The 53,734-nt window shown below is 70.8% G+C and carries 57 protein-coding genes and 2 tRNA genes (2 of these 59 only partly in view); 22 read left to right on the top strand and 37 right to left on the bottom strand.

What is annotated here, in order from left to right:
- Together VIL67_RS10045 and VIL67_RS10040 are read left to right on the top strand one after the other, a co-directional pair.
- A protein-coding gene (locus VIL67_RS10045; protein ID WP_332048741.1) for a hypothetical protein crosses the window boundary here: on the top strand, positions 1-897 show its 3' portion. The gene continues 216 nt to the left of window position 1, outside the view; only the last 897 of its 1,113 coding nucleotides appear in the window; its start codon lies beyond the left edge, outside the window; the stop codon is at positions 895-897.
- A 115-nt stretch (positions 898-1,012) separates the two neighbouring features.
- Positions 1,013-1,435 carry a DUF2147 domain-containing protein gene (locus VIL67_RS10040; RefSeq protein ID WP_332048740.1) on the top strand — a complete coding sequence of 141 codons (423 nt, stop codon included), beginning with the start codon at positions 1,013-1,015 and terminating at the stop codon, positions 1,433-1,435.
- Positions 1,436-1,439: 4 nt separating this feature from the next.
- Here VIL67_RS10040 and VIL67_RS10035 read toward each other — a convergent pair whose 3' ends face one another.
- Positions 1,440-2,156, bottom strand: coding sequence for a DUF2306 domain-containing protein (locus VIL67_RS10035; protein ID WP_332048739.1), 717 nt, complete (start codon positions 2,154-2,156; stop codon positions 1,440-1,442).
- 158 nt (positions 2,157-2,314) lie between these two features.
- Here VIL67_RS10035 and VIL67_RS10030 point away from each other — a divergent pair, with 158 nt between their 5' ends.
- Complete coding sequence (locus VIL67_RS10030) at positions 2,315-3,343, top strand: AraC family transcriptional regulator (protein ID WP_332048738.1); 1,029 nt, start codon at positions 2,315-2,317, stop codon at positions 3,341-3,343.
- On the opposite strand, the gene VIL67_RS10025 is transcribed toward VIL67_RS10030, so the two are convergent.
- Complete coding sequence (locus VIL67_RS10025) at positions 3,340-4,509, bottom strand: serine hydrolase domain-containing protein (protein ID WP_332048737.1); 1,170 nt, start codon at positions 4,507-4,509, stop codon at positions 3,340-3,342. The genes VIL67_RS10030 and VIL67_RS10025 overlap by 4 nt on opposite strands.
- Before the next feature lie 270 nt (positions 4,510-4,779).
- Between VIL67_RS10025 and VIL67_RS10020 the strand changes: the two genes are divergently transcribed.
- Genes VIL67_RS10020 through VIL67_RS10010 form a run of 3 tightly spaced genes read left to right on the top strand, consistent with a single transcriptional unit; the run spans position 4,780 to position 6,397 of the window.
- Positions 4,780-5,007, top strand: a complete 228-nt coding sequence (locus VIL67_RS10020) for a hypothetical protein (RefSeq protein WP_332048736.1) — start codon at positions 4,780-4,782, stop codon at positions 5,005-5,007.
- The gene (locus VIL67_RS10015) at positions 5,004-5,237 is read left to right on the top strand and encodes a hypothetical protein (protein ID WP_332048735.1); all 234 of its coding nucleotides are present in this window, start codon (positions 5,004-5,006) and stop codon (positions 5,235-5,237) included. The genes VIL67_RS10020 and VIL67_RS10015 overlap by 4 nt, the downstream gene beginning before the upstream one ends.
- 38 nt (positions 5,238-5,275) lie before the next feature.
- The gene (locus VIL67_RS10010; protein WP_332048734.1) at positions 5,276-6,397 is read left to right on the top strand and encodes an NAD(P)/FAD-dependent oxidoreductase; all 1,122 of its coding nucleotides are present in this window, start codon (positions 5,276-5,278) and stop codon (positions 6,395-6,397) included.
- A gap of 85 nt (positions 6,398-6,482) precedes the next feature.
- On the opposite strand, the gene VIL67_RS10005 is transcribed toward VIL67_RS10010, so the two are convergent.
- The 3 genes from VIL67_RS10005 to VIL67_RS09995 are packed head-to-tail and all read right to left on the bottom strand — an operon-like array spanning position 6,483 to position 10,443.
- On the bottom strand, positions 6,483-7,727 hold the full coding sequence (locus VIL67_RS10005) for a PQQ-dependent sugar dehydrogenase (RefSeq protein WP_332048733.1): 1,245 nt from the start codon (positions 7,725-7,727) through the stop codon (positions 6,483-6,485).
- The gene (asnB, locus tag VIL67_RS10000) at positions 7,727-9,415 is read right to left on the bottom strand and encodes an asparagine synthase (glutamine-hydrolyzing) (RefSeq protein ID WP_332048732.1); all 1,689 of its coding nucleotides are present in this window, start codon (positions 9,413-9,415) and stop codon (positions 7,727-7,729) included. Before asnB ends, VIL67_RS10005 begins: the two co-directional genes overlap by 1 nt.
- Positions 9,415-10,443, bottom strand: coding sequence for a glycosyltransferase (locus VIL67_RS09995; protein WP_332048731.1), 1,029 nt, complete (start codon positions 10,441-10,443; stop codon positions 9,415-9,417). The genes asnB and VIL67_RS09995 overlap by 1 nt, the downstream gene beginning before the upstream one ends.
- A 93-nt stretch (positions 10,444-10,536) precedes the next feature.
- Between VIL67_RS09995 and VIL67_RS09990 the strand changes: the two genes are divergently transcribed.
- Both VIL67_RS09990 and VIL67_RS09985 read left to right on the top strand, forming a co-directional pair.
- Positions 10,537-10,613, top strand: a tRNA-Met gene (locus tag VIL67_RS09990).
- An 81-nt stretch (positions 10,614-10,694) separates the two neighbouring features.
- Positions 10,695-13,490, top strand: coding sequence for a PAS domain-containing protein (locus VIL67_RS09985; protein WP_332048730.1), 2,796 nt, complete (start codon positions 10,695-10,697; stop codon positions 13,488-13,490).
- Here the strand turns inward: VIL67_RS09985 and VIL67_RS09980 are convergent.
- Together VIL67_RS09980 and VIL67_RS09975 are read right to left on the bottom strand one after the other, a co-directional pair.
- Complete coding sequence (locus tag VIL67_RS09980; protein WP_332048729.1) at positions 13,487-14,110, bottom strand: class I SAM-dependent methyltransferase; 624 nt, start codon at positions 14,108-14,110, stop codon at positions 13,487-13,489. The genes VIL67_RS09985 and VIL67_RS09980 overlap by 4 nt on opposite strands.
- Before the next feature lie 31 nt (positions 14,111-14,141).
- Positions 14,142-15,185: a DUF2125 domain-containing protein gene (locus VIL67_RS09975; RefSeq protein WP_332048728.1), complete on the bottom strand. Its 1,044-nt coding sequence runs from the start codon at positions 15,183-15,185 to the stop codon at positions 14,142-14,144.
- A 25-nt stretch (positions 15,186-15,210) separates the two neighbouring features.
- Between VIL67_RS09975 and VIL67_RS09970 the strand changes: the two genes are divergently transcribed.
- Positions 15,211-15,750 (top strand): gamma-glutamylcyclotransferase, encoded by a 540-nt coding sequence (locus VIL67_RS09970; RefSeq protein ID WP_332048727.1) that lies wholly within the window; start codon positions 15,211-15,213, stop codon positions 15,748-15,750.
- Here the strand turns inward: VIL67_RS09970 and VIL67_RS09965 are convergent.
- From VIL67_RS09965 to ftsE, 5 genes are all read right to left on the bottom strand, one after another.
- Positions 15,747-15,977 (bottom strand): DUF3072 domain-containing protein, encoded by a 231-nt coding sequence (locus VIL67_RS09965; protein WP_332048726.1) that lies wholly within the window; start codon positions 15,975-15,977, stop codon positions 15,747-15,749. The genes VIL67_RS09970 and VIL67_RS09965 overlap by 4 nt on opposite strands.
- Before the next feature lie 87 nt (positions 15,978-16,064).
- Positions 16,065-16,769: a lysophospholipid acyltransferase family protein gene (locus VIL67_RS09960; protein ID WP_332048725.1), complete on the bottom strand. Its 705-nt coding sequence runs from the start codon at positions 16,767-16,769 to the stop codon at positions 16,065-16,067.
- Positions 16,766-17,395 (bottom strand): YdcF family protein, encoded by a 630-nt coding sequence (locus tag VIL67_RS09955; protein WP_332048724.1) that lies wholly within the window; start codon positions 17,393-17,395, stop codon positions 16,766-16,768. The genes VIL67_RS09960 and VIL67_RS09955 overlap by 4 nt, the downstream gene beginning before the upstream one ends.
- Positions 17,392-18,288, bottom strand: a complete 897-nt coding sequence (locus VIL67_RS09950; protein ID WP_332048723.1) for a cell division protein FtsX — start codon at positions 18,286-18,288, stop codon at positions 17,392-17,394. Before VIL67_RS09950 ends, VIL67_RS09955 begins: the two co-directional genes overlap by 4 nt.
- Positions 18,285-19,013, bottom strand: a complete 729-nt coding sequence (gene ftsE, locus VIL67_RS09945; protein ID WP_414696197.1) for a cell division ATP-binding protein FtsE — start codon at positions 19,011-19,013, stop codon at positions 18,285-18,287. Before ftsE ends, VIL67_RS09950 begins: the two co-directional genes overlap by 4 nt.
- A 57-nt stretch (positions 19,014-19,070) precedes the next feature.
- Between ftsE and VIL67_RS09940 the strand changes: the two genes are divergently transcribed.
- Positions 19,071-19,937, top strand: coding sequence for an MJ0042-type zinc finger domain-containing protein (locus VIL67_RS09940; RefSeq protein WP_332048721.1), 867 nt, complete (start codon positions 19,071-19,073; stop codon positions 19,935-19,937).
- Complete coding sequence (locus VIL67_RS09935) at positions 19,930-20,457, top strand: phosphoribosyltransferase (protein WP_332048720.1); 528 nt, start codon at positions 19,930-19,932, stop codon at positions 20,455-20,457. Before VIL67_RS09940 ends, VIL67_RS09935 begins: the two co-directional genes overlap by 8 nt.
- 1 nt (position 20,458) lies before the next feature.
- On the opposite strand, the gene lysA is transcribed toward VIL67_RS09935, so the two are convergent.
- Genes lysA through argH form a run of 3 tightly spaced genes read right to left on the bottom strand, consistent with a single transcriptional unit; the run spans position 20,459 to position 23,465 of the window.
- Positions 20,459-21,727: a diaminopimelate decarboxylase gene (lysA, locus tag VIL67_RS09930; RefSeq protein WP_332048719.1), complete on the bottom strand. Its 1,269-nt coding sequence runs from the start codon at positions 21,725-21,727 to the stop codon at positions 20,459-20,461.
- Positions 21,724-22,035: a hypothetical protein gene (locus tag VIL67_RS09925; protein WP_332048718.1), complete on the bottom strand. Its 312-nt coding sequence runs from the start codon at positions 22,033-22,035 to the stop codon at positions 21,724-21,726. The genes lysA and VIL67_RS09925 overlap by 4 nt, the downstream gene beginning before the upstream one ends.
- Positions 22,032-23,465, bottom strand: a complete 1,434-nt coding sequence (argH, locus tag VIL67_RS09920; RefSeq protein ID WP_332048717.1) for an argininosuccinate lyase — start codon at positions 23,463-23,465, stop codon at positions 22,032-22,034. Before argH ends, VIL67_RS09925 begins: the two co-directional genes overlap by 4 nt.
- On the opposite strand from argH, the gene VIL67_RS09915 reads away from it, so the two are divergent.
- Positions 23,466-24,083, top strand: a complete 618-nt coding sequence (locus VIL67_RS09915) for a TlpA family protein disulfide reductase (RefSeq protein ID WP_332048716.1) — start codon at positions 23,466-23,468, stop codon at positions 24,081-24,083.
- Between the two features lie 5 nt (positions 24,084-24,088).
- Here the strand turns inward: VIL67_RS09915 and VIL67_RS09910 are convergent, their stop codons facing one another.
- The gene (locus tag VIL67_RS09910; RefSeq protein ID WP_332048715.1) at positions 24,089-24,469 is read right to left on the bottom strand and encodes a helix-turn-helix domain-containing protein; all 381 of its coding nucleotides are present in this window, start codon (positions 24,467-24,469) and stop codon (positions 24,089-24,091) included.
- Between the two features lie 272 nt (positions 24,470-24,741).
- Here VIL67_RS09910 and VIL67_RS09905 point away from each other — a divergent pair, with 272 nt between their 5' ends.
- The 3 genes from VIL67_RS09905 (at position 24,742) to VIL67_RS09895 (ending at position 26,599) form a co-directional block, all read left to right on the top strand.
- Positions 24,742-25,713: a lysozyme inhibitor LprI family protein gene (locus tag VIL67_RS09905; RefSeq protein WP_332048714.1), complete on the top strand. Its 972-nt coding sequence runs from the start codon at positions 24,742-24,744 to the stop codon at positions 25,711-25,713.
- A 72-nt stretch (positions 25,714-25,785) separates the two neighbouring features.
- Positions 25,786-26,037 carry a hypothetical protein gene (locus tag VIL67_RS09900; RefSeq protein WP_332048713.1) on the top strand — a complete coding sequence of 84 codons (252 nt, stop codon included), beginning with the start codon at positions 25,786-25,788 and terminating at the stop codon, positions 26,035-26,037.
- Between the two features lie 61 nt (positions 26,038-26,098).
- Positions 26,099-26,599 (top strand): DOMON-like domain-containing protein, encoded by a 501-nt coding sequence (locus tag VIL67_RS09895; RefSeq protein WP_332048712.1) that lies wholly within the window; start codon positions 26,099-26,101, stop codon positions 26,597-26,599.
- An 11-nt stretch (positions 26,600-26,610) separates the two neighbouring features.
- On the opposite strand, the gene VIL67_RS09890 is transcribed toward VIL67_RS09895, so the two are convergent.
- Positions 26,611-26,687: transfer RNA gene (locus tag VIL67_RS09890), tRNA-Arg, on the bottom strand.
- An 82-nt stretch (positions 26,688-26,769) separates the two neighbouring features.
- On the opposite strand from VIL67_RS09890, the gene VIL67_RS09885 reads away from it, so the two are divergent.
- Entirely contained in the window at positions 26,770-28,056 is a 1,287-nt protein-coding gene (locus tag VIL67_RS09885) for a dicarboxylate/amino acid:cation symporter (protein ID WP_332048971.1), read from the top strand.
- 65 nt (positions 28,057-28,121) lie between these two features.
- Here VIL67_RS09885 and VIL67_RS09880 read toward each other — a convergent pair whose 3' ends face one another.
- The 12 genes from VIL67_RS09880 to VIL67_RS09825 form a co-directional block, all read right to left on the bottom strand.
- The gene (locus VIL67_RS09880; protein ID WP_332048711.1) at positions 28,122-28,631 is read right to left on the bottom strand and encodes a CarD family transcriptional regulator; all 510 of its coding nucleotides are present in this window, start codon (positions 28,629-28,631) and stop codon (positions 28,122-28,124) included.
- A 293-nt stretch (positions 28,632-28,924) separates the two neighbouring features.
- Positions 28,925-29,266, bottom strand: a complete 342-nt coding sequence (gene fdxA, locus VIL67_RS09875; RefSeq protein ID WP_332048710.1) for a ferredoxin FdxA — start codon at positions 29,264-29,266, stop codon at positions 28,925-28,927.
- 66 nt (positions 29,267-29,332) lie between these two features.
- The gene (locus VIL67_RS09870; protein WP_332048709.1) at positions 29,333-29,644 is read right to left on the bottom strand and encodes an RNA-binding S4 domain-containing protein; all 312 of its coding nucleotides are present in this window, start codon (positions 29,642-29,644) and stop codon (positions 29,333-29,335) included.
- Positions 29,645-29,741: 97 nt separating this feature from the next.
- Positions 29,742-32,336 (bottom strand): helicase-related protein, encoded by a 2,595-nt coding sequence (locus VIL67_RS09865; protein WP_332048708.1) that lies wholly within the window; start codon positions 32,334-32,336, stop codon positions 29,742-29,744.
- A gap of 167 nt (positions 32,337-32,503) precedes the next feature.
- Positions 32,504-33,241, bottom strand: a complete 738-nt coding sequence (gene mtnN / locus VIL67_RS09860) for a 5'-methylthioadenosine/S-adenosylhomocysteine nucleosidase (protein ID WP_332048707.1) — start codon at positions 33,239-33,241, stop codon at positions 32,504-32,506.
- Positions 33,242-33,243: 2 nt separating this feature from the next.
- A complete protein-coding gene (cdd, locus tag VIL67_RS09855) occupies positions 33,244-33,645 on the bottom strand; it encodes a cytidine deaminase (protein ID WP_332048706.1) in 402 nt (133 codons plus the stop codon).
- 61 nt (positions 33,646-33,706) lie between these two features.
- Entirely contained in the window at positions 33,707-37,036 is a 3,330-nt protein-coding gene (locus tag VIL67_RS09850; protein WP_332048705.1) for a transcription-repair coupling factor, read from the bottom strand.
- 53 nt (positions 37,037-37,089) lie between these two features.
- Positions 37,090-37,566: a transcription elongation factor GreA gene (gene greA / locus VIL67_RS09845; RefSeq protein ID WP_332048704.1), complete on the bottom strand. Its 477-nt coding sequence runs from the start codon at positions 37,564-37,566 to the stop codon at positions 37,090-37,092.
- Between the two features lie 48 nt (positions 37,567-37,614).
- Positions 37,615-38,751 carry an ABC transporter permease gene (locus tag VIL67_RS09840; protein WP_332048703.1) on the bottom strand — a complete coding sequence of 379 codons (1,137 nt, stop codon included), beginning with the start codon at positions 38,749-38,751 and terminating at the stop codon, positions 37,615-37,617.
- Positions 38,748-39,665, bottom strand: coding sequence for an ABC transporter ATP-binding protein (locus VIL67_RS09835; protein ID WP_332048702.1), 918 nt, complete (start codon positions 39,663-39,665; stop codon positions 38,748-38,750). Before VIL67_RS09835 ends, VIL67_RS09840 begins: the two co-directional genes overlap by 4 nt.
- Positions 39,662-40,627, bottom strand: a complete 966-nt coding sequence (locus VIL67_RS09830; protein ID WP_332048701.1) for an HlyD family secretion protein — start codon at positions 40,625-40,627, stop codon at positions 39,662-39,664. The genes VIL67_RS09835 and VIL67_RS09830 overlap by 4 nt, the downstream gene beginning before the upstream one ends.
- Positions 40,624-41,250: a TetR/AcrR family transcriptional regulator gene (locus VIL67_RS09825; RefSeq protein ID WP_332048700.1), complete on the bottom strand. Its 627-nt coding sequence runs from the start codon at positions 41,248-41,250 to the stop codon at positions 40,624-40,626. Before VIL67_RS09825 ends, VIL67_RS09830 begins: the two co-directional genes overlap by 4 nt.
- A 263-nt stretch (positions 41,251-41,513) precedes the next feature.
- Between VIL67_RS09825 and VIL67_RS09820 the strand changes: the two genes are divergently transcribed.
- Entirely contained in the window at positions 41,514-42,215 is a 702-nt protein-coding gene (locus VIL67_RS09820) for a M23 family metallopeptidase (RefSeq protein ID WP_332048699.1), read from the top strand.
- A gap of 377 nt (positions 42,216-42,592) precedes the next feature.
- Here VIL67_RS09820 and VIL67_RS09815 read toward each other — a convergent pair whose 3' ends face one another.
- Entirely contained in the window at positions 42,593-42,796 is a 204-nt protein-coding gene (locus VIL67_RS09815; protein WP_332048698.1) for a hypothetical protein, read from the bottom strand.
- A 58-nt stretch (positions 42,797-42,854) separates the two neighbouring features.
- Positions 42,855-43,064 (bottom strand): cold-shock protein, encoded by a 210-nt coding sequence (locus VIL67_RS09810; protein WP_332048697.1) that lies wholly within the window; start codon positions 43,062-43,064, stop codon positions 42,855-42,857.
- A gap of 247 nt (positions 43,065-43,311) precedes the next feature.
- Between VIL67_RS09810 and VIL67_RS09805 the strand changes: the two genes are divergently transcribed.
- Positions 43,312-43,503 carry a hypothetical protein gene (locus VIL67_RS09805; protein WP_332048696.1) on the top strand — a complete coding sequence of 64 codons (192 nt, stop codon included), beginning with the start codon at positions 43,312-43,314 and terminating at the stop codon, positions 43,501-43,503.
- A gap of 105 nt (positions 43,504-43,608) precedes the next feature.
- On the top strand, positions 43,609-43,908 hold the full coding sequence (gene rpmB, locus VIL67_RS09800; protein WP_332048695.1) for a 50S ribosomal protein L28: 300 nt from the start codon (positions 43,609-43,611) through the stop codon (positions 43,906-43,908).
- Between the two features lie 108 nt (positions 43,909-44,016).
- Here rpmB and VIL67_RS09795 read toward each other — a convergent pair whose 3' ends face one another.
- Together VIL67_RS09795 and cobT are read right to left on the bottom strand one after the other, a co-directional pair.
- On the bottom strand, positions 44,017-44,997 hold the full coding sequence (locus tag VIL67_RS09795; RefSeq protein ID WP_332048694.1) for an esterase-like activity of phytase family protein: 981 nt from the start codon (positions 44,995-44,997) through the stop codon (positions 44,017-44,019).
- Positions 44,994-46,943, bottom strand: coding sequence for a cobaltochelatase subunit CobT (gene cobT, locus VIL67_RS09790; protein WP_332048693.1), 1,950 nt, complete (start codon positions 46,941-46,943; stop codon positions 44,994-44,996). Before cobT ends, VIL67_RS09795 begins: the two co-directional genes overlap by 4 nt.
- A 156-nt stretch (positions 46,944-47,099) precedes the next feature.
- Here cobT and VIL67_RS09785 point away from each other — a divergent pair, with 156 nt between their 5' ends.
- Entirely contained in the window at positions 47,100-47,276 is a 177-nt protein-coding gene (locus VIL67_RS09785; RefSeq protein WP_332048692.1) for a DUF1328 domain-containing protein, read from the top strand.
- Between the two features lie 121 nt (positions 47,277-47,397).
- Here VIL67_RS09785 and VIL67_RS09780 read toward each other — a convergent pair whose 3' ends face one another.
- Complete coding sequence (locus VIL67_RS09780; RefSeq protein WP_332048691.1) at positions 47,398-48,588, bottom strand: DUF3089 domain-containing protein; 1,191 nt, start codon at positions 48,586-48,588, stop codon at positions 47,398-47,400.
- 194 nt (positions 48,589-48,782) lie between these two features.
- Positions 48,783-49,784 (bottom strand): cobaltochelatase subunit CobS, encoded by a 1,002-nt coding sequence (cobS, locus tag VIL67_RS09775; protein WP_332048690.1) that lies wholly within the window; start codon positions 49,782-49,784, stop codon positions 48,783-48,785.
- Between the two features lie 90 nt (positions 49,785-49,874).
- Between cobS and VIL67_RS09770 the strand changes: the two genes are divergently transcribed.
- Entirely contained in the window at positions 49,875-50,747 is an 873-nt protein-coding gene (locus VIL67_RS09770; protein WP_332048689.1) for a TauD/TfdA dioxygenase family protein, read from the top strand.
- On the opposite strand, the gene uvsE is transcribed toward VIL67_RS09770, so the two are convergent.
- Both uvsE and VIL67_RS09760 read right to left on the bottom strand, forming a co-directional pair.
- Positions 50,744-51,832, bottom strand: coding sequence for a UV DNA damage repair endonuclease UvsE (gene uvsE, locus VIL67_RS09765; protein ID WP_332048688.1), 1,089 nt, complete (start codon positions 51,830-51,832; stop codon positions 50,744-50,746). The two genes, VIL67_RS09770 and uvsE, sit on opposite strands and share 4 nt — an antisense overlap.
- Complete coding sequence (locus tag VIL67_RS09760; protein WP_332048687.1) at positions 51,829-52,932, bottom strand: hypothetical protein; 1,104 nt, start codon at positions 52,930-52,932, stop codon at positions 51,829-51,831. Before VIL67_RS09760 ends, uvsE begins: the two co-directional genes overlap by 4 nt.
- A gap of 384 nt (positions 52,933-53,316) precedes the next feature.
- Between VIL67_RS09760 and VIL67_RS09755 the strand changes: the two genes are divergently transcribed.
- Positions 53,317-53,734: the 5' portion of an alternative oxidase gene (locus tag VIL67_RS09755; protein ID WP_332048686.1), read on the top strand. The gene runs 272 nt beyond the window's last position; only the first 418 of its 690 coding nucleotides appear in the window; it begins with the start codon at positions 53,317-53,319; its stop codon lies off the right edge, out of view.

Genomic DNA, 53,734 nt, shown 5'->3' with positions numbered 1-53,734 from the left:
GAGGCCGAGGTGAAGGCCATGGAGCAGGCGGTGGTGGAGGAGGTCGAGGAGGGCAACAAGCCCACCGACCCGAACGCCCCCGCCGAAGCGCCCAGGACGACCGGCAATGTGCGGCCCGAGTTCGCCGCGGCCGGCGGCGACGTGGGCGGCTATAACCGTGGCTGGCTCGATCCCGGCCACAGCGTGATGCGCGTGCGGGGCGAGCCCCGGACCTCGCTGCTGACGACGCCGAACGGCCAGGTGCCGCCGCGCAAGGCGGGCGCGGCGCAGCCGGCCGGCTTCGGCCGCACGGGCGGCGGCGGCGGCATGGGCTCGTTCGACAATCCGGAGAACCGGTCGCTGGGCGAGCGCTGCATCATCGGCTTCGGGCGCAACGCCGGCCCGCCGATGTTCTCCAACGGCTTCTACAACAACAACTATCAGATCGTTCAGTCGCCGACGGCGGTGACGATCCTGGTGGAGATGAACCACGACGCCCGGATCATCCGCCTGAACGACAAGCACCGCACGGATGGCGTGCGGCCCTACTTCGGCGACTCCATCGGCTGGTGGGAGGGCGACACCCTGGTGGTGGAGACCACCCACATCCCGCAGCGCCAGGCGTTCATGGGTTCGTGGGAGAACCTGAAGGTCACGGAGCGCTTCACGCGGGTGGCCAAGGACCGGCTGCACTACGCCTTCACGGTGGAAGACCCGACGCTCTGGGACAAGCCCTGGGGCGGCGAGTACGAGATGAGCCCGCTCAACGGCACGATCTACGAATACGCGTGCCATGAGGGCAACTACGCCCTGGAAGGCATCCTGGCCGGCGCCCGCCACCAGGAGAAGGAACAGGCTGCGGCCGCCAGGACGGCGCCCGCCAAGGGCGACGGCAAGGGCGCCAAGGCGTCGGACTAAGAGCCGCGGGCGGTGTGCGGCTTCCGCGCACCGCCCTGTGGCTTTTGACCCACACCTGGACGTGCGCGGCATCCGGCCATCTTGCGCGCCCGCAGCCTTGGCCTAAATCGGCCTCATGCATCGTCGTCTAGTCACCGCCGCCGCGGTCGCCGCGGCCTCGCTGATGTCTGCGCTCTCCGCCCAGGCCCAGCCGTCGAGCGCCGACGCCTATGGGGTGTGGCGTAATCCGAAGGACAATGTCCGCGTCGAGATCCGGCCCTGCGGCACGGCGGCCTGCGGCACGGTGATCTGGGCCGCCCCGAAGACCTTGGCCAAGGCGCGGCAGGCCGGCACCGAGAACCTGATCGGCACCCAGGTGCTGAAGAACCTGCAGCTGGACCCGCAGCGCGGCGTCTGGCGCGGCAAGGTGTTCGTCCCCGAGCTGAACCGCAACTTCAGCGGCACGGCCGAGCCCGTGGAGGCCGGCAAGCTGCGCGCCAAGGGGTGCGTGATCGGCGGGATGCTCTGCAAGTCTCAGGTCTGGACCAAGGTGGCCTGAAGCCTCAAGCCGCCACCGCTCGCGGCCGGAGAGGGCGACGGCCCGCCAGCTTGGTCCGCGCCCACCACCAGGTCATCATCGCCAGCGCCGTCAGCATGGGCAGGACGGCCAGGAAGGTCCCCCGGATCGGCGGCGGCACGAACTTCGGCTGGCCGACGAAGTAGGAGCCCGCCGCGATCGCCAGGGCCGCGCTCATCCGCCAGAGGTGCCGCGTGCGCCGATCGGCCGGCGGCATGATCCCCCGCCGCAGCAGCCGCCAGTCGCTGAGCGCCGCCAGGGCCGCGATGCCCGAGAACACGTAGACGGCGCCGACGGTGTCGCCTTGGCGCGCGCCGATCCCGCTCGCCAGCAGGAACGGCCCGGTCAACGCCACCAAGGCCGCCACGACGGCTCCGAGCCGTTCGGGCAGGCCGACGGTCGGCCGCCGGGCCGCGTACCAGCCGGTGACCAGGATGTAGAGCGTGAACACCGCCGCAGTGGTGTTCACCCAGGCTGCGTCCGGCAGGAAGGGCGCGACGCCAGCCCCGACCGTGGCCATGGCCAGCATGCCGCCGAAGAACAGGGTCCCGGACTGGCGATGCAGCGGACCGCCCTTGCGCGCGAAGATGCTCACGAAGCCTGAGGCGATGCCGATGGCTCCGCCGGCGATATGCGTGACCAGCAGGGCGCCGGCGCCAATGTGCAGGATCAGCGGCGCGCCGGGCGGGGCTTCCAGGTTCATGGCGGTCTCCAGCTCGAGCGCCCAGTATCGTGCGAGCGTCGCGCCAGGCCATGATCGCTGGCGCCAGAAGCGTGACCACTGGTAGCACCGACGTTGCATCCAAATCGGCGATGGGGCGCCTCTAACGGGCAGGACCTGCAGCGCCGCCGGAGGGTGAAGTGGCCGAGCGCACCTATGAGGCCGGCATTGTCCGCGGCCTCTTCAAGTTCGCCGTGGCGCGGGGCGCGGAGCCGCGGGCGCTAGCGGCCGCCTGCGGCCTCGACCTGGCAGGGTTGGAGGATCCCGACGCACGGGTGCCATTCGACGCCTATGTGCGGTTGATGCGGGCTGCCAAGGCCGAGACGCGTGATCCCGCGTTGGCGCTTCGCTACGCTCAGCATGTGGACTTCTCGGAAATCTCCGTCGTCGGCCTGCTGAGCAACGCGTCGCGGGACATGGCCGAGGCGCTGGCCCAGATGAACCGCTACGGCCGGATCGCGGTGGAGGTGGACGGCGTGGACGCCGGCATGGACCGTTTCGCCATGCAACGGGAGGCCGACGGGGTCTGGCTGATCGACCGGCGGCAGAACCCGAACCTGTTCCCCGAGCTCACCGAGACCACTTTCGGTCGGATGGCCTGGGGCCCGCGGCAGTTCGGGGTCACCGGCTTCGTGCAGGCGGTGCAGGTGACCCATCCGGACCCCGGCTATGCTGAGGCGTACCAGGAGATCTTCGCCGCGCCGGTGACCTTCGGCGCGCCGCGGAATGCGCTCCGGCTCAACCCGGCTTTCGAGCACCACAAGGTGGCGGCCTTACCGCAATACGTCTTCGGCGTGCTGAGCGACCGGGCGCAGGCGCTGCTGAAGCGGCTGGAGTCGGCCGATACGCTCCGGGGACGGGTCGAGGCCCTGCTGATGCCGGTGTTGCACCGTGGCGACGTGAACATGGACGAGGTGGCCGCGCGGCTGGGCGTCAGCCGCCAGACCCTGTTCCGCAAGCTGAAGGCGGAGGGCGTCACCTTCGAACGGCTCTACGACGAGCTGCGCCACAAGCTCGCGCTGCACTACCTGGCGAACCCCAAGGTCTCGGTCAACGAGACGGCTTACCTCGTGGGCTTCTCCGAACCGGCGGCCTTCTCCCGGGCCTTCAAGCGCTGGACCGGCCTCAGCCCGAAGGCGTACCGGGAGCGGAAGCCGGCAGAGGCTTAGGGGGCTGTCGCCGCCGCGCGCAGGGCGTCGACGAAGGCGGTGCGGGCCAGGCCGAGCTCGCGGCCGGTGGCCTGAGGCCAGGCCGAGTTGATGACCACGATCAGCCGGTCCTGCGGGAATGTGGTGATCGACTGGCCGAAGATGCCGGCGGCGTCATAGCTGCCGTTCGGGCGCATCCACCAGAAGTAGCCGTAGCCCGGCGCAGGAGCGCCGTTGGTGATCTGCGGGCTGGTGGCTTCCTTCGTCCAGCTGACCGGGAGGATCTGTTTCCCGCCGGCCTTGCCGCCGTCGAGGATGAACTGCCCCACGCGTCCGTAGTCGCGCAGCGTCATGGACATGCAGCAGCCGCCGCGCTCGTGGCCGGCCAGGTCGGTCATCCAGATGCCGTCCCGCTCCATGCCGTAGGGCTTCCAGAGCTTTTCGGACGCGTATGTGGCGAGCGGCTTGCCGACCGCGTTGGACACCAGAACGCCCACGAGGTCGGTCTCACCGGTGTTGTAGGTGAACTTGGTCCCGGGTGCGTTCGCCCGGGGCAGCCGGCGCATGTAGCTGACGATGGGGTTCACGCCCGGCTCCTGGATCGCCGTGCCGGCGCGGGCGACGTCCGAGTTCGGGTCGGCGTAGTCCTCGTTCCACTTCACGCCCGAGCTCATCATCAGCAGCTGGCGGACGGTGACGCCTTCGTAGGCGGAGCCCTTCAGCTCGGGAATGTAGTTGGTGACGACATCGTTCAGGCCCTTGATCTTGCCGTCCTGAATGGCCGCCCCGACCAAGGTGGAGGTGACCGACTTGGCCACCGAGAAGGAGGTCCAGCGATCCTGGGGCTTGCGGCCCATTCCGTAGCGCTCGAGCAGGATCTTGCCGTCCTTCAGCACCAGCACGCCGGAGACGTTGTAGGCCTTCATGTAGTCGTCGACGGTGAAGGTCTTGCCGCCGTAGGTGAAGCTGGGCGCGATTTCCTTCGCCGCCCTGGGCAGCGGGTGGACGCGCTTGCCGCGAGGAACGGTGCGCACCTGGTAGACCGTCTCGATCGCCGGGTACCAGCGGGCCTGCTGTTCCGGGCTCCACTGCAGGATCGAAGGCGTGCCCGGCTTCAGCGCCTGCTGCGCGTCGGCGGCGCCGGAAGCCAGCAGGGCGGCGGCGAGAACGCCAGCGAAGGTGCGCATTGTGGATTTCCCCCCGAGTGCTTTGCCAGGACAGTAGCACCGCTTGTCGCGCGCGCCACCGCGCCGCCGGTCCGCTCACCGGCGAAGGCCGGCCGAAGCTAAGCGCGGCTCGGATCCCGGCTTTTCGCCGGGATGAACGGAGGAGGGGGCTTGGACCAGGCCGCGAGCTGGCGGGCTTCGTCCTGCGTCACCGGCTGGGCCGCCCGCCGCTCGGCCAGCGGGGCCTGCTCCAGGCTGTGTTCGCCGCTCCGAGCCGCGGCGGCGATCAGGGTGAGGTCCCGCCAGCTGATCGCCCGCTACGCGGAAAACGATCACGGCTTCATCGACGGCATGGCGGAGCGCGCTCGCGAACTCTCCGACGACCCGCTGCACAGCTTCCTGATCTTCCTGAAGCTCTACGCCGAAGCGATGGAAGAGCTGGTGGACGGCCACCCGGGCGCCTGGTGGGCACGGTCACCTTCCAGGACATGTCCTGGGACAGCGCCACCCGCCAGATGACGGTGGACAGCGTGCTGGAGTGGCGACGCAAGATGGTCGGCTGGCTGGAGGAGATCGCCGTGGCGCACCCGCCCAAGGGCAAGGCCGAGCCCACCGACCTCGCGCACGCCATCCTGGCCTTCACCTACGGCGGCATGACTGTGGCCAGGGCGGTGGGCGACGACGGGGTGATCGCCCGCCAGGCGATGATGTTCCGCGAGACCATCCGCCTGCACTTCCTGGGCGCGTGATTGTTCCTTTGAGCCCTGCCGTGCGTTAGCGACGGGGCATGGCGGACTTCGATTTCGATGCGGTGGTCGTGGGGGCGGGCGCCGTGGGCCTGGCCTGCGGCTACGCGCTTGCGCGACGTGGGCTGACGGTGGCGGTGCTCGAGCAGGAGGCGGCCATCGGCCAGGGCGTCTCCTCCCGGAACTCGGAGGTGATCCACGGCGGGCTCTACTATCCAACCGGCTCTCTCAAGGCCGAGCTGTGCGTGAAGGGCCGGCGGATGCTCTACGCCTTCCTCGACGCCCATCACGTGGACTACGACCGCTGCGGCAAGCTGGTGGTGGCCACCACGCCTGAGGAGGTCGCGCGCCTCGACAGCATCTTCGACCAGGCCGTGACCAATGACGTCGAAGGCATGCGCAAGCTCTCGAAGGCCGAGGCCCTAGCGCTCGAGCCGGAGCTCGCCTGCGAAGGCGCCCTCCTGTCGCCGGAGAGCGGCGTGTTCGACAGTCACGGCTACATGCTGGCCCTGCAGGGCGAGATCGAGCAGGCGGGCGGCGCGGTGGTCCTGTCCACGCCGTTCGAGGGCGCGACACCGCTGGAGGGCGGCGGCTTCGAGGTTCGCGCGGGCGGCGAGGAGCCAGCGACGCTGACCAGCCGCTACCTGATCACCGCGCCCGGCCTCTCGGCCCAGGGCGTCGCGGCGGCCATCTCCCGCTTCCCCGCCGACCAGATCCCGCGGGCCCACTACGGCAAGGGCATGTACTTCCGCCTGGCCGGAAAGGCGCCGTTCCGCCACCTGGTCTATCCGCCGCCGATCCCTGGCGCGCTGGGCACCCACTACCGGCGCGACCTGGGCGGGCAGGCGGTGTTCGGGCCCGACCTCAGCTACGTGGACGAGCTGGACTACACCGTCGATCCCGACGCCGCGGAGGGCTTCTACAGCTACATCCGCAAGTTCTGGCCGGGCCTGCCGGACGACAGCCTCTCGCCCGATTACGCCGGCATTCGCCCCAAGATTCATGGGCCTGGCGAGCCGCACAGCGACTTCCGCATCGACGGACCGCAGGCTCACGGGATCGAGGGCCTTGTCGCTCTGTTCGGCATCGAGAGCCCCGGGCTGACTTCGTCGCTGGCGATCGGCGAAAAGGCGGCGGAGCGACTGGGGCTGGCGCCGGCGTAAGCCGCGAGCGAGCGGCGTCGGAGGCCGGAACCTGCGGCACGGAGTTCGTGCGTGGCCGGGACGAGCCCGGCCACGAGGAACGTGATCAGCGAGGCGCCACCCGGAGCACCCGGCCCTTGTCGTTGTCGGTGGCGATGTAGAGGGCGCCGTCGGGGCCGACGACGACGTCCCGGAGGCGCTCGCCCACCTCCGCCAGCAGGCGCTCCTCGCCCACGACGCGGTCGCCATTCAGGACCAGGCGGGTCAGCCGCTTGTCGCCCAGCCCGCCCACGAACAGGCTGCCCTTCCAGGCCGGGAACAGGTTGGCGGTGTAGAAGGCCATGCCGGACGGGGCGATCACCGGATCCCAGTAGTAGACGGGCTGCTCCGTTCCCGGCGCCTGGGTCAGGCCGCCGCCGATCGGGCCGCCGCGGTACTCGATGCCGTAGGCGGCGGTCGGCCAGCCGTAGTCCTTGCCCTTGCGGATGATGTTCAGCTCGTCCCCGCCCTTGGTCCCGTGCTCGATCTCCCACAACTCGCCCGTACGCGGATTGAGGGCCGCGGCCTGGCTGTTGCGGATACCGCTGGCGAAGATCTCGGGCTGCGCGTCGCTGCGACCGACGAACGGGTTGTCCTTGGGGATCGAGCCGTCGGCGTTGATGCGGACGATCTTGCCGAGGCCCATCTGCAGGTTGCGCGCCTGCATGCGGCCGCTCTCCACCGAGCGCTCGCCGGTGGTCACGAAGAGCGTCCCGTCACGGGCGAACACCAGGCGCGAGCCGAAGTGGAGGGTGCTTTCCCAGCTGGGCTTCTGGCGCCAGATCACCTGCACGTTCTCCAGCCGCGGGCCGGCGGCGGTGGACGAGATCAGCTGGCCGCGCGCCACGGCGGTGTTGGTCTTGCCGTCCGGCTGGCCCTCGGCGTAGCTCCAGTAGACCAGCCCGTTGCGGGCGTAGTTCGGGTCAATGGCGAGGCCCAGCAGGCCCCCTTGACCCCGGGTGTCGACCGGGGGCAGGCCGGCCACAGGTTCGGAGAGCTTCCCGTTCTCGAAGACCCGCAGGCGGCCAGGCTTTTCGCTGATCAGCAGGGCGCCGTTGGGCAGGAAGGCGAGGCCCCAGGGCTTCTGCAGGCCGGTGACGTAGTCGCTCACCTGATAGGCGACATTCGACTTCACTTCCGGGGCGCGGGTCTGACCCGCGAAGGCGGGCTTCTGGCCCACCCCATTGGCCGCGGCGGTCTGGACCGGCGCGGCGGCGCGCGCGGGGGCGGCCTTGGGCGCCGCCTGGCCGTCGGTCCCCCCGCAGGCGGCGACCAGGACGGCGGCGGTGGTCGTCACGAAGAGCTTCTGCATCAGGGTCTCCCGGCTATGGCTTCCAGCGCCTCTTCACGTGAGGCGCCTTCCAGATGGATCAAGGCCCAAACGGCGAAGAACAGCAGCGGCCAGCGCTGGCCGGCCTCGCCGCTCGCGAAAATATCGGCTGCGTCGGGGCGCATCTGGCGCACGGCGTCGATGCGGGCCAGCCGCGGCCCGATGTCGGCGGCGCGGGGCGCGATCCAGGCTTCAACCGGGACGGTGAAGCCCTGCTTGCGCGCCCACGGCTCGGTCGCGGGACAGGCGCGCTCCAGCCACCGGCGCAGCAGCCACTTGCCGTAGCGGCCCCGCACCTTGAAACGGTCCGGCAGCGGGAAGGCGAAGGCCGCCACCTCGGGGTCGAGGAAGGGCGTGCGGCCCTCCAGGCCGTGGGCCATCAGGCAGCGGTCCAGCTTCAGCAGCAGGTCGTTGGGCAGCCAGGTGGCCACATCGCCCCACTGGGCCTGCTGCAGCGGGGTGAGGCCAGGCGGCGGCTCCGCGGCCGCGCGCCACCGGGCGAGGGCCGCCAGATCTTCCGTCCGCGGCTCGGCGGACCGCCCGCCCAGCCAGGCCGGGCGCAGGGCGCGTCGATAGCGCCCGTAGCCGCCGAACAGCTCGTCGCCGCCTTCGCCGGTCAGGACCACGGTGAGGGTCCCCTTCGCCGCCTCGGCGAGCTTGTAGGTGGGCAGGGTGGCGTAGTCGGCGGTGGGATCGTCCAGCGCCCAGGCGACCTCCGGCAGGATGCGCCAGAAATCCGCCTCCCCGAACGTGGTTTCGCGCCAGTCGAGGTTCAGCGCCCGGGCCACACGCTCCGCCTGCGCCCGCTCGTCCGCCGCGCCGGGAGCGTCGAAGCCGCAGGTGAAGGCGGTGACCGGCCGCGCGTTCAGCCGCGCCATGAGCGTGGCGATGGCGGCCGAGTCGACCCCGCCGGACAGGAACAGGCCATAGGGCACGTCCGAACGCTGGTGCACGCGAACGCTGTCCTCCAGCACCGCGTCCAGCGCGCGCAGGAGGGCGTCCTCGCTGTCGCCGCCGCCGCGCGCGGCCGGCACGGGGCGGCGGCTTGTAGAGCCGACGACCCGACCCTCGCGGACCTCAACCACCTCGCCTGGGGCCAGGCGTCGCACGCCTTTCAGCGCAGTCCGATCGCCCAGCACATAGTTGAAGGCCAGCAGCTCCGCCGCCGCGTCCGGCTCCAGCTCAGGCGCCAGCAGGCCGGCGGCCACGAGGGCGCGGGGTTCGGAGGCGAAGGCCAGGCCGCCGTCGTGCTCCAGCAGGTAGAGCGGCTTGATCCCGAAGGGGTCGCGGGCCAGCCAGGCCCGCCCGTCGTCGCCGACCAGGCAGAGCGCGTACATGCCCCGCAGCCGCTCGAACGCCGCCGGTCCTTCCTGGGCGTAGATGTGCAGCAGGGGCTCGAAGTCCGAGCCGGTCCTGAGCTTGCCCGCCAGCTGATAGTCCCGGGTCAGCTCCACGTAGTTGTAGATCTCGCCGTTGCCGATCACGGTGGCGCCGCTGGCGGTGAGCGGCTGCCAGCCGCACTCCAGGTCGATGATCGACAGCCGGGCGTGGGCGAGGGTGGCGCCGGGCGCCGCCTCCACGCGCACGCCGTCGGGGCCGCGATGGGTGATGGCGCCGATCATCGCCCGGGCGGAGGTCCCGGCGCCCAGCTCGCCCGCAATGCCGCACATCAGAGCGCCCCGAAATCGGCGAAGAGAGTCTTCCAGGCGGCCACCACAGCCGGGGCGCTGAACTCCGCCTCCACCCGCGCCAGCCCCTTCTGCGCCAGGCGGATCCGCAGCATGGGCGTGTCGAGGACGCGGCGGACGGCTTCGCCGAGCGCCGGGGGGTCATCGACCGGGACCAGCAGCCCGTCCTCGCCGTCGTTGATCAGCGCCTTCGGCCCCTGGCTGGCGGCGGCGACCACCGGCAGGCCGTGCGCCCAGGCCTGGATGACCACATTGCCCAAGGGCTCGTACCGCGACGGGAAAACACAGACATCGGCCGCGCGATAGAGGGCCGAGGCGTCCGTGCGCCAGCCGAGGAAGCGCACGCGGCGCTCCACGCCGAGCGCCGCCGCCAGCCCCTTGAGCCGGGTCTCCAGCGGGCCGGCGCCCGCAATCCAGAGGTAGGCGTCCGGGAGGCCGGCCAGGGCCTGGAGCGCCACGTCGTGCGCCTTGGCCTCGTGCAGGCGGCCCATCGCCAGCAGCAGGGGGGCGTCGGCCGGCGTGTCCAGGCCGGCGCGGTCTAGCGCCGCGCCGTCCTCCGGCGCGGCGGCGAAGTTCGGGATGCAGCTCACCCGGCCGGCCGGCCAGCCCTGCCCCACGATCCAATCGGCGATGTCCTCGGTGTTGGCCACCAGGTGATCGAAGCCCCGGTAGTATTTCAGGTTGTAGTAGCCGCCGAGCCGGCCGATCCGCGCCCAGGGGCCGACCGGGGTGTGCCGGGCGGCGCGGTTCATCCAGGCCAGCGCCAGCCTGGCGCCTTCGCGCCGGGCGAAAGCCGCCGCCCTTGGCCGGGTCAGAAGATCGAGGGGGCCGCCAAAGCCCAGGGTCGCGACGGGGACGTCGGCGGTCGCCAGGGCGGCGTGGCGGCCGTGGTTGCGCCGGATGGCGGCCGCTTCGGGAACGCCCGCACGCCGAAGCGCCGTCACGAGGTCGACGAAGTAGGTCTCTGCCCCGCCTTCGCCGGACGTCCCCAGGAGATGAAGCACGCTCACGGCCGCGGACCCTAGCGGCTCGCAGCCGGCTTCCCAAGCCGCTTGAAGCGGAGAAAATCAGCCCCTATAACCCGCGCCTCTCGCGAGACCCGTGGCTGGGTAGCTCAGATGGTTAGAGCGGTGGATTCATAACCCACAGGTCGGCGGTTCGATCCCGCCCCCAGCTACCACCTTCACTTCCCTTGCGCCGCCGATGGAACCGTTCCAGGTCTGCCCCGCTTAGCCTGCGGGCGGAATCCGGGCGGCGGGGTGTGAGCAGCGACGACATCGACACCGCGCATCGGCGAGCGGGGCCGGAGGAACGCTTCCGGCTGATCATCGATGCTGCGCCCACGCCAATGTGGGTGACCCGGCTCGACCGCACACGGGAGTTCGTCAACCAGGCCTACATGGCCTTCGTTGGCCTGCCCTATGACGAGGCCCTGATCTTCGACTGGCGCAACGCCATCCACCCGGACGACATCCAACGGGTGTTCGCCGAACAGGTGGAGAAGGAGGCCTCGCTCCAGCCCTTCACCCTGGAAGCGCGATACCGCAATGCCCAGGGCGAGTGGCGCTGGCTGCGCTCGCAGTCCCAACCGCGCTGGGACGCCGAGGGCCGGCACATCGGCTTCGTGGGCACCGCTTACGACGTCACGGCGGAGAAGGCGGAGGAAGCCCGCCGCGCTGCGCTCCTGGAACTTGCAGACCGCCTGCGCGACCTGGACGACACCGCCGAGATCTCGTTCGCGGCGGCGGAGATCCTGGGGCGGACGCTGGAGGTCAGCCGGGCGGGCTACGGAACAGTGGATCCGGCGGCGGAGACCATCCGCATCGAGCGCGACTGGAACGCGCCAGGCATCCAGAGCCTGGCCGGGGTGCTGAACTTCCGCGACTACGGGTCCTACATCGAGGACCTGAAGCGCGGGGAGACGGTGGTCTTCGCCGACGCCGAGACCGACCCGCGCACCGCCGCTACGGCCGATGCCCTGAAGGCGATCAGCGCGCAGGCGGTGGTCAACATGCCGATCGTGGAGCAGGGCGGCGTGGTGGCGCTGCTCTATCTGAACCACGCCACCGCGCGGCCATGGCCCGAGGAGGAGCTGGCCTTCATCCGCGAGGTGGCCGAGCGCACGCGCTCGGCGGTGGAGCGGCGGCGGGTGGAGCAGGAGCTGCGCGACAGCCGCGCACGGTTCGTGGCGATCGCCAACTCCATTGACCAGATGGTGTGGTCGACCGCCCCGGACGGCTACCACGATTACTATAACCAGCGCTGGTACGACTACACGGGTGTCCCGGAGGGCTCCACGGACGGCGACGCGTGGAACGGCATCTTCCATCCCGAAGACCGGGATCGGGCCTGGACGACGTGGAGCCGCTGTCTTGAGACGGGCGAGACCTATCACATCGAGTACCGGCTGCGGCATCGCTCGGGCCAGTACCGGTGGGTGCTCGGCCGCGCCCAGCCGGTTCGGGACGAGGCGGGGCGGATCACCCGCTGGTTCGGCACCTGCACGGACATCCAGGAGATCGTCGAGGCTCGCGAGGTGCTGGCGCGCTCGCGGGCGGAGCTGGAGCGGGAAGTGGCCGAGCGCACCCGCGAGCGCGACCGCGTGTGGCGCAACTCGCGCGACCTGCTGATCGTCTCCACCGCCGAAGGGCTGATCCGCGCGGTGAATCCGGCGTGGTCCGCCATCCTGGGCTACGCGCCCGACGAGCTCGTCGGGCGCAACTTCGTGGACTTCGTCTGGCCTGAGGACGCCGGGGCCAGCGCCGATGCGCACCGCGTCGCGGTGGAGGCGCACGATCTTACCAGCTTCGAGAACCGGTTCCGCCACAAGGAGGGCGGCGTCCGGTGGATCTCCTGGCACACCTCGCGAGAGGGCGAGCTGGTCTATGGCTATGGCCGCGACGTGACCGAGGAACGCCAGGCCGCCGCCGAACTGCGGAAGGCCGAGGAGGCGTTGCGCCAGTCACAGAAGCTCGAGGCCATGGGTCAGCTGACGGGCGGCGTCGCCCACGATTTCAACAACCTGCTCACGCCCATAGTGGGCGGCCTGGACGTTCTGCAACGACGCGGGCTCGGCGGCGACCGCGAGCGGCGGCTGATCGAGGGCGCCCTGCAGTCGGCCGAGCGCGCCAAGATGCTCGTGCAGCGCCTGCTCGCCTTCGCCCGCCGTCAGCCGCTTCGCCCCAGCGCGGTCAACGTACCTGAGCTGATCGTCGGAATGGCCGATCTGGTGGCCTCGACCTCCGGACCGCAGGTCAAGGTGGTCGTCGACCTGCCCAAAGATCTGCCGCCCGCCAAGGCCGATCCCAACCAGCTCGAGATGGCCATCCTGAACCTCAGCGTGAACGCCCGCGACGCGATGCCCGACGGCGGCGTGTTGCGCATCTCCGCCGGGGTGGAGACCGTCGGTCCTTCCGACCCCACGGGGCTCTCGCCCGGCGGCTACGTGCGGATCTCGGTGGCGGACAGCGGCGTCGGCATGGACGAGGCGACCGCCGCCCGCGCCATCGAGCCGTTCTTCTCGACCAAGGGCGTCGGCAAGGGCACAGGCCTCGGCCTTTCCATGGTGCACGGGCTGGCGTCGCAACTCGGCGGGGCCCTGAAGATATCCAGTCGCCTGGGGCTCGGCACCAACATCGAACTTTGGCTGCCGCTGACCGACGAAGCCGCGGCCGAGGGCGCCGCCGCGTCTGACCGATCAGCCGCCCCGGGTGCGGGTCTCGCGCTGCTGGTCGACGATGAGGAGCTGGTCCGGGCCAGCACCGCCGTCATGCTCAGCGAGCTGGGTTATCAGGTCTCGGAGGCCGCCTCCGGCGAGGCCGCCCTGCGGCTGATGGACGAAGGTTTGCGGCCCGACGTCCTGGTTACCGACTACCTCATGCCCGGGATGACCGGCGTGGACCTGATCCGCGCACTCCATGAGCGGCGGCCCGGCCTGCCGGCCCTGGTGGTGTCCGGCTATGCGGAGGTAGACGCCTTGGACCCCGCCTTGCCTCGGCTGACCAAGCCGTTCCGGGCGTCGGAGCTCGCGGCCGGCCTGGAGCGGCTGCGGGCCTAAGCCGGAGCGGCGGCGCCCCACTCGTTCCAGCCGGCCCAGCGGGGCGTGCGCGGAACGTACATGCTCTCTAGGCGGTCCATGCGGAAGCCGGCCGCGGTGATCGCCGCGGCCACGGGCCGCGTGAGGTGGCAGCCGCCCGCCAGGCGCTTCCAGACCGGCTCGATCCTTCGCTGCCAGCGGGCCACGCCAGCGTCGGGGGCCAGGCCATGTTCGCAGAAGAGCAGGCGGCCGGCGGGCCTGAGGACACGGCGCGCCTCCGAGAGCGCCGCCGGCGGTGTGCAAACCGAGCAGAGGGTGAAGGTGCAAACCACGGTGTCGAAGCTCGCGGCCTCGAAGGGCAGCGCCTCGGCTGTCCCGTTCTCCACCCGCACCTTTAGATCCGGGTGGCGGGGCGCCGCCTCCGCGCGGGCCCGCAGTTCACGGGAGGGATCCACCCCCACGACCCGGGTCACCCGAGAGGGATCGTAGAAGCCAAGGTTGAGGCCCATGCCGATCCCGAGTTCCAGGACGCGACCTTCGGCGTGCGGCACGACCTTGGCCCTCTGCTTCATCATCGGCGGGGAGGAGCAGGCGCAGGTGAGCAGCCTGGGCAGGATCCAGCGGTCGTAGAGCGACGTCATCCCGGCTCCCCTTTCGATCCGCTCTGACGGATCAGCGGCGCTCATAGACCTTCGGCGCGGGCCCGAGCGCTACAGGCCCCAGGGTGGTTTGCCCCGCCTGGAAGTTGATTGTCGCGCGGGCCACCTCGCCGGCGCCCTGCCGTGCTTCGGCGACCGCCGCCGCGGCGCCGGCGGCTTCCGGCTGGATCAGCCCGGTCTGCCCCATGGCGCCTAGGGCCATCGGCGCCTGCTTGAGCGTCACGTCCAGCATGCCGCGCAGCCGCCCGTCGGCGCCCACATTCAGCGTGCCTGAGTTGGTCCCCAGGATGGCCTCGCCTGCGGTGACCCCGCCCGACACGACGCGCATCTGCCCGCCTTGGTCAGACCAGCGGCGGACGGCGGAGGGCCAGTCCTCGCCCTTGAACGCGCTCATCCGGGTCACGCGCGAGTTCCAGACGATGGACACGGGCTTGTCGCCGGCGATGCGGCCGAAGAGGCCCGACAGCCGCGCCTTGCCGTTCTTCACCTCGGCGGCGACGAGCCCTTCGTCGTCGGGCCCTGACCGAAGGTGGAATTCCACGAGGTCGGCGGCCTCCAGGCCGAAAGGCTGGGCGCCGGCGGCGGGTTGGAAGGTGAGCTTCGCGCCTTGCAGGGAGAAGCTGGGCGGCGTCTTGTCGAGGTCGCGGAGGCTGGCGCGGATGGTCTCGCCGCGCACCGCCACGGGTCCGCCGATCGGACGCGCGAAGGTGAGCCCCTCGGGCGTCGCCAGCATCCAGTGGCTGGGATCGTGCAGATAGGCCTGGCCCTCCAGCACCGGCGCCTCGAGGCCCCAGCCCGACGGCTCGCGAACGCGGGCCTCCTGAAGGGTGACGTTCAGCCGGAGCGGGTAGCCGCCTATGCCCCGCTCCTTCCAGCTGATCTCGTAGCCCGCCTGCTTGAGCTCGGCGACGGCGGTGTCCATCCGCGCCTTGGCCTCGCCGCGAGCCCACAGCCACAGCCCCGTCCAGGCGACCACCACAAGAAGGGCGATGCCGAACGGGATGTAGAGGCCGAGGCGGCGGTGTTTGCGGGCGGGCGGCAGATCGTGCAGAGACATGGCCGGTTGTTTAGCGCGGGGCGCGATGACAGACGAGCATTGGGTCTTCGGCTACGGCTCGCTGATGTGGCGGCCCGGGTTCGACTTTCTGGAGCGCAGGGCCGCCACCCTACACGGCCGCCGCCGCGCGTTCTGCATCTATTCGGTCCATCACCGCGGCACCTACCAACGGCCAGGCCTGGTGCTTGGCCTTGCGCCGGGCGGGGCAGTGCGCGGCGCCGCCTACCGGATCGGCGCGGCCGTCTGGCCGGACGTCTACGCCTATCTGGTCGAGCGGGAGCAACCGACAGAAACCTACGTCGAGGCCCGCCGGCACGTCAGGCTGGACGATGGGCGCCGCGTCGAGGCTCTGGTCTTCCTGTCCGACGTGCGCCACCCGCAATGGGCCGGTTCGCTCGGGGCCGAACGCCAGGCGGACCTGATCGCCGGAGCCACGGGTCTTTCCGGTCGCAACGTCGACTACCTGCGTGACCTGGTCGAGCACCTGCGCGAAGAGGGGGTGCGCGACCAGGGCATGGAGGCGCTGCTCGCCATGGTCGAGCGCCGGGAGATGGCGGCCGGCTAGCGCCCGAGCTTCTCTTTGAGGGCGTCGATGCGCTTGGACGCCTCGGCCTTGCTGAGGTTCTCTGGCGGCGGGTCTTCGTGCGCCTCTTCCGACAGCGTGGTCAGATAGGACGCCTGCGCGCCCGTCATCGGCTCGTCGCCGCTGACCCAGTCGTCGGGATCCTTCTGGGTGTTCGAGCCGGGATTCGGATCGAGCTTCGGGTTCTCGTGCTGCTGGCTCTGGGCCATTCGCCGCCTCCGTTGTTCGCGTTCCGTTCTGAACGGGCGAGGGCGCCGCTATGTTCCAAGCCTCAGCAGCCGCGATGGTGGAGGACGTCAGAGCGTCAGCAGCTTCGCGGACGCCGCCTCGATGCGCTCTTCCAGGGTGCGCATGAACTCGGCGCGCTTCAGGCCGGGGGGGATCGGCTCCAGGTACTCGAACACGATGACGCCCGGCCGGCGGATGAAGCCGCTCCTCGGCCAGTGGACGCCGGCGTTGGTCGCCACCGGATGCACCGGGACGTCCAACTCGCGGTACAGGGCGGCGATGCCGGGCTTGTAGTCGGGCGGCGCGCCAGGCGGCTGGCGAGTGCCTTCCGGGAAGATCACCACCTGGCGTCCGTCCTTGAAGAGCTCGGTCCCCTCGCGCACCACCTGGCGCAGGGTCTTGGAGTGGCCTTCCCGGTCGATGACGATTGTCCCCACCTTGCGGGCGTACCAGCCGAACCAGGGGATCCAGGCCAGCTCCTTCTTCATGACGAAGGCTGAGCCGGGCAGCCAGGTGAACTGGGCGAAGACGTCCAGCATGCACTGATGCTTCGGCGCCACCAGGGCCGGGCCCTGCGGAATGTGCTCGCGGCCGCGGACCTCCACCCGGATACCGCAGATCGCCAGCATGGCGACGACGCCGCGGCCCCAGAAATGGAACAGCGCCAGGGTCCAGCGCGCGGGCCCAAGCAGGACGGGCGTGCCGAGCACCGCGATCGCCGCCGTCCACAGGTAGAACAGGGCCACGTAGAGGAACGAGCGGACGGCGATCACGAGCCAGCCTTCTGTTGCGCCGCAGGCGTTTCGCGGGGACCGAGCCCCAGCACCGCCTCACGGCCGAGGATCGCCAGATACTTGCTGTACTCCACCACCATCAAGCGGGCCGCCGCCGGGCTGCGCCACCAGCGCCGCGCCTTCAGGGACGGCGTCGGCACCGGATAGGGCTTGAGCCGGACCGCCGGCTCGCGGAGCACCGCGCGCAGCTCGAGCATGGCGCGCGGCATGTGGTAGTCGGCCGTGACCACGATCAGGGTGTCGTACCGCAGCGCGCTCGCCCACTCGGCCGTCTCGCGGGCGTTGCCCACCGTGTCGGCGGCGGTGAACCCCAGATCCACGCAGCAGTCGTATAGCCGCCGCACCGCACGGCCGACGGTGCGGATGTCCTCCCGGCTCGCCTCGCGGTTCACGCCGGAGACCAGCACCCGCTGACCGAGGTCGCGCTCCAGCAGATTGATCGCCGTCCCGATGCGCTGATTGGAATTGGCTCCGGTCAGGGCGACAATTCCATCCGCCGGCGCCGGTAGCGGCGCGGGCGTCGACTGCTGGACGCGCGTGGCGAACGCCAGCAGGCCCGCTGTCCAGATCAACGCCAGGACCAGGAAGGCCGCGACAGACTTCATTCCATCTCTCGGATCAGCGATCCAGCCGTGAGCCGCGCCGCCAACGCCGCCACGGCGGCCGCGAAGAGGGGGCAGGGTAGCACCGCCAGGAGATCGATCCACGCGATGGGCAGGGCTGGGGTCAAGCCCGCGCCGCCGCCGGCCAGGCGGGCGGCCGCACCGGCGAGCGCCGCGGCGCCGGCTCCGAGCAGGCCGGCCAGGCCAGCGATCTGGGCGAAGCGCAGCTGGAACAGCCTGGCGATGAAGGAGTCCTCAGCGCCCGACAGGTGCAGCACCTCCACCACGTCCTTGCGAGCCGCCAGCCCCGCGCGGGTGGCGAACGCGACCACGGCGGCTGCCGCGCCGGCGATCAGCAGGAACACCGCCGCGCCGGCCCATCGGACGGCGCCGGCCGCTCGCCGGATGTCGTCGATCCAGACGCTGTGGTCATCCACGACGGCGTCTACGCCTTGCGCCTTCAGCGCTCGGTCCAAGGCTTGGGCGTTCGCAGGGGACTTCGGGTCCAGAGTGACAGCCACGAGGCGGGGAACCGGCAGATCCTCGAGGTCGGCGACGTCGCCGAGCCAAGGCCGGATCAGGTCGTAGGCCTTTTCCCGCTCCAGGGCGCGGGCCTCACTGACGCCGGTGACCCCGGCCAGCGCCTCTGCGGCGCGCGCGGCGGCGGCGTCGGGCGTTTCGCCGCCACGGGCGCGGACGATCACCGTCGCCTCGCCAGCCAGCTGGCCGCTCCAACCGCGCGCGGCCCGGTCAGCCGCCAAGACCCCCATGGCCGTCAGGCAGGCCAGGAAGCAGAGCACCGCCACCACGAAGATCAGCGCACCGTCTCGCCCGTCGCTTTCGGGCAGGAACGGCGCAGGCTTCCAGCGTGCGGGATCGAAGAGGCCCTGGCTCATGCGGCTCCGGGCCCCATCGGCCCCTTCGGCGTGAGGCGGCCGCGCTCGAGGTGCAGCACCGGACGGCCGGAGCGGGCCACCAGGTCCTGGTCGTGGGTGGCGATGACGATCGTCGTCCCCAGGCGGTTCAGCTCGACGAACAGCCGGAAGATCCTGAGCGCCATGTCATGATCCACATTGCCCGTGGGCTCGTCCGCCAGCAGGATCTCGGGGCGGTTGACCACCGCGCGGGCGATCGCCAACCGCTGCTTCTCCCCGCCGGCCAGGGTGGCCGGCATGGCGTGCATCCGCTGACCGAGCCCCACCCAGCTGAGCAGCTCGGCCACGTCGTTGCGATAGTCGGCGGGCCGGGCCCCGGCGATACGCAACGGGATGGCGGCGTTGTCGAAAGCCGACAGGTGCTCCAGCAGCAGCAGGTCCTGGAAGACCACCCCGATGCGGCGCCTCAGGTGCGGCCGGGTGCGCGCGTTCTCGTGGGCAACGTCATGGCCGAAGAGGTGGATCAGGCCCTTGGACGGCCTGGCGGCCAGGTAGATCAGCTTCAGGAGCGAGCTCTTGCCCGCGCCGGAAGGGCCGGTGATGAAATGGAAGCTGCCCGGCGCCAGGGCGAAGGTGAGGTCGCTCAGCACTTCCGGCCCGCGGCCGTAGCGCATGGACACGTCGTCGAAACGGACGACCTCGTCGGCAGCGTCTGTCGCCACAGCGACGTTGGGGTTTCTGGACATGGAGCCGGAAATCGGCGACCTCGAAGGGGGTTGCTGGAGCGTCGCGATTCGGCCGTCATGATACTGACCTGTCCAGAGTGCGCCACCAGCTATTTCGTGGATGACTCGCGCATCCCTGAGGGCGGCCGGACGGTCAAATGCACCAGCTGCGGCGCCCGCTGGCACACGGCGCGCGACTTAGTCCAACCCGAACCCGACGCAGACCTCTTCGAAGAGCCTGCCGAGAACCCTCCGGCCGAAATCGAGACCGAGGCTGACGCCGCGCCGCAGCCGGCGGCCGACGAAGCGCCGGACGATGATCTCGAGGTCAGCGGCCCCGAGCCGGCGTCGAAGGCGCCGACGCCCAGGCCGCAGGCGAAGAAGCCCGTGGGAGCGATCCTGGCCTGGGGACTGATGGCCGCCAGCGTCGTGGCTCTGGTGGTCGCCGCCCTGGTGTTCCGCGACGACGTGGTGCGGCTCGCCCCGCAGACCTCCGGCGCCTACGCCGGCCTGGGGGTGTCCGTGAACAGCCTGGGTCTGGTCATCGAGGACGTGAAGACCGAGGCGGTGTTCCAGGGAGGTCGTCCGGTGCTGGCGGTGACCGGCAAGATCCGCAACCTCAGAGAAGAGCCGGTCCTGGCGCCCGCGATACGCATGGACCTCCTGAGCGCCGCTGGCCGCCCGGTGGCCGCCAAGATCTTCCGGCCGGTGGACCCAAAGATCCCCGGGCGTGCGATCCGGCACTTCGCGGTCGCCATCGAGGGACCGCCGTCCAACCTGCAGAAGCTGGCCGTGGCGTTCGAGAGCCCCGGCGGCGGGCACGCGGTCCCCGCGGCGGTGCATGCCGATGCGCACGCCCCCGAAACAGGCCACCACCCCGAGCCCGCCGAAGCCCAGCCGCTTCCCGCCCATGCCCCTGACGCGCTAAGCGACCACCATGGCTGACGAGATCAAAGAAGTCCTGCTCACCGAGGCGGAGGTCGCGGAGCGGGTGGAGGCCCTGGCGCGCATCATGGCCCCGCGCCTGGATGACGACACGGTGGCGGTGTGCCTGCTGACGGGCGGTCTGTGGTTCTGCGCCGACCTGATGCGCGCCCTGGCTCGCCATGGGCGGCACGTGCGCTTCGACGCGCTGTGGCTGGCGTCCTACAAGGACCAGCGGGTCTCCACCGGCCGCTGTGAGGTGCGCGCCGACCTGCAGCGCCCGCTGGTGGGGCAGAAGGCGCTGATCGTAGACGACGTGTTCGACACCGGCCTCTCGCTGTCGGAGGCCGCCCGGCTGGTGCGCGACGCCGGCGCCAGCGAGGTGATGACCTGCGTCTTCGCCTCCAAACCCTGGCCGACCGAGCGGGCGATCAAACCGGATTTCGTCGCCTGGGAGGCCCCGCCGCGGTTCCTCGTCGGCTATGGCATGGACAACGCGGGCCAGTACCGCGGCCTGCCGTTCGTCGGCGCGATGGACTAGCTCACAGCCAGGGGGCGGGCCGTTCCCGCTCCAGCATGTCGTCATAGCTCGGCCGCGGCCGGACGACGGCGTAGTCGCCCCCGCGCACAAGGACCTCCGGCACCAGCAGGCGGCTGTTGTACTCGCTGGACATGGCGGCGCCGTAAGCTCCGGCGCTCATGAAGGCCACCAGGTCGCCGGCCGCCAGCGGCGGCAGCGGCCGGTCGCGGGTGAAGGTGTCGCCGGTCTCACAGACCGGCCCGACCACGTCATAGGTCTCGGGCGCACCCTCGCGCGGGGTGACCGGCCGGATGTCGTGGTAGGCGTCGTACATGGCGGGCCGGAGCAGGTCGTTCATCGCCGCATCCAGCACCAGGAAGTTCCGCCCCTCGGGGCGGCGGTTGACGTGCAGCACCTGGGCCACCAGCACGCCGGCGTTGGCGGCGATCATCCGCCCCGGTTCGAAGGCGAACTGGATATCGAGACCGCCCATGGCCCGGGCGATCATCTGCGCGTAGGCCTCGGGGGAGGGGGGCTCCGGCTGGTTGAAGTAGGGCACGCCCAGGCCCCCGCCCAGGTCCAGCCGGTCCACCGAGAGCCCCTCACCGCGCAGGCGTTCGACGAGCCCGCGCATCTTGCCGAAGGCCGCCTCCATCGGCGCGAGCTCGGTGATCTGGCTGCCGATGTGACAGGCGACCCCCACCGGCTTCACGCCGGCCATGTTCGAGGCGTTGGCGTAGAGTCGCTCGGCCTCGGCGAAGGAGACGCCGAACTTGTTCTCCGCCTTGCCCGTGGAGATCTTGGCGTGGCCGCCCGCCTCCACATCGGGGTTCACCCGCACCGCCACCTGAGCGCGCACGCCCAACCGCTGCGCCACGGTGTTCACCAGGTGCAGCTCGGGCTCGGACTCCACGTTGATCTCGGCGACGCCGACCTGCAGGGCGAATTCGATCTCGCGCTCGCTCTTGCCGACACCCGAGAAAACGATCCGCTCGGCGGGAATGCCCGCCGCGAGGGCGCGCCGAACCTCGCCCTCGGAGACCACATCGGCGCCGGCGCCCAGCCGCCCCAGCGTGCGCAGCACCGCCAGGTTTGGGTTCGCCTTCACCGCGAACGCGATCAGCGGCGCCTCCAGCCCAGCGCTCACCAGCGCGTCGCGTAGTACCGTGTAGTGTCGCTCCAGAGTGGCCGACGAATAGACGTAGACCGGCGTCCCCACCTCCGCGGCGAGGCGCGCCAGGGACACGTCCTCACAGTGGAGCTCGCCAGCGCGCAGCTCGAAATGGTTCATCGGCGCGGGTTGGCGTACGGGTCGGGCAAGGCGCCTTGCGGCGACGGCCGGGTGGGGTCGGGGCTCTGACCCTGGATCGGGATGGTGCGCGAGGGGGCCGGGTCGGTGGTGCGGTCGCGCGGGTCGATGGTGTCCACCGGGCGCGTCGGGTCCTGCGCCTGCCGCTGTGCCTCGTCCGCCTCCCGCGTGGTGCCGCTTTCGTTGCCGAACAGCGGGCCGGGCCGCTCCAGCGCGCCCATCTTCCCGCATCCCGAGAGGATGGCGGCCATGCCGAGGAGCGCCAGGAGCGCGGGGATGCGGAGGGTCATGCCAGGAGTTCCTTCCAACGCTGGATCTGGGCCCGCACCTGGTCCGGCGCGGTTCCGCCATAGCTCTTTCGGCTGGCCGCAGAGGCCTGCGGGGTCAGCACCTCATAAACACCCGCGGTGATCCTCGGGTCCAGCGCCTGCAGCTCTGAGAGCGGCAGCCCTGGCAGGTCGCAGCCCAGCTGCTCGGCCCGCTTCACCGCCGCGCCGGTCACATGATGGGCGTCGCGGAACGGCAGGTTGAGCTCGCGGACCAGCCAGTCGGCGAGGTCGGTGGCCGTGGAGAACCCCGCGCCCGCGGCGGCGGCCATCTTCTCAGTCACGGGCTCGAGGTCGGCGACCATCCCGGCCATGGCCCTCAGGCTGAGCTCAAGAGCGTCGAAGGCCTCGAAGGTGGGGACCTTGTCCTCCTGCATGTCCTTCGAATAGGTCAGCGGCAGCCCCTTCATCACCACAGCCAGCTGGGTGAACGACCCCAGCAGGCGGCCGACCTTGGCGCGCACCAGTTCGGCGGCGTCCGGGTTCTTCTTCTGCGGCATGATGGAGGAGCCGGTGGTGAAGGCGTCCGACAGCCGCACAAAGCCGAACTGCGGCGTCATCCAGATGACGATCTCCTCGGCCAGGCGTGACAGGTGGGTGGCGCAGATTGTCGCCGCGGCGAGGGCCTCCAGCGCGAAGTCGCGGTCGGCGACGCTGTCCAAGGAGTTGGCGGTCGGTCGCTCGAACCCCAGCGCCCGGGCCGTCATGTGCCGGTCGATGGGGAACGGGGAGCCGGCCAGCGCCGCGGCGCCCAGGGGGCTCTCGTTCATCCGGGCGCGGGCGTCGGCGAACCGCGAGGCGTCGCGGCCGAACATCTCCACATAGGCCATCAGGTGGTGCCCGAAGGTCACGGGCTGCGCCGGCTGCAGGTGGGTGAAGCCGGGCATCACGGCGTCGGCGTAGGGCTCGGCCTTGGCCACCAGGGCCTTCTGCAGGGCGCGGACCTGCTCCGCGGCCCGGTCGCACGCGTCCCGCACCCACATGCGGAAGTCGAGCGCCACCTGATCGTTCCGCGAACGGGCGGTGTGCAGGCGACCGGCCGCTGGGCCAATGAGCTCCCGAAGCCGCGCCTCCACGTTCATGTGGATGTCCTCGAACTCCTCCCGGTATGGGAAGGTCCCGGCCGCGATCTCGGCGCCGATGGTTTCCAATCCGCCCTGGATGGCCGCCTCGTCCTCGCTTGAAATGACGCCCGCCTTGCGCAACATCGCCGCGTGCGCCCGCGACCCCGCCAGGTCCTGGGCGGCGAGACGGCGGTCGAAGCCGATGGAGACGTTGATCGCCTGCATCAGCTCGGCTGGCTTGTCCGAGAAGCGGCCGCCCCACATAGCTTGCCCGCTCTGGGCCTGCCCGGCGGGGGCGGTCTTCGGGGCGTCGGAGGAAGAGTCAGTCATATGAACGAACAGTCCGCGGCGAAGCCCAGGAGCGGCATACTGACATGGGCCCTCTGGGGCGCCGCTCTTATCGGCGTCGCGGCGGTTCTCTACATCATCGCGCAGTCTTCATTCAAACCTGCGCCGCAGGGCGGCCTCTCCAACCTGGCGAAGGGAGAGATGGCCAAGCTGGTGACGCCCGAAGAGCCGACCGCCGCGCCGGCGGCGACCTTCTACGACCCCGATGGCCGCGAGGTGCGCCTCGCCGACTTCAAGGGCAAGGTGGTGGTGATGAACGTCTGGGCCACCTGGTGCGGGCCGTGCGTCATCGAAATGCCGACGCTGGCGAAGCTGCAGGCTTCCTACGCGGGCAAGCCGGTCGAGGTGGTGGCCATCAGCATCGACAACGAGGACGCCGCCGAGAAGGCGCGCCTGTTCATCGGCAAGCACGCGCCGCTGAAATTCTACCACGACCGTTCGATGAAGCTGCCGTTCGGTCTGAAGCCGGCCATCGAGGGCATGCCGACCACAGTGATTTACGGCGCCGATGGATTCGAGAAGGCGCGCGTCGCCGGCGAGGCCGACTGGTCGAGCCCTGACGCCAGGGCGGTGATCGATAGGGTGCTCGCCGGCGACTGAGCGCCTCAGGCGACCTTCGCGGACTCCTTCGCCGCCTCAGGCGCCACGTTGCGCAGGAAGGCCACCAGGCTGGTGCGCGCCTCCGGCCCCAGCCGCTCGTACGCGGACAGCAGCTCCAGGGCCCCCGGCGTACGCATGCGCGACAGCATGTCGAGGTCGCCGGACGGCTCGCGGTCCGGCTGGTCCAGCACGTCCATCAGGTCGACCACCCTGCACTGGAGCGCGCGGGCGATCTGAACGAGCCGGGAGAAGGAGATCCGGTTGGTTCCGTTCTCGTACTTCTGGATCTGCTGGAAACTCACCCCGCACTGTTCGGCCAGCGCTTCCTGCGACAGGCCGATGGTGCGCCGACGGATGCGGACGGCCGCACCGAGGGCGATGTCCATCGGATCCGGCGCCTTTGTTGACGGATCTGCCAATTTCACCTCCCGAGCCCCGCCGAGGTCATATGGGTGCGACTCATTTTTGAATCATCGGTCGCCTGCCTCAGCTCAATCTGAGTAAAGGCCGGTATTTCAATTTTGAAAAGTGCTCTTCGTCAGATCGTGAAATCGCAACCGAGCGGAACCTTGGCCGTTCCTCGGACATGGCCGAAGATGCTGCACCGCCGACGTTAGATCCCTCGGAAGAGGGACGCCCGCGTCGCCGGCTCGGACTGGTGGCCGGCGCGCTTGCTGCGCTGGCGGCGTCAGGCGGGCTGGCCTGGTGGTTCGTCGGCGACGACGACGCCGGACCGACCAACCTCAGCACGCAGCAGCTGGCGAAGGCCTCGTCAGCGCGCGCCGCCGCGCCGCTTCGTATCGCCGAGCGGCTGGCCGATGAAGCCCAAGTGCGGCGCGCCTGGGACCAGTTCCAGACCCTCTATGCGGATTTGGGCGTCCAGGGGCTGGAGGACTTCTCCCGCGAGTGCGCCCGTGCGCTGGATGGGGATCCGCGGATCATCGACTACTGCCTCGCCTTCGATGCGTTCGCGGCTTCGGTGGCCCCCGAGGCGCCGTGGTTCGCAGAGGCCGATGTTCGGCAGGTGGAGCTCGCCCGCGCCGCCCTGCCGCCCGGCGTGGACCCCGCCGGACGTATCGCCGAGGTCCGCCGGCTGACGCGCGTCGTCACCGGCGCAGCCGCACCGGTCGAGGTCGCCGAGGCCGCGCCGCCCCCGGCCCCAGCCGCGTTGGCGCCCGCCGCTCCGTCCCCGGTCCCCGCAACGACGCCCGCGCCCGCGCCTGGGCCTGCGCGGGCCGCGCCCGAGGCGCCGCCGGTCGTACAGCGCGCGGCGGCCCCGAAAGCCGCACCGACGCGCGCGAAGCTGCAGAAGGCCTCGGCGCCGAGCCGCCCGCACCGGGCGGCCGGCAAGGCGGCCCCGACGCGGAAAGCCGCGAATCGCTGTCGGCTGGAGTCCACGCCGGCGGCCCGGGCGCTGTGCGAGAACCCGGACCTGCGCGTGGCCGAGCGGCGACTGAAGCGGGCGTACGAGCTGGCGCTCGCCGCGGGCGTGGACCGGCAGGAGCTCGACCGTCAGCAGGCGGAGTGGCGCACGGCCCAGAACGTCTACGCCGCGAGCAAGGACGCCATCGCCCGGTCCTACGAAATCCGGATCGGCCAGCTCGAGGCCACCGCGCAGGCGCCACAATGATAGCCGGTTAAGGTCTTGGTGACCGAAGCAGGGCCGAACTGGCGCTTCCCCGTTCGGCCACCGTCAGGACCCATGCGAGTCGTTCAGCTGCATCCCCCGTTCGACCACGGCGCCGCGCTCCGCGTGCCGCCGCCGCACGACGCCAAGAGCTGGCGGATGCTGTGGAGCTGGCTGGGGGACGAGGCGCAGGCCGTGGCCGAAGCCGCCGCGGTGCAGGTCCGCACGCCGGAGGGCCCGGTGATCGCTCACTGCGGAGACTGGATCGTGCTCAGCCATTCGGGCTCGTTCCACGTGGCCCACACCGTACGTATCCACGACGCCTGACTCACCGCGCGCCGCCGTGCCGGACCGGCTGATCCCTCATCCCGGCGCGGGCGGCCCGCCAGTGCGCCTGAAGGCCCGAGCTGAGCGCCAGGGGTCCGGGCGGCTGCAGCTCCAGTTCCGCCTGGAGGGCGACCTCGACCGGCTCAGAATTCCGCCGCCGACGGAGCCTGCGCGAGCCGACGGGCTGTGGCGGGCCACCTGTTTCGAAGCCTTCCTCGCGCCCGTGGGCGGCGAGGGCTACGTCGAGCTGAACCTCGCGCCGGATGGGCGCTGGGCCGCCTACCGCTTCGACGGCTACCGCGCCGGGATGCGCAACGCGGAGCGGATCGCACCGCCTACGATCTCGGTCGGCCATGGCGCCGACCTGTTCACCCTGGCCGCCACTGTGGACCTCGGCGAGGAGGGGGACCTTGCCGGCGCCCCATGGCGGGTCGCGCTGACAGCGGTGATCGAGGACGTGGCAGGGGCGCTGTCCTACTGGGCGCTCGCCCACCCGCACGGCCAACCTGACTTCCACCACCCGGCCGGATTCGTCCTCGAGCTGCCGCCGCCGGCCGCCTGAAGCGCCGCGCGTGGCGGCCCGGGAGGGACTCGAACCCCCGACCTTGGCTTTAGGAAAGCCCTGCTCTATCCGGCTGAGCTACCGGGCCACGCGCAGCGCGTGATAGCCTAAGCCCGCGGGCGTGCAAAACGCCGATCAGGGGAGACGGCGTTTTGGGCATCCTGCGTCACCTGCGCGTGCTGTACGTCCAGGTGCTGATCGCGGTGGTCTTGGGGATCACGGTGGGCGCGCTGTGGCCGACCTTCGGCGCTTCGCTGAAGCCGCTGGGCGACGCCTTCATCAAGCTGATCAAGATGGCCGTCGCGCCGGTCATCTTCTGCACGGTTGCGGCCGGCATCGCCCGGATGGGCGACCTCAAGGCGTTCGGCCGCCTGGGCGCCAAGACCCTCATCTATTTCGAGGTGGTCTCGACCCTGGCCCTGGTGGTGGGGCTGGTCGTCGGCCGCGTGCTGCAGCCGGGGGCCGGCTTCAACGTCGATCCGGCCACCCTCGACCCGTCGGTGGCCGCGGGCTACGCCGAGAAGGCCAAGCACGGCGACACCCTGGTCGACTACCTGCTGCACCTGATCCCCGACACCTTCTTCGGCGCCTTTGCCGAGGGGAACCTGCTGCAGGTGCTGGTCATCGCCATCCTGACCGGCTTCGCCTGCACCCGGATGGGCGACTTCGGGGAGCGGACGGCGCACGTGCTGGAGGAGGTCTCGAAGCTGTTCTTCGGGATCATCGGAGTGATCGTCCGACTAGCGCCGATCGGAGCGTTCGGCGCCATGGCGTTCACCATCGGCCGCTACGGCGTCGGCGCGCTCGTGGACCTCGGACAGCTGATCCTCACCTTCTACGCCACCAGCCTGGTGTTCGTGCTCGTGGTGCTGGGGGCCATCGCGGCGCTGGCGGGGTTCTCGGTCCTGAAGTTCATCCGCTACATCCGCGAGGAGCTGCTGATCGTGCTGGGCACCTCCTCGTCGGAGAGCGTGCTGCCCCAGATGATGCTGAAGCTGCAGCGGCTGGGGGCGGGGAAGGGGACCGTGGGCCTGGTGATCCCCACCGGCTACAGCTTCAACCTCGACGGCACCAACATCTACATGACGTTGGCGACGCTGTTCCTGGCCCAGGCCACCAACACGCCGCTGACGCTCACCCAGGAGCTGACGCTGCTGGGCGTGGCGATGCTCACCTCCAAGGGGGCGAGCGGGGTCACGGGCGCGGGTTTCATCACCCTGGCGGCCACCCTGGCGGTGATCCCTGACCTGCCGATCGCCGCCCTGGCCCTGTTGGTGGGGGTGGACCGGTTCATGAGCGAGTGCCGGGCGCTGACCAACCTGGTGGGCAACGGGGTCGCCACCCTGGTGATCGCCCGCTGGGAGGGGGACCTCGACCGCGAGAAGCTACGCGCCGAGCTGGCCGCCGGCCCCGACGACCGCCGCCCGCCCGTGCTGGCTAACGCCGAGGCGGACTGAGCCCCCACAGCAAAACGCCCGCCGGGGGTCCGGCGGGCGTCTCGCGATCAGCTTGGAGGCGGGCCTTAGGCGGCGACCGCCTTCACCAGCGACTTGTTGAGGATGCCGATGGCCGCCTCACGGTCGATCCGCTCGATGGCGGCGACCTCGCGGGCCATGCGGTCGAGGGCCGATTCATAGAGCTGGCGCTCGGAGTAGGACTGCTCGGGCTGGTTCTCGGCGCGGTGCAGGTCGCGGACGACCTCGGCGATGGAGATCAGGTCGCCCGAATTGATCTTGGCTTCGTACTCCTGGGCGCGGCGCGACCACATGGTGCGCTTCACCCGGGCGCGGCCCTTCAGGGTGGTGAGCGCCTGGGAGACCACATTGGTCTCGGCCAGCGGGCGCAGGCCGGCGGTCTTCGCCTTGGCGGTGGGCACGCGCAGCGTCATCTTCTCGTGATCGAAGGTGATGACATAGACCTCAAGCTTCAGACCGGCGACTTCCTGGGTCTCGATCCCCTGCACCTGGCCCACGCCGTGGGCCGGGTAGACGACGTGATCGCCAACCGAGAAATCCGTACCGTTCTTGCTCATCGCGAACCCTCTCAAAAAATCCGTTCGACCCTGTCGACGCCGTCAGACGCGGGCGGCCGCCAGGCAACAAGACGACGCGCTCCGCAAAAGGATGGCGGCGGCTTCTCGGCTGACGGGAAAACTTAACCTCTAGGACACCCTTCGCCTCTTCCCGGGATCGTCGCCGGGACGGCCGTTCTTCAGGAAGACGGGCAGGCGAAAAGCCTCATCGCCACGTCGTCCGTGACGGTATCATAAAATTCAGGCGAATGAAAGGGTTGGGCTGTCCGACCTGACGGCCCTTGTCAAGCCGCTCAGCTGCCGCGGCCAGGCTTTTCCGAGAAGTACTTCTCGAACTTGCCGGTCTCGCGCTCGTACTCTTCCTTGTCGGCCGGCGGCTCGCCCTTGACGGTGATGTTCGGCCAGATGCGGCTGTACTCGGAGTTGATCCGCAGCCACTTGCCGTCCGGGTCGTCCTCGGTGTCCGGCTTGATGGCGTCGACCGGGCATTCGGGCTCGCAGACGCCGCAGTCGATGCATTCGTCCGGGTTGATCGCCAGGAAGTTCTCGCCCTCGTAGAAGCAGTCGACCGGGCAGACCTCCACGCAATCCATGAACTTACATTTGATGCAGGGATCGGTGACGATGTAGGTCATCGGAAGAAATGAGGCTCCGGCCCGACGCTGAAGGCGGGCGGGTTTTCGGAGGACGGCGGCGCAAAGTCAATGCTGCTCGGCCGCATCCCCTCCCGAGGAATTCTGCAGGTCCGAATAGAGCGTCCGCGCCTCGGCCGGCGGGCCGCGGCGATCGCCCATGGCCTCCACCTGCACGGCGATCAGCCGCCCGCCGACCGCGAAGACCAGCTTGTCGCCGACTTTCACAGGACGCGAGGCCTTGTCGAGGCGGGTCTCGTCGAGGCCGCCGCGGGTCAGGCGCACCCGGCCTTCCTCGATGAACTTCGCCGAAAGCGACCGGGTCTTGAAGAAGCGGGCGCGCCAGAGCCAGACGTCCGCGCGGCAGGCGTCCTCGCTCATCCGGCTTCGCTCCGAGCGGAGCTTCGCAGGACCCGTCCGGCTTCGCTCCTGGCGGAGCTTCGCAGGACGGGACCTGCGAAGCCTTGGCGAAGGCGGGTCATGCCACCACGGCCTGGGGCTTGCGGCGCCGGGGACGGCGGCGGCGGGTGGAGGGGGCAGCTGCAGGGGCGGCCGGGCCGGGCGGGACGGCGGGCGGCGCCGGTGCGGCCTTGAGGGCGGCCAAAGCGGCGAAGGGCGAGTGCGGGCGGGCGGGCTCGGGGCGGCTTTGCGGCCCACGCTCGCCGCGGCGTCGCCAGGCCACCGGCTCGTCGTCCTTCGGACGGTTCACGGGCGCGAAGCCCAGCCCGCGCAGGATGTCCTTCGCCTCCGCCTCGCTCCAGCCGAGCTCGTCCCGAGCCTGGTCGGTAAGCACCGAGCCGCCGGCCAGCTTGGGGCCTTCGCGAAGAAGCTCGTCGAGGCGCTCCAGCTGCTCGACTGGCACGCCACGTTCGCGGACGGCGCGCAGGCCGTAGGCCGACAGGGTCCGGGCCGGCGGCGTCGGCTGCGGCAGGCGGGTCATGCCGTCTGCGGGGCGCCAGTCCGGGGTCTCGCGCTGGGCGTAAGCCTGGGTCAGCGCCCGGGCCTGCGGCTTCAGCACGGCCGGCATGAAGATCGAGAAAGCGCCCAGGCGCACCCCAAGGCCGCGGAGCGCGCGGCGCTCCACCTGGCTGAGCTGGCGGGCTTCCTGGCGGACGAGGCCGCGGTCGAGCACGCCGCCGTTCTCCACCAGGCGATAGGCGATGCCGCGGGCAAGACCCTTGATGCGGCCCTCGGCGATGGCGCCTTCCAGCTTGCGGAGCGGTCCCAGCCTGCGGCCGGCCTCGCCCGCGACGAAGGCCTCCAGCCGGCGGGCCGCGCGCTGGCGGGCCGCCTCGGGGCCAAGGTCGCCGAAGAGGCGCACGCGCGGACTGAACGGCTGGCCGCCGCTGATCGCGCCCGCCGCCTCGCCGCGCCACAGCACGACGCCGTCGGGGGTGATGGCGAAGGCCTCATCCGGCTCGGCGGCGAGCTGGCCCAGGCGCCGGGCGATCTCGGGGCCAACGGCGTGGGTCGCAGCCGCCCGGAGGGCTTTTTCCTCCAGCGCGGATCCGCCCTGAGCGGCCTCGAAGCGCACGCCCGTGAGCTTGCCGACGAAGTGGCCTTCGACCGTCACCGTGCCGTCCCCAGCGACGCCCGCCAGCATGTCCTCGCGCACTCGCAGGCCGCGCATCAAGGCGCTGGTCCTCCGGTCGACGAACCGGGCCATCAGCTTCTCGTGCAGGGTGTCGGAGAGCCGGTCTTCTAGCTGCCGGGTCTGGCCTTGCCAGCCGGCGGGGTCCTTGAGCCAGTCGGGGCGGTTGGCCACGTAGGCGAGGGTCCGCACGCTAGCCAGGCGGGCGGCCAGGGCGTCGATCTCCCCATCCGTGCGGTCGAGCTGGGCGTACTGGCGGGCGATCCAGTCATCGCTCATCCGGCCGCCCTTGCCGCTCAGCTGGAAGAAGAAGGTCTTCACGAGGCCGACGTGCTCGTCGATGGCCACCTTGCGGAAGTCGGGAGTCTGGCAGACGTCCCACAGCCGCATCAGGGTGCCGCGCCCCTTGGCCCGATCCACCACGTCGGGGTCGTCGGCCAGCCGGCGGAGCGTCGTCTCGTCCAGCGCCTCGGCCGAGAGCTTCAGCCCCTCGCGGTCCGGCGTCTGGGCCAGCGAGCGGAGCAGCAGCGGCAGGCTGTCGAAGTCCAGCCGATGGTTGCGCCACTCGGCGCCTGGCACGGGCTCGAACTCATGGTTCTGGACGGCCTCGACCAGTTCGGAATCGAGCTCCTCGGCCTCGCCCGTGACCCCGAAGGTCCCGTCCTTCATGTAGCGGCCGGCGCGGCCGGCGATCTGGCCGATCTCCTGCGGGTGCAGCCAGCGGGTTCGCTTGCCGTCGAACTTTCGCAAGCCTGCGAAGGCCACATGGTCCACGTCCATGTTCAGGCCCATGCCGATGGCGTCGGTGGCCACCAGGAAGTCCACCTCGCCCGACTGATAAAGCTCCACCTGGGCGTTGCGGGTGCGGGGGCTGAGCGAACCCATGACCACGGCGGCGCCGCCGCGCTGGCGGCGGATCAGCTCGGCGATGGCGTAGACCTGGTCCGCAGAGAAGGCCACCACCGCTGAGCGGCGGGGCAGGCGCGTGAGCTTCTTCGGGCCGGCGTAGGTGAGGCTGGAGAACCGGTCGCGGCCGACGATCTCGGCGTGCGGCAGCAGGCGGCGCACGAGCGGGGCCATGGTGGCGGCGCCCAACAGCATCGTCTCGCACGTCCCGCGTGCGTGCAGCAGGCGCTGGGTGAAGACGTGGCCCCGTTCAGGGTCGGCGCAGAGCTGAATCTCGTCGATCGCCAGGAACTCCACCTCCCGGGAGAGCGGCATGGCCTCGACGGTGCAGACGAAATAGTGCGGCCGCGGCGGGATGATCTTTTCTTCGCCGGTGATCAGGGCGACGGCGCGGGCGCCCCGCAGCCGGACGATCTTGTCGTAGACCTCGCGCGCCAGCAGGCGCAGCGGCAGGCCGATCATCCCGGAGGCGTGGCCGAGCATGCGCTCCACCGCCAGGTGGGTCTTGCCGGTGTTGGTCGGGCCAAGCACCGCGACCAACCGCGGCGGGGCCGCGCCAGAGGGACGGTCGCTCATGTGAGGAAAATGGGGTTGGGCGAGGAGTCGGGCAAGCGAAGCCGTGCTCGGTCAAAGGTCAGGGCAGGAACAGCCTCGAAACCGGCCAACGCTTTCGAACTCCTACGCAATTACCTGCACTACAAGACAGGACGCACGAACGGTTACGACGTTCCGTAGCCCATCATTTATGAGGCGCTGGATTTGAGGAGCGACAGCAGCTCCGGGACGCAAAGGGCGGAATTCCGCGCGGCCATTTCGGCCATCTGCGGGTAGGTGAGGTGGCTCTCTTCGCCGGCCAGGTCCGAGAGCGTGCGGATGACGTAGAGCGGGACGTCCCAGGCCTCGGCCACCTGCTGGACGGCCCCGGATTCCATGTCGACGCCCAGGGCGCCGAAACGTGCGCGGAGCCGGTCGCGGGTGGCTGCGCAGTTCAGGAAGTAGTCGCCGGTGACGACGCCGCCGAGGCGCACAGGCCCGGCCGCGCGGTCCCGCACCGCCTCGGCCAGGCGTTCCAGCACGCGACGCACGTCGGCGCCGACAGGCGGCAGCTCGGAAAGCGGCGGCGCGCCGATCGGGATGACGCCTGAGGCCGTGGCGGTGAACTTGCCGGCGGAGACGACGCCGTAGTCGTGCGTCGCCAGCCAATCGGCCAGCACCAGGGCGCCCACCGGCAGCTCCGGATCCAGGCCGCCGGCGACCCCCGAGAAGACCAGGGCGCGCGCCCCGAACACCGCCAGCAGCAGGGTGGCGGCGGCCGCGGCGTTGACCTTGCCGATGCCGCACTGGGCGAGCGCCAGGTCCTCCCCGTCCAGGGACCCGCGCCAGACGCGGGTGGGGCCGTGCCGCACCGGTTCGGGATGCAGGTCGAGCCGCTCGGCCACGGCCTGCAGTTCCTCGGGCGTGGCGCAGAGGATCCCGTACATGCTCAGCGCGGAGCCAAGCGGAACCCGAGCGGCAGCAGCTCTTCGATGGTGTGGCGCTCTTCTTCGCCTTCGGCGGTGACGGAGACCACCTCGCAGCCGGGCTCGGCGAACTCGAAGATCTTCTGCCGGCACCCGCCGCACGGCCAGATGAAGCCCGGCAGGTTCGAGGCGAGATAGACCCTCCGGATCGCCCTGCCGCCGTGGGTGACCATGTCGGAGATGGCGCTGGCCTCGGCGCAGACGCCTTGCGGATAGGCGGCGTTCTCCACGTTGACGCCCAGGTGCAGGCGACCGTCCACGCCCTCCACCGCGGCGGCCACGTGGACGCCGGAGTAGGGCGCGTGGGCGTTCACCAGGACCCGCCGGAGCTGTTCGGCGATGGCGGGCGTGAGCGGCGGGGTCATGCGGAGGGGCGTCCCAGGTCTTCGAAGGGACGTTCGAGACTAGCGCGCCGGCAGGTCCCGTCTACTGCCGTTTCGCGGCGAGCGCTTCGAGCAGCGCGCGGACGTCGGCCACACGGCCGGCGTCCTCTGGCGCGGGCTTGCTCCAGACCAGCCGGCCGTCCTTGAAGGCGGCGTCCGGGGCTCCCTTCAACGGGCCGGGATCCCCGCCCTCGAGGGTGAGCGCCACCGCCTTGGGCCCGGCGTCCACGCGCAGGACCCCCGCGGCGAGCGCCAGAGTCCGGAGGCGCGCCCGGTCGAGGAGGGCCAGGCTCGCCTCCGGCAGGGCGCCGAAGCGGTCTTCCAGCTCCTCGGCGAACGCCTCGACCTCCTCGAGGTCGGCCATGCGGGCGAGGCGGGCGTAGAGGTTGAGCCGGGTGGTGGGGTCGGGGACATAGGTCTCCGGGATCGCGCCGGTCAGGCCGAGGTTCAGCTCCGGCTCCCAGTCGGGTCCGGCGATCTCGCCCTTGGCCACGCGGACGGCGCGGGTCAGCAGGCGCTGGTAGAGCGAGGCGCCGATCAGCTTCAGGTGTCCCGCCTGCTCCTCGCCGATGAGGTCGCCGGCGCCGCGCAGCTCCAGGTCGCGGGCGCTGATCGCCAGGCCCGAGCCCAGGCGGTCGAAGGCCACCAGGGTGGAGAGCCGGGCGCGGGTCGCCTCCGCGATCTCCTCGGCCGGGTCCGTCAGGAGGTAGGTGACGCCCTGCGCCCGGCCGCGTCCCACGCGGCCGCGCAGCTGGTGCAGCTGGGCCAGGCCGAAGCGGTCGGCGCGGAAGACCAGCATGGTGTTGGCGCGCGGCACGTCGAGCCCGCTCTCGATGATGTTGGTGGCCAGTAGGACGTCGCCCTCGCCGGCGGCGAAGCCCACCATGGCCTGGTCCACCTCGTCCGGCGGCAGCTCGCCGTGGGCGACCACCGTGGTGAGCTCGGGGGCCACGCGGGCCAGCTCCTCGGTCATCGGGCCGATGTCCTCGATGCGCGGGACGACGACGAAGCTCTGGCCGCCGCGCCGCTTCTCGCGCAGCAGGGCGGTGCGGGCGGTAGCCGCGTCAAACGGGGCGAGGAAGGTGCGGACCGGCCGGCGGCGCGCCGGGGGCGTGGCGATGACGCTGACGTCCTCGATCCCCACCATGGCCAGCTGCAGGGTCCGCGGGATTGGGGTGGCCGTCATGGTCAGCAGGTGGGCGTTGGGCGCCAGGTCCTTCAGCTGCTGCTTCAGCTTGGCGCCGAACCTCTGCTCCTCGTCGATGATCAGCAGGCCGAGGTCCGCGAAGGCGACGTCCTTGGCGCCCAGCGCATGGGTGCCGACCACGATGCGGATGGACCCGTCGGCCAGGCCTTCCTTCACGCGCCTGGCCTCGGCCGGAGAGACCAGCCGTGAGAGGCGCGCCACCGGCAGGTCGAAACCGGCGAAGCGGCGACGGAAACCCTCGTAGTGCTGGCGCGCCAGGACGGTGGTGGGCGCAACCACCGCCACCTGCTTACCCGCCAGCGCCGCGGCGGCGGCTGCGCGCAGGGCGACCTCGGTTTTGCCGAAACCCACGTCGCCGCAGACCAGCCGGCTCATCACCCGGCCGGACGCCATGTCGGAGAGAACGGCTTCGATGGCGGCGGCCTGGTCCGGGGTCTCCGGATAGGGGAAGCGGGCGGCGAAGCGGGCGTAGGCGGCCTTCGGCGGCTCCAGCACCTCGCCCTTCGTCTCGGCGCGGGCGCGGGCGACCTCCACCAGGTGCTCGGCCGTGCGGTCGATGTCGGCGCTGAGTTCGATACGCCGCTTCTGCCAGGCGTCGGTATGCAGCCGGTCGAGGCTGACCGCCTCGGCCTCGCCGCTGTAGCGCCACAGCTTGCCGAATTCCTCCACGGGCACGAGCAGGCTGGCGCCGCCGTGATATTCGAGCCGCACCGCGTCGCGGGGCTCTCCGGCTACCTCCACGGTCTCCAGGGCCTGCAGCACCCCAAGGCCATGGTCTTCGTGGATCACCACGTCGCCCACCCGCAGATCGGGATCGGTGACCAGGCTGTCGGCGCTCTGCCCGCCGCGGACCGCGATCCGGCCGCCCAGCACGTCGGAGGCAGTGACCACCACCAAGCCCGCGGCGGCGTCTTCGAAGCCGGCCTCCAGGTCGGCGGTGAGCGAGAGCAGGGCGCCGGGCGCCGCCGCGGTCGCCTCGGACCAGTCCGTCGCCGGCTGCGGGGTCAGCCCCGCGCCACGCTGGACCGCTCGGGAGAGGGAGCGCAACTCGTGCGGCAGGCCGGCCAGGACCACCCGGGCGCCGCCGTCCAGCCGCGCCTGCACGAAGTCGGAGAAGGCGCGGCCGGGGTTGCGCTCCAGGGCGAAGCGCGGGACGCGCGACGCCTCGCCCTCGAGCTCGGCGGCCTCGAGCTTCCGGACCGCGGTCTCGAACTGACGAACGGTGAGGTAGAGGGCGTCGGGCGCGGCCTGGCCGCCGTCGCCGAGGGAGCGGCTGGCCTCATAAGCCTCGGCGACCTGGTCCGAGAGGTCCGCCACGCGCCGGGCGACCTTGGAGTCGACCACGCAGGCCGCGGGGCCCAGCAGGGCGAACACGGTCTGCATCTTGCCGTAGATCGAAGGCGCCCGGTGCTCGACGCCGGGCGGCCGCTCGGCCTCGGGATCGTCCAGGATCGCCTCGGAGGCGGGGCCGAGCAGCACCTCGGCGACGTCCCCCTCGCTGCGCTGGCTGAGCGGATCGTAGCGGCGGATCGCGCCGACCACCTCGTCGTCGGCCAGCTCGAAGCGCACCGGCCCCTCGGCGGCGGCCGGGAAGATGTCGACCACGGCGCCCAGGATGGCGATCTCGCCCGGTTCGTCGATGCGGTCGTCGAAGACGTAGCCGGTGCGCCGGGCGAAGCCTTCCAGGGTCTCGCGCGGCAGGCGCTCGCCCGTCCGGACGCAGAGGAAGGCGTCCTTCAGCGCCTTTTTGGGCGGGACCCTCTGCAGCAGGGCCTCGGCGCTGGCCACCAGGACGCGCGCGCCCTCCGCCGACTCAGCGAGCCGGGTCAGCACGGCCATGCGGCGGCCCATGGTCTCGCGGGAGGGAGAGGCGCGGTCATAGGGCAGGCAGTCCCAGGGCGGTAGCACCAGGACCTCCACCTCGGGCGCGAACTGGCGCAGCGCCCGGCCGATCTCGTCGGCGCGACGTTCGCTGGAGGCCACGTAGAGCAGGTTCGGATGCTCGGCGCTGAGCCGGCGGAGCCGGTGGGCGGTCCAGGCGGTGGGTGGTTGCGGCTGCTCCTCGCCGCGGCCGGCCGGCCGCTCCGGCGGGGCGGCGGCGGCCGGCGCCAGAGGGGCGTCGGCGTGAGCCGGATGATCGATGTGGGTCGAGGCGTCGTCCATCATGTCCCCCGCGCTTGGCGCAAGGCCAACTCACGGCGGGGGCGCGCGTTCCCGGCTCAACGGACCGCGATGATCTCCACCTCGGCGCCGTTCACCTCGGCGACGTCGCCGACGCTCTTGCCGAGCATGGCCTTGGCCAGGGGGGAGGCGTAGAAGATGGCGCCCTTGGCGGGATCGGCCTCGTCCTCGCCGACGATGCGCCAGCTCTGCCGGCGGCCGTCCTCGCGCTCGATCTCGACGGTGCGGCCGAACTGGACCTTGCCGGCCTCCGGCGCGGGCTCGGTGAGTTGGGCGGTCGCCCGGCGCTGGGACCAGTAGCGCAGGTCGCGGGTGGCCCGGGCCATGGCGGTGCGGTCGGACTTCACGTCGCCGGCCTGGGCGGCCTGGTAGGCGGCGCGCGCGGCGGCGAGCTCGGCCTCGATGGCGGCCAGGCCCGAGGCGGTGACGAGGTTGGGATGCGACGAGATCGGCCGGTCCGGCAGGTCGGCGGCCTGGCTCTCGTAATCCTCTTCCTTGGTGAAGGCGACGGCCATGGGTTCCTACCTAGGCCTTCAATGGCCAAGGCGGAAGCCGCGTTCCCGCTAGTCCAGCGTCCGGCGGTAGCGGGCCAGGGCCAGCGCCGCGACGATGCAGACGAAGGCGGTGAGGGCGGCGAGCTCGCGCCACATGTCGTCCAGCCCCTGGCCCTTCAGCAGGGCGCCGCGCACCACCCGCAGGAAGTGGGTCACCGGGATGGCCTCGCCGAGCGCCTGCGCCCACAGGGGCATGCCGCGGAACGGGAACATGAAGCCGGAGAGCAGGATCGAGGGCAGGATGTAGAAGACGCTCATCTGCATGGCCTGCAGCTGGGAGGCGGCGGCGGTGGAGATCAGAAAGCCCAGGGCCAGCGAGCCCACGATGAACAGGGCGACGCCGAGGGCCAGGCCGGTCCAGCCGCCCTGGAAGGGCACGTGGAAGATCAGGCGCGAGAGGGTCAGGATCAGGGCGGTCTGCACCAGGCCGATGGCCACGTAGGGCGCGAGCTTGCCGACCATGACCTCCAGCGGCTGCACGGGGCTGGCCAGCAGGCTCTCCATGGTGCCGCGCTCCGTCTCGCGGGTGACCGACAGCGAGGTCATCATCACCAGGGTCATGGAGAGGATCACGCCCAGCAGGCCCGGCACGATGTTGTAGGCGGTGACCGCCTCGGGATTGAACCGGCGATGCACCACCACCTCGAACGGGGGAACGGCCTGCGCCCGGGACGCCAGTGCGCCCTTGAGGTCGTGGGCCAGGGCCTGCCGAGGCAGGGCGGCCAGGGCCGCCACGGCGCCGCTGGTGGCCGAGGGATCGGTGGCGTCGGCCTCCACCAGGATCTGCGGGCGGTCGCCGCGCGCTACGCGGCGGGTGAAATCGCCCGGCACGATCACCGCGAACTGCACCTCGCCCCGGCGGATCAGCTCGTCGAGCTCGGCGGTGGAGCGGGCCTGGGCGGTGAGGTCGAAGAAGGCGCTGCGCTGCAGGGCGCCGACGATCGAGCGGGCGAAGACCGAGTCCTCCTGCACCAGCACCGCGGTGGGCAGGTGGCGCGGCTCGGAATTGATGGCGAAGCCGAACAGCAGCAGCTGGATCACCGGCAGGGCCAGCATCATGGCGTAGGTCAGGCGGTCGCGGGTGAGCTGCTTGACCTCCTTGATCGTTACCGCCGCCACGCGGACGAGGGAGAAGGCGCGGGTCATGCGGCGTTGTCCTGCGCCTGGCCCATCAGCTGGATGAACACGTCCTCCAGTGTGGGCGGGACCTCGCTCCAGCGGAACGGGGCGCGGCGCCAGGGCGCGATGGCGGCCTCCAGCGCGGCACGGTCGGTCCCGCTGACGTGCAGGGCCGCGCCGAACGGGGCGGCGCTCTCCACCCCGGGGCGAGCGGCCAGCTCGCCGGCGATCCGGTCGGCGCCGGGACCCTCGGCGCGCAGGGTCACCAGGCGCGAGGCGGCGATCACCTCGGCGGCCGTCCCGCGGGCGATCAGCCGGCCGTAGCTGATGTAGGCGATCTCGTGGCAGCGCTCGGCCTCGTCCATGTAGTGGGTGGAGACCAGCACGGTCAGCCCCTGGGCCGAGAGGGCGTGGATCTCGTCCCAGAAGGTGCGCCGCGCCTTGGGATCGACGCCGGCGGTGGGCTCGTCGAGCAGCAGCAGGCGCGGCTCGTGCAGGGTGGCGGCGGCGAGCGCCAGCCGCTGCTTCCAGCCGCCGGACAGCGTGCCGGCCAGCTGGTTGCGCCGCCCCTCCAGCCCCAGCCGGGCGATCGCCTGGTCGACCCGCTCGCGCCCGCGGTCCAGCTCGTGGGCGCGGGCGGCGAACCGCAGGTTCTCAGCGATGGTGAGGTCCTCGTAGAGCGAGAACCGCTGGGTCATGTAGCCGGTGCGCCGCTTGATCTCGCCGGCCTCGCGCAGGATGTCGAAGCCCAGCGCCTGGCCGTGGCCGCTGTCAGCGGTGAGCAGGCCGCAGAGCATGCGCAGCGTGGTGGTCTTGCCCGAGCCGTTGGGACCCAGGAAGCCGCAGATCCGGCCGGCCTCCAGGGCTAGGTCGACGTCCTGCACCACGCGCCGCGCGCCGAAGCTCTTGTTCAGCCCCCGCACGTCGATGGCCAGGCTCACCGGAGCGGCTCCACGTCCACCGGCTGGCCGGGGCTCAGCCGGGCCGACGGGATCGCTTCGACGAGGTAGACCAGCCGGTCGCGTGCCTCGCGGGAATAGATGACCGGCGGCGTGAACTCGGGACGGGGGCTGACGAAGACGATCCGCGCCGCAAGCCCGTGGGCGCAGCCGTCGCAGGAGAACCGCACGGTCCGGCCGGGCCGGTAGGCGGCGAGCGCCTGTTCGGGCACGAAGAACCGCAGCTTGATCCGGTCGTCCGGCAACAGGGAAACGACCGGCTGGTTGGCCGGGGCCCACTCGCCGGCTTGGAAGAACACCTCCTCGACGCGGGCGGCGACCGGGGCGGCGGGCGACAGGTCCTGCAGGCGGGCCGAGGCGCCGCTGAGGGCGGCGCGGGCCTGGGCGACGCGGCTGTCGGCGGCCCGGACCTGGTCCTCGCGGGCGCCCAGGGTGGCGGCGTCGCGCTGGCGGCGGGCGGCGGCGAGCTGGGCGCGGGCGGCCTGGGCCGCGGCGCGCGCGTCGTCGAGGCGGGCGGGCGCGTAAATACCGCGCCGAACCAGCGGCTCGACCCGGCGCAGGTCGGCCTCGGCGTCGCGGGCGCGGGCCTCCGCGGCGGCGATGTTGGCGTCGTAGACGGAGAGCTCGAGGGGCCGGAGGCCCTTGCGGGCGTCGCTGGCTTGCGCCTCGGCGGCGGCGACCTCAGCCTGCGCCTGGTCCCGCTGCGCCGCGAGCTGGGCGGGGTCGACCACGAACAGCGCCTGGCCGGCGGCGACGGCCTGGCCGCGGGCGACCAGCATCCGCTCGACCTGGCCGGAGACCGGCGCGGCCAGGTAGAGCGGCTCGCCCTCCACGTAGCCGGTCAGGGTGCGCGCGGCGCTGAACCGCGGGAGCAGCACCAGCAAGGCGACGATGGCGAGGCCCGCGAGCGCCAGCGCCGCGACCAGCACGCGCTGACGGCTCACGGCGCGACACCCCGGAGATAGAGCTCCACATGCTGGTCGACCAGCTGCGGCAGGTCGAAGCCGGGCGCGCCTACGGGCACGAAGGTCTCGCGCCAGATCACCCCCACCAGCACGGGCGCTACGAGTTGCAGGGCGTAGGCGCGGGGGTCGCCCGGCCGCACCTCGCCGCGCGCCTGGGCCTGTTCGATGGCGGCGGACAGCGCGCCCAGCATGTGGGCCACGAGCTCGTCGTGCCAGATGCGCGCGAGCTCGGGGAAGTTGCGCGCCTCGCCGATCACCATCTTCACCACCCCGCCGACGGAGGTGGTGGCGGCCACGCGTCCCACCTGGGCGGCCAAGGCGCGCACCAGCTCCGGGAACGGGCCGGGGTGGGCCGCCAGCATGGCGCGGGCAAGGTGCAGGTTCGGGGCGACCGCCTGCTCCACCACCGCGCGGAAGATGTCTTCCTTGGTGTCGAAGTAGAGATAGAGGCCGCCCTTGGAGACCCCAGCTCGGGCGGCGATCTCATCCAGCTTTGCGGCGGCGAAGCCCTTCTCGGCAAACACCTGCAGCGCAGCCTGGACGATCTCGCCCGGCCGGTCAGCCTTGCGGCGACGGAACTTGGGTTCACCAGCCGGTAGCATGCTCCCCCCGTGATAACTGACCAGTCAGTTATTTAGCTCTTTTTGAGTGCGTGTGGCAACCCGGCGTTACGCGGCGGCGGCTTGTCGCATCGCAAGTGATTGAAACATGCCCATATTCCGCCCGGATGCTCGGCTAGGTGGTGAGCGTCCCAACGGACTCCGCGGCCCGGGCGGCCGCGACGAAGATCAGAACGCATCACGCGGACCACGAAGCCGGCGCAAACGTCCGGCGCGGCCGCACGCATCGAGTGAAGGGTGGACCCATGCTGCGCATTCGTTTGCGCGCCGCTGAGACGGCGAAAGAAAGGCTGGCGCAGGCTGTGGCCGTGGGCGCGGTGCTGGCCGGCACGGCGGCGCTGGCCATGCCAGCCGCCCGCGACGTGGGGGTTCGGGCCACCCGGGTGTCGGTGGGCGCCGTGCAGCAGATCGAATTGCGGGGCGTGTTCGCTCCGGCCGCGCCGGCAACCCGGCTGGTCTGGGAGGGCGCCGACGTGGACGGCGACGGCGAAGCCGACTTCGCCAATCCGACCGGCCACCAGCCCCGCGGCCACGACGCCTACGGCCAAGGGGAGTTCGGCGCGTCTCGCGACGGCGGCGTCCGTCGGCACGAAGGCGTCGACTACGCGGCGGAAGCCGGCCAGACGGTGCTCGCGCCGATCTCCGGCTACGTCACCAAGATCGGCTACGCCTACGCCGGCGACCGCGACCTGAAGTTCGTGGAGATCACCAATCCCGCCCTGCGCTTCGCTGCGCGGGTGTTCTACGTGAACCCGGACGTGGAGGTGGGCGACACCGTCGCGGTCGGCCGCCCGATCGGCGAGGCTCACAGCCTGCAGCGCAAATACCCCGGCGGGATGACCGACCACGTCCACCTCGAGCTGATGGACAAGGGCCGGCGGATCGACGCCACCGAGGTTCTCACGGCCCGCTACGAGCCGGTCGCGGATAGCCAGGCCGCGGACTGAGATCCCGCGCCGGCGCCAGCACGGTGTCGGTTAAGAGCTGACGGGAACTTCTGGAACACCGCCGGCACGAATCAGGACCGAATCGCTGACTCGCCGCGATTCGATCTTTGTTCTCTACAAGCTATTGTAGTCGAGTCGCCGGCGGCCACAACGAGCGTGGCCTCGCACGCGGCTCCCGGTGAGATCAGGTCGAGGGCTTGAGGTGCAGGATCGGGCGGCTCGAAGCCGTCCGGGGCGGGGCGACCGGACGCGCCGGCAGAGCGCTGGTCTTCGTGAGGCGGAAGACAGGCTGGCCGCCGAGGCGCGGCCGTCGGCGAACGATTTGGGTCATGGTGTGGTGTTCCGGATCGGCGGACGCTGAAAGGGCCGAACGGCGCTCAATCGGCGGCGGCCATGGCTTGCGGGGTCTTGCACGCGGCGGTGCAGATCGCTTCGAGATAGCTGGCGATGTTGCGCGGGGCGAGCAGGGCGTCGACGGCCCTGCAGCCTTCGGCCTTCAGGCGGGCCTTCAGGGCGACGAGGTTCTGGACCTCGCCCGAGCGGGCGAGCTCGAAGGCGCGTTCGATCGTGGAGCGGGACATGGTTGCGCGCGGCGGCCTCGGAGCCGGCCAGAGGGCCGGATCCGGGCCGCCTTCGGCCTTAGGCGGCTTGCAGCTGGCCGGCGGACATCTTGCCGCTGCGCGCGTCGCGCTCCAGCTCGTAGCCGAGCTTCTGGCCTTCCTGCAGCGAGCCGAGGCTCGAACGCTCCACGGCGGAGATGTGGACGAACACGTCCGGGCCGCCGGCGTCAGGTTGAATGAAGCCGAAGCCTTTGGTCGGGTTGAACCACTTCACGGTGCCGGTCGTCATAGTCGTAATCTTTCGAATTCGAGTGTTCGCGCGCCCGGGATCGGGCGGCAGATCAAGTTTTCGGAGAGGATCTTGGAGGTCTCGAACCCTGGGCGAATAACGCGTGGGGGCGGGGCGACCGAGCCAATGCGAATTTGATAGCGAGCAGTCTCGCACGATTTCCGTGGCGCCGCCACACAATTCGGCCATGCACAGATATATGAGCCGCGACGCTGGTATTATTACGAGGCGAGACCTAGATCGGGAGATGCAAACTTTTCGAGCCTACATTCAGAACGCCGCCGGCGCCGTCACCTGGGCCGCGTGGATCGAAGCCGACCACCGTCAGGACGCCGAGAGCCAGGCCAGCGCCCTGTGCCCGGGTCAGACCCCCATGCTCGACCTCTGGTCCGCCACCGAGCGCAAGCTGGCGGATTCCTGCCGGCTGGACCCGGTCTGACGGGCCGCGCGGGTTGACGGGGAAGGGCCGCTTCCTCTATATCGCCCGCTCCTCGCGCGGACGGCTCGTCCGCCGATCCCATTTCCACGCGAAGGTTACCTCGCTATGTCGCGTCGCTGCGAACTCACCGGTGTCGGCCCGATGGTCGGCCACAATGTGAGCCACTCGAACATCAAGACCAAGCGCCGCTTCCTGCCGGCGCTGCAACCGGTGACGCTGCAGTCCGAAGCGCTCGGCCAGTCGTTCAAGCTGCGGGTCCGCAATGCGGCCCTGCGCACCCTGGACTTCAAGGGTGGCCTCGACGCCTTCCTGATCAAGGCGAAGGACGAGGACCTGTCCCCGCGCGCCCTGAAGATCAAGCGTCAGGTGAAGGCCAAGCTCGCCGAGCAGGCCCCGGCCGCGTAAGCGCCGAACAGAGTGTCGTTCCGAAAGGGCCGCCCCCCGGGGCGGCCCTTTTGCTTTGTCCGTCTTTCCCGCTGCAACGTCTCCCCCGCTTCGCAGGGAAGGCAAGGGCTAGGGGCGCCAGTCGAAGGCGAGCAGCAGGGTGCGCTGGTCGGTCGGGGCGCCGGCGAAGCTGCCGAAGTTGTCGTCGGAGACCAGATAGAGGCGGATCGCGCCGCGGGGGCCGGGGACGGCGGCGACGCCTTCGAAGTTGTCGACGCTGAGCGGCCGGGCCAGGTCGAGGGTGTCGATCACCCGCCCGTCGCGCTCAAGGATCTTCACCCGGATGGTGTTGCCGGCGAGCGGCGTGAACCAGCGGAGCAGGGCTACGGCGCGGCCATCCGGCAGCACGTCGAGGCTGGTCAGCTCCAGCCCATCGAGGGCGACGTCGAAGCTGCGCGTGCAGGCCGCGGCCAGACGGCAGAGGAAGGTCTGGCCCGTCCCCTCCAGGCCCGTCCGGTAGGCGTCGGGGCCGGAGGCGGGATCCGCCGCCAGAGCTTCCATGCCCTTGTTGAAGCGGTAGGCGATATCGGGCTGCGGCGCCTCCACCGGCGGGCCGCCCGCGGCAGGGTAGCGGAGGATGCGGTCATTCTGCTCGAAGCTGACCAGCAGGTCGCCGCCCGGCAGCAGGGCGACGCCCTCGGAGTCATATTCACGCTGGCCGCCCGCGAAGAGATCGGCGCCCGCGGAGTCCTTGAGGCCCACCAGGGCGGCGTCGGCCAGACCGACGAGGCGACCGCCCCGGTCCAGGACCAGCCTGGCGCGCAGCAGGTCGGACTGGTCGCTCATCGCCGTGAGGCGCCCATCGGGAGTCACCTTGAGATCGGAGAGGCCATGCAGCCGGGCGGTCTGGCGCGAGCTCAGGGACAGGCCGCCAGCGTAGGTAAAGCGTCCGAGCCGCACGTGGGCGGGGTCGCGCGGGTCGAGGGGCACGGCCTTGCCGTCGACCACGATGGCCGCAGCATAGGGTAGCGGCGCCGGCGGGAGAGACGCGCCCGGGCTGACGCACCCGGCGAGCGCCAGGGCGAACAGCGGCCCAGGCAGGCGCCTCAAGCCACCGACCTCCGCACTTCCTTGAAGGTGGAGCGGCGAGGGGCGCCGGAGGGCCCTTGCGTGTTCGGCGGCGGCTGCAGGAGGCCTGCGGTGCGCCGGGTGGCCTTGCGCGGCTCTTCGTCGAACAGCTCGGCGAGCTGGTCGGTGATCGCGCCGGCCAGCTGCTCCACGTCGACGATGGTGACGGCGCGGCGGTAGTAGCGGGTCACGTCGTGGCCGATGCCGATGGCGATCAGCTGGACGGGGCTCTTGCTCTCGATCTCGGCAATCACCTCGCGCAGGTGGCGCTCCAGGTAATGTCCCGAGTTAACGGACAGCGTGCTGTCGTCGACCGGCGCGCCGTCCGAGATGACCATCAGGATGCGGCGCTGCTCGGGCCGGCCGATCAGGCGCTGGTGGGCCCACATCAGGGCTTCGCCGTCGATGTTCTCCTTGAGCAGCCCCTCGCGCATCATCAGGCCGAGATTGCGCCGGGCGCGCCGCCACGGCGCGTCGGCCGCCTTGTAGATGATGTGGCGCAGGTCGTTCAGGCGGCCGGGCTGGGCGGGCTTGCCCGCCTTCAGCCAGTCCTCACGGCTCTGGCCGCCCTTCCAGGCGCGGGTGGTGAAACCGAGGATCTCGGTCTTGACGCCGCAGCGCTCCAGGGTGCGCGCCAGGATGTCGGCGCAGACCGCCGCGACCATGATCGGCCGGCCGCGCATCGAGCCCGAATTGTCGATCAGGATGGTCACGACGGTGTCGCGGAACTCGGTGTCCTCCTCCTCCTTGAAGGAGAGCGGCGCGGTGGGGTCGATGATCACCCGCGTGAGGCGGGCGACGTCCAGGAGGCCCTCCTCGAGGTCGAAGCTCCAGGAGCGGTTCTGCTGGGCGAGCAGCTTGCGCTGCAGGCGATTGGCGAGGCGCGAGACCACGCTCGACAGGCTGGCCAGCTGCTGGTCGAGGTAGGCGCGCAGCCGCGTCAGTTCCTCGCCGTCGCAGAGCTCCTCGGCGGCGACGATCTCGTCGAAGGCCGTGGTGAAGACCTTGTAGGTCGCCACCTTGGCGTCGCCCTTGAAGTCTGGGCGGGCGGGCTGTTCGCCCTCGCCCATGTCCGGCGGCTCGTCGGTGTCCTGGGCGTCGGGATCGTCCTCCGCCTGCATCATCTGGCTGTCGGCGTCCTCGCTTTCGCTGTGGGTCGCCTCGGACTCGTCCATGGCCGTCTGCTGCGGCGACTGGCCTTCGCCGTCGCCCTCGTCCTGGTCGTCTTGCGCCTCGGGCTCGCCCTCCTCGCCGGAATCCTCGTCCTGTTCGGCGGGGTCGGGCGCGTCGGACAGGTCGTCGCCCATCTTCAGGTCGCGCAGGATGGCGCGGGCCACCTTGGCGAAGGCCTTCTGGTCGTCGATGAGGTCGGCCAGCCGGTCGAGGTCGGCGCCGGCCTTGGCCTCCACCTCCTCGCGGAACAGGTTGACCAGCGGCTGGGCCGAAGCCGGCGGCTTCTCGCCCGTGAGCCGCTCGCGCACCATCAGCGACACCACTTCCGCCAGCGGCGGGTTGGCGAGGGCCTCCACCTGGTTGAAGGTCCGCTTGGCCCAGGCCTGGTCCATCACCGCCCTGAGGTTGTCGCGCACCCCGCCCATGGCGTTGGCGCCGATCGCCTCGATGCGGGCCTGCTCGATCCCGTCGTAGATCGGCTGCCCGAGCGCGGACGCGGGGCGCGCCTTGGCGTGGGCGGCCGGGTCGTGGTGGGCGATGCGCAGGGCCATCTGGTCGGCGAGGCCGCGGATCCGCGCCGCGTCGGGGCCGGTCAGATCGCGCGGCGGGTGCGGCAGGACGGCGCGCTTGCCGGACAGCTGCGGGCCCTCGCCGGAATAGACGATCTCCATGTCCGGCGTCTCGGCGAGCGAGCGCGCCGCGTGCGCCAGCGCACGCTTGAACGGCTCCAGCGGGCTTTCGGGGTTCTTCGCCATGGCGTCCGTCTTAGATCAGGGCTGACGCGGCGCGAAACAAGGAAGTTGCGGCCGACGATTTTGAGCCGCTGGTCACGCTGGCGCGGGAACATCCACGGCCAAGCCGCGGTTACTAGGCCGAGCCGTGTTGTGGCTCAGTCCTGAGGAGAGAGCGCCATGCTGAAGTGGGCTCTGATCTTCGCGATCGTCGCCCTTGTGGCGGGCGCCATGGGCTTCGGCGGCATCGCCGGCGCCTCGGCGGGTATCGCCAAGATCCTGTTCTTCCTGTTCGTGGTGGGCTTCCTGGTCTTCCTCGTCATGGGCCTGATGGCCGGACGAAAGATGACAAGGTAGCGCTGCTCCGGCAGACGCGAAGAAAGAGCGCCCGCTCTCCGGTCGGAGAGCGGGCGTTTTCTGTTCAGATCAGGATCGTCCTGGCCGGAAAAGCCCGGCGACGACGATGCAGAAGGGTTGGCTACTTCTTCGCGAGGTAGGCCTTCGACTGCTGGCCGACGATGTCCACCAGATTTCCCATGGCGACGTTCACGTCGATCAGGTGCAGGCCCCAATCCTTCATCACCGTGCCTGCGTTGACCACGTCGCCGGCGATGTCGTCGGTGCGCGGGTCGGCCGGGTTGGCGTTCACGTGGACCTCCAGGTAGCTGAAGCCGTCCTTGCTGACGCACTGGCCGGTGAGCAGGCCCGGGACCGCCACGAACGGGGTCGCCGGCTGCGGCTTGCCCTTCACCCAGGTGGGCGGCGCCACTGAGGAGGAGGCGATCGCCGCGCCGTTGCCGAGATAGGCCTTCAGCTCGCCCTTGCCGCCGGCCAAGTTGGCCGGGTTGGTGCAGGCGGCCTCCATGTTGGGCTGCTGGACACGGCCGAAGCGGCTGTTCGCGGGCGGCGGGATGGTGTCGCGGAAGGTCACGTAGGAGATGGCGCAGCCGATCTGGCCCGCGGTGCGGCAGAGCGGGATGGTCTTGAAGACGCCCGTCTCCTTGCCCTTCTCGACGCCCAGGTTGGAGCCGAGAATGAGGGCCGAGATCAGCTGCTTCTGGACCGGCTTGCCCTCGACCTCGGCCGGGATCATCCGGGCGAGCACGCCCGAGCCCTGGGAGTGGCCGATCAGGACCACGCCGCGGCCCTTGTTCTCGTGCTGGAGGTAGTGGTTCCAGGCGTCGACCACGTCGCTGTAGCCGACCTGGCGCACGGCCGGATCCATGGAGCCCGGCATCGGCGTCCCCGCGGAGGCGGCGCGCAGGGCGGTGAGGGTGAACTGCCGGTAGAGCGGGGCGTAGATCCGGCACTTGGAGCCGAACCGCGCCAGCTGCTGCTTCACCACGTTCAGCTCTTCCGGCCCGGCGTTCATGTCCGAGGTGATCCCCGGATCATTGGAGACCGTCGGATAGACGTAGAAGCAGTCGATGGGCGCCTTCGGATCGGCCTTGAACTGTTCGACGCTGGTCGTGCCGTCGGCCTTGATCACCGTGGTGGTGAGGTCGATGGCGCAGGCGTCGCCGGCCTTGCCCGGGAAGCACAGCCAGTTGGCCTTGTTGGCGTAGTCGTTCCTGGCGCCAGCCTGGGCCGGCCCTGCGGTCTGGGCCGAAGCCCCCGTAACGGCGAAGCCGGCCGCCAGCGCGAGCGCCGTCAGCGTGGTCCTGATCATCGTTTCCCCCAGCAAAAATGTTCGAAGTATGGGTTTGATGATCGCCGCAGACGGGTCGTCCGTCCACCCCTTCCGCTCATCCCGGCGCAAGCCGGGACCCAAGCGGCTGTCCGCAACGAAACAGCCCCGGAGGTTCGCACCTCCGGCGCCATGATCTGGCTGAGCTTGAGTCTCGGCTTTCGGGAGGGGCGGAGTTAAGCCACCCGCACCCGGGCGGTGCTTTCCGGCAGGTCCTGGCCGAAGGCGCGCTGGAAGAACTCGGCGACGGTGCCGCGCTCCAGCTCGTCGCACTTGTTCAGGAAGGTCATCCGGAAGGCGAGCGCGATGTCGCCGCCGAAGATCTCGGCGTTCTGGGCCCAGGTGATCACGGTTCGCGGGCTCATGACGGTGGAGATGTCGCCGTTCATGAAGGCGTTGCGGGTCATGTCGGCGACGCGGACCATGGCGTTGATCGTGCGGCGGCCCTCGGCGTTGGCGTAGTTCGGCGCCTTGGCCAGCACGATCTCGGCTTCCACGTCGTGCGACAGGTAGTTCAGCGTCGTGACGATGGACCAGCGGTCCATCTGGCCTTGGTTGATCTGCTGGGTGCCGTGGTAGAGGCCGGTGGTGTCGCCCAGGCCGATGGTGTTGGTCGTGGAGAACAGGCGGAACCAGGGGTTCGGCCGGATCACCCGGTTTTGGTCGAGCAGGGTCAGCTTACCCTGGGCCTCCAGCACCCGCTGAATTACGAACATCACGTCGGGGCGGCCGGCGTCGTACTCGTCGAAGACGAGGGCGATGGGCCGCTGGATCGCCCAGGGAAGGATGCCCTCCCGGAACTCGGTGATCTGCTTGCCTTCCTTCAGGACGATGGCGTCCTTGCCCACCAGGTCGATGCGGCTGACGTGGCTGTCGAGGTTGACCCGGATCAGCGGCCAGTTGAGGCGCGCGGCCACCTGCTCGATGTGGGTCGACTTGCCGGTGCCGTGATAGCCCTGGACCATGACCCGGCGGTCGAAGGAGAAGCCCGCCAGGATCGCCCGGGTCGTCTCTGGATCGAACTTGTAGGCCGGGTCCACGTCGGGGACGTGCGGGTCGCGCTCGCCGAAGGCGGGCGCCTGCATGTCGAAATCCACGCCGAACGCGTCGCGCGCGGAGACCTTCTGGTCCGGGACCAGGGAAACGAGCTTGTCTTCGGTGGTGTCGAAAGCGGCCATGACGGAGGTTCGATTACAGGCTTGCCCGAGCGGAAGCAAACGGGTGTTCAATGCAGGGGACGCCGAAATCCGGCGCCGGGAGGACCCGCGATGCTGCAGGCAGCCGAAGGCGCTTATCGAACGATAACCGTGCGGCCGGAGCCCTCGGGCTTTGGCGCCGAGATCACCGGGCTCGACCTCTCCCGGCCCCTAGATAGGGAGCAGCTGGCCGAGGTGAAGGCCGCCTGGGCGGCGCACGCGGTGGTGCGCTTCCCGGACCAGCCGCTGGACCTAGACCAGCTGGAGGCCTTCACCCTGCAGATCGGGCCGTTCGGCGAGGACCCCTTCATCAAGCCCATGCCGGGCCGGCCCAACGTGCTGGAGCTGCGCCGCGAGCCCGACGAGAAGGCCACCAACTTCGGCGCCGGCTGGCACTCGGACTGGAGCTTCCAACCGACGCCGCCGGCGGCGACCCTGCTGCATTCGGAAGTGGTCCCGCACGTGGGCGGAGACACCCTCTTCTGCGATTGCACGCGGGCTTACGAGGCCCTGTCGCCAACGATGCGATCGATGCTGGCGCCGCTGCGCGCGGTCCATTCCGCCGGCCGGGCCTACGGGACCAAGGGCGTGTTCGCCCGCGAGACCGAGAGGCGGACGATGCAGATCATCGTCTCCGAGGAGGCCGACAAGACCCACACGCACCCGCTGGTGCGGACCCATCCGGTGACCGGGCGCAAGGCGCTCTTCATCTCGCCGGTCTACACCTTGGGGATCGAGGGGCTGAGCCCGCAGGAGAGCCAGGCCATCCTCGGCTACCTGTTCGGCCACATGACCCAGGACGCCTTCGTCTACCGCCACCGCTGGCGGCCGCGGATGCTGCTGATGTGGGACAACCGCTGCACCATGCACCTGGCCGAAGGCGGTTATGACGGCCACCTGCGGGTCATGCACCGCACGACCGTAGCCGGCGACGTCCCGGCCTAGCCGAAGGCGCGCGGCTCGTCCGGCAGGCGGCGGGCGCCCTCATCCGGGTCCTCGTCGGCCATGGCCTCGGCCTCCTCGCCGCCAACAAGCTCGGGCTCGGCGGCCTCGGCCGGGCTGATGCCGAAGCGGGCCGCGACGTCGGGCGCGAGGCGGGCGAGATCGGCGCGCAGCTTCAGCAGCGCCAGGTCCTTGGCCTTGCCCTCCAGCATCACGTCGAACACCAGGCCGTCGGCGTCGCGCATGAAGCGGGCGAACTCGAAGGGGTTGGTGAAGTCGGCGTGGTTGGTGATCACCGGGGGCAGGAGGGCGGTGGTCTTCTTGCGGGTCTTGGGATGGGTGCGCACCAGCTCGCGCAGCTCCATCCGCGGGCTCGAGAAGTGGATCTTCGGCCGCTCGCCCACGGGCCAAGTGGCGAGGATGCGGCGGAGCACGTCGATCATCTCCAGCCGCTCGGGGTTCAGGCACCAGAAGTGCTGGTAGTCGAAGACGCAGCGCACGCCGGTGCGCTCGTGGATCCAGAGGACGTCGGCGGCGCTGAAGCGGACGTCGTCGTGCTCCAGCACCAGGCGGCTGCGGACGTGGTCGGGCAGGGTCTCCCAGCGCCGGGCCCAGCGGGCGCGGCTCTCGACGAGGTCGCCATAGACGCCGCCCACATGGGTGACCATCACGGCCTCGGGCCCGAGCTCCATGCGGTCCAGCATCTCGGCCTGGGAGGCGAGGTCCCAGATGCTTTTCTTCGTCAGGCTCTCGTCCGGGCTGTTCAGCAGCACGAACTGCGAGGGGTGGAAGGACAGGCGCATGCCGAGCTGCTTCGCCTTGGCGCCCAGGGCGCGCAGCTCGGCGTCGCTTTCGGCCACCATGCCGTGGAACTGCGGCATGTCCGGGTGGGTGGCGTAGGGGGCGAGGTCGGACGACAGGCGGTACATGTCGATCCGCCTGGAGGCGAGGTAGTCTAGGAGCTGGTCGACGTACTCCAGAGACACCTTGAGGTGCGGGCTGCTCTGCCAGCGGCGGGTGTCGTTGCTCTTGATCGGCGCGCCCAGCACCTTCACGGGCACGCCGAGCCGCAGGGGAGTATCGTTCACGCGGGGACCTCCTCTTCGGGGCCGAAGCCCAGGCCGCGGATGAAGCTGTTCCAGTCGGCCGCCCTAAGGGCCCCGCCGGTGGCGGCGCGGTGGCCGGAGCCGTAGTTCTCGTCCGCGCCCGGCGGCGCATGGCGGGCGAGGAAGTCGATCAGGTCGAGGTCGCGGGCGGAGCGGGCGGCGAAGTGGACCCAGCCTGGCCGGAAGCCGGTGTTGGCGGCGATGACCACTTGGCCCCGCAGCCGCGACCGCCACTGCTGGGCGATCAGCGGGTGGATCTGACAGGGCGAGTGGAGGCGGATCAGCGCCACCTCGCCACGCACCTTGGGCGGGACGCGCCGGGCCTGGGCCAGGGCGTCGGCGACCTCGGCCTTCGCGGCATGAAGGGCGGCCGCCTCCGGCAGGTCGCCGGCCAGGATCTCACCGGGACCGTTCGCCCGCAGCAGCACGTCCAGCGCCGGGCCCGCGTCGCCCGAGCCCGTGCGCCGGGGGGCGTTTATCAGGGCCGTCAGCTTGCGCAGCGCGGTGATCCCGTAGCGCCGCCGCGCCGCGTCCATTTCCGGAAATCCAAGGTCCTCGGCCATGTCGCCGACCAGGCCGAGGGCCGCCAGCCACAGGAGGTCGTCCACGTCGGCGAGCGCGGCGGCGGCCCACCAGGCGAGCAGGCTGGCCGTGGGGATCGGCCGGAAGTCCTGGCCGGTGAGGATCGTGACCTCGTCGGGCCAGGCGCCGGCGCGGACCACGTGGTGGTCCACCACCAGGGTCGGGACGCCGGGGAGGATCGTTCCGTCCCTCAGGCTGAGGTCGCAGACCACCAGGCCGCCGGGATCCGCCCGCGCCACCTCGGCGCGCAGGGCGGCGTCCCAGGGGCTCTCGCCGCGCCCGACGATCCGGCGCTGGTGCGGGCGCCCCGCGCATTCGAACGCCCGGGCGAAGATGGCGAGGGCGGACAGCCCGTCGGCGTCGTTGTGGCCGAGGACCAGAACGGGACGGGCGGGATCGAACCGCTTGAGCGCGGCGCGCAGCAGGTCCTGCGCCTCCGCCGAGGCGGAGGGGCAGGAGGTCGGGAAGAGCTGCGAGGCAGGTGCGGCGGCAGGCGGCATGGAGGGCTTAACACGCCCGCGCATGTTCTCTGTTCCAGCTGCGCAAAAGAATATGCGCGAGGCCGGCCGTGGCTCCGCCGCGGCTGCCGGAGCTAGCGCGCGAGGCGCTGCCAGGTGGAGACGCCGAACAGGGTGGCGCCGAAGGTGGCGAACGCCGCCAGCACGATGGCGAGGTAGAGGTCTTGGCCGGTCATGGGAAAGCTCCTTGAACTTGCGCCCGAAGACATGCCGCCGACCTCGCCGCCCGGAAATTCAGGTGGGCTCCCTAAGGGTCTCTACGTAGGGGTTCGCCCCGAATGTCGCCGCGCCGGGGCGGGGTCTATCTAGCCGGTCATCGACGCCGCGGCCGCCGCGGCCTCCCAGAACCAACAAGCGAGTAGAGTGATGACCGCCCCCCTCATCGACCTCAGCGTCCACCATCAGCCGCGCGGCGCTTCCGACCGCATTGCCTACGGCTTCGTGAAGGCCCTGCGCTTCTGCGCCGACACCTTCTTCGCCAAGCGCTACGGCCACCGCGCGGTGGTGCTGGAGACCGTCGCCGCCGTCCCCGGCATGGTCGGCGCCACGCTGAACCACCTGAAGTGCCTGCGTCGGATGGAAGACGACCGCGGCTGGATCAAGACGCTGATGGACGAGGCGGAGAACGAGCGCATGCACCTGATGACCTTCATCGAGGTGTGCAAGCCGACCGCCTTCGAGCGCTTCGTGGTCGTGGCCGTCCAGTGGGTCTTCTACCTGTTCTTCTTCGGCCTCTACCTGGCCAGCTCGAAGACCGCCCACCGTGTGGTCGGCTACTTCGAGG

Origin of the sequence: Phenylobacterium sp. (assembly GCF_036563385.1) — a bacterium.
GTDB lineage: Bacteria > Pseudomonadota > Alphaproteobacteria > Caulobacterales > Caulobacteraceae > Phenylobacterium.
Note: the sequence above shows the minus strand (reverse complement) of the source record. Positions and strands in the feature narration are given on the sequence as shown.

Bases quoted from the DNA above. Each gene is read 5' to 3' on its own strand.
- VIL67_RS10040 (WP_332048740.1), top strand. From the start codon at position 1,013: ATGCATCGTCGTCTAGTCACCGCCGCCGCGGTCGCCGCGGCCTCGCTG.
- VIL67_RS10035 (WP_332048739.1), bottom strand. From the start codon at position 2,156: ATGAACCTGGAAGCCCCGCCCGGCGCGCCGCTGATCCTGCACATTGGC.
- VIL67_RS10025 (WP_332048737.1), bottom strand. From the start codon at position 4,509: ATGCGCACCTTCGCTGGCGTTCTCGCCGCCGCCCTGCTGGCTTCCGGC.
- VIL67_RS10015 (WP_332048735.1), top strand. From the start codon at position 5,004: ATGACGGTGGACAGCGTGCTGGAGTGGCGACGCAAGATGGTCGGCTGG.
- VIL67_RS10010 (WP_332048734.1), top strand. From the start codon at position 5,276: ATGGCGGACTTCGATTTCGATGCGGTGGTCGTGGGGGCGGGCGCCGTG.
- VIL67_RS10005 (WP_332048733.1), bottom strand. From the start codon at position 7,727: ATGCAGAAGCTCTTCGTGACGACCACCGCCGCCGTCCTGGTCGCCGCC.
- asnB (WP_332048732.1), bottom strand. From the start codon at position 9,415: ATGTGCGGCATTGCGGGCGAGCTGGGCGCCGGGACCTCCGCCCGGGCG.
- VIL67_RS09980 (WP_332048729.1), bottom strand. From the start codon at position 14,110: ATGACGTCGCTCTACGACCGCTGGATCCTGCCCAGGCTGCTCACCTGC.
- VIL67_RS09975 (WP_332048728.1), bottom strand. From the start codon at position 15,185: ATGTCTCTGCACGATCTGCCGCCCGCCCGCAAACACCGCCGCCTCGGC.
- VIL67_RS09970 (WP_332048727.1), top strand. From the start codon at position 15,211: ATGACAGACGAGCATTGGGTCTTCGGCTACGGCTCGCTGATGTGGCGG.
- VIL67_RS09965 (WP_332048726.1), bottom strand. From the start codon at position 15,977: ATGGCCCAGAGCCAGCAGCACGAGAACCCGAAGCTCGATCCGAATCCC.
- VIL67_RS09955 (WP_332048724.1), bottom strand. From the start codon at position 17,395: ATGAAGTCTGTCGCGGCCTTCCTGGTCCTGGCGTTGATCTGGACAGCG.
- VIL67_RS09950 (WP_332048723.1), bottom strand. From the start codon at position 18,288: ATGAGCCAGGGCCTCTTCGATCCCGCACGCTGGAAGCCTGCGCCGTTC.
- ftsE (WP_414696197.1), bottom strand. From the start codon at position 19,013: ATGTCCAGAAACCCCAACGTCGCTGTGGCGACAGACGCTGCCGACGAG.
- VIL67_RS09940 (WP_332048721.1), top strand. From the start codon at position 19,071: ATGATACTGACCTGTCCAGAGTGCGCCACCAGCTATTTCGTGGATGAC.
- VIL67_RS09935 (WP_332048720.1), top strand. From the start codon at position 19,930: ATGGCTGACGAGATCAAAGAAGTCCTGCTCACCGAGGCGGAGGTCGCG.
- lysA (WP_332048719.1), bottom strand. From the start codon at position 21,727: ATGAACCATTTCGAGCTGCGCGCTGGCGAGCTCCACTGTGAGGACGTG.
- VIL67_RS09925 (WP_332048718.1), bottom strand. From the start codon at position 22,035: ATGACCCTCCGCATCCCCGCGCTCCTGGCGCTCCTCGGCATGGCCGCC.
- argH (WP_332048717.1), bottom strand. From the start codon at position 23,465: ATGACTGACTCTTCCTCCGACGCCCCGAAGACCGCCCCCGCCGGGCAG.
- VIL67_RS09915 (WP_332048716.1), top strand. From the start codon at position 23,466: ATGAACGAACAGTCCGCGGCGAAGCCCAGGAGCGGCATACTGACATGG.
- VIL67_RS09910 (WP_332048715.1), bottom strand. From the start codon at position 24,469: ATGGACATCGCCCTCGGTGCGGCCGTCCGCATCCGTCGGCGCACCATC.
- VIL67_RS09900 (WP_332048713.1), top strand. From the start codon at position 25,786: ATGCGAGTCGTTCAGCTGCATCCCCCGTTCGACCACGGCGCCGCGCTC.
- VIL67_RS09880 (WP_332048711.1), bottom strand. From the start codon at position 28,631: ATGAGCAAGAACGGTACGGATTTCTCGGTTGGCGATCACGTCGTCTAC.
- fdxA (WP_332048710.1), bottom strand. From the start codon at position 29,266: ATGACCTACATCGTCACCGATCCCTGCATCAAATGTAAGTTCATGGAT.
- VIL67_RS09870 (WP_332048709.1), bottom strand. From the start codon at position 29,644: ATGAGCGAGGACGCCTGCCGCGCGGACGTCTGGCTCTGGCGCGCCCGC.
- VIL67_RS09865 (WP_332048708.1), bottom strand. From the start codon at position 32,336: ATGAGCGACCGTCCCTCTGGCGCGGCCCCGCCGCGGTTGGTCGCGGTG.
- mtnN (WP_332048707.1), bottom strand. From the start codon at position 33,241: ATGTACGGGATCCTCTGCGCCACGCCCGAGGAACTGCAGGCCGTGGCC.
- cdd (WP_332048706.1), bottom strand. From the start codon at position 33,645: ATGACCCCGCCGCTCACGCCCGCCATCGCCGAACAGCTCCGGCGGGTC.
- VIL67_RS09850 (WP_332048705.1), bottom strand. From the start codon at position 37,036: ATGATGGACGACGCCTCGACCCACATCGATCATCCGGCTCACGCCGAC.
- greA (WP_332048704.1), bottom strand. From the start codon at position 37,566: ATGGCCGTCGCCTTCACCAAGGAAGAGGATTACGAGAGCCAGGCCGCC.
- VIL67_RS09840 (WP_332048703.1), bottom strand. From the start codon at position 38,751: ATGACCCGCGCCTTCTCCCTCGTCCGCGTGGCGGCGGTAACGATCAAG.
- VIL67_RS09825 (WP_332048700.1), bottom strand. From the start codon at position 41,250: ATGCTACCGGCTGGTGAACCCAAGTTCCGTCGCCGCAAGGCTGACCGG.
- VIL67_RS09820 (WP_332048699.1), top strand. From the start codon at position 41,514: ATGCTGCGCATTCGTTTGCGCGCCGCTGAGACGGCGAAAGAAAGGCTG.
- VIL67_RS09815 (WP_332048698.1), bottom strand. From the start codon at position 42,796: ATGTCCCGCTCCACGATCGAACGCGCCTTCGAGCTCGCCCGCTCGGGC.
- VIL67_RS09810 (WP_332048697.1), bottom strand. From the start codon at position 43,064: ATGACGACCGGCACCGTGAAGTGGTTCAACCCGACCAAAGGCTTCGGC.
- VIL67_RS09805 (WP_332048696.1), top strand. From the start codon at position 43,312: ATGCAAACTTTTCGAGCCTACATTCAGAACGCCGCCGGCGCCGTCACC.
- rpmB (WP_332048695.1), top strand. From the start codon at position 43,609: ATGTCGCGTCGCTGCGAACTCACCGGTGTCGGCCCGATGGTCGGCCAC.
- cobT (WP_332048693.1), bottom strand. From the start codon at position 46,943: ATGGCGAAGAACCCCGAAAGCCCGCTGGAGCCGTTCAAGCGTGCGCTG.
- VIL67_RS09785 (WP_332048692.1), top strand. From the start codon at position 47,100: ATGCTGAAGTGGGCTCTGATCTTCGCGATCGTCGCCCTTGTGGCGGGC.
- VIL67_RS09780 (WP_332048691.1), bottom strand. From the start codon at position 48,588: ATGATCAGGACCACGCTGACGGCGCTCGCGCTGGCGGCCGGCTTCGCC.
- cobS (WP_332048690.1), bottom strand. From the start codon at position 49,784: ATGGCCGCTTTCGACACCACCGAAGACAAGCTCGTTTCCCTGGTCCCG.
- VIL67_RS09770 (WP_332048689.1), top strand. From the start codon at position 49,875: ATGCTGCAGGCAGCCGAAGGCGCTTATCGAACGATAACCGTGCGGCCG.
- VIL67_RS09760 (WP_332048687.1), bottom strand. From the start codon at position 52,932: ATGCCGCCTGCCGCCGCACCTGCCTCGCAGCTCTTCCCGACCTCCTGC.